Origin of the sequence: Actinoplanes sp. NPDC049599 (assembly GCF_044465625.1) — a bacterium.
In the GTDB taxonomy this organism is placed as follows: Bacteria; Actinomycetota; Actinomycetes; order Mycobacteriales; family Micromonosporaceae; genus Actinoplanes.
The window spans coordinates 390,473-446,751 of record NZ_JBITLX010000004.1; the positions used below are offsets into that span (position 1 = coordinate 390,473).

Genomic DNA, 56,279 nt, shown 5'->3' on the forward strand with positions numbered 1-56,279 from the left:
CGGATGTGTTCGCCAACGGTGTGCACGAGTTCCTGCGCGAGACCGGCGCACTTGTGGTCCCCTGGCGTCAGGCGATCAGGGAGCGGTTCGACCTCGCGCTGGCGGCAGCCTACGGGGGGATCCACGAGTTGCACGCACCGCTGGCCGTCATGGCTCACGGCGCGGGACACGGCAAACCGGTGCGCCCACCGGAGCACGGCGGCAACCTGGCAGCACAGACGATGACGTACGGGCTCGACCCGCAACGCCTTGTCCGCGACGGCCGGGTGTTGCCCCGAGCGCTGGTGCTGGCTCACGAGAACGAGCGGGCGATCCTGCGCCGCCAATGTCCGGACGCGATGCCTGCCGCGACCGTCGCCGGTGACATCTGCTTCGATCGGCTCGTCGCCAGTCGGGCCCGTCGTGACGCCTATCGCCACGCGATAGGCGTCGATGCGCACCGGAAGCTCGTCGTGATCAGCTCGACCTGGGGCCGGGAGGGAGCCTTCGGCGGTGTTCCCGACCTCCTGACCACCATCGTGGACGGACTGCCCGCCGACAGATTCCAAGTGCTTGCCCTGTTGCACCCGGCGGTCTGGGGAGCGCACGGCCGCCGCCAGGTGTGGGCCTGGACCCGCGACGCCCGCGCCGCCGGACTGCTGCTGCCGCAGCCCACTGACGACTGGCGGGCGTTCGTGGCGGCCGCCGACTACGTGATCGGTGACCACGGGTCGGTGAGCGCCTACGCGGCAGCGGCGGGGATTCCCGTACTGCGTCCTGCCGCCGGGCACCCCTCGATGACGGAAGGCTCGCCGCAGGATTTCGTGCTGCGTCATGCCGCGACGCTCGACGTGTCTCATCCGCTGAGCGCTCAGCTGGCATCCGCGCCCACGCCGAACCCGGCCCTTGCCGCCGAGCTGCTGACGTCGCGGCCCGGGGAGGCCAGCCGGCTGCTGCGTGACCTCGTCTACGGGCTGCTCGGCCTGCCCGCGACAGGACTGCACCGACAGGCCGATCCGGTTCAGGTGCCGTACTCATGACCGCCGGGGATCAGCCCCTGATCATCGTCGGGGAACTCGAACACCTCGCCACGTTGTCGCGGAGTGCACTGGCAGACGTTCTGGTGACCACTGCCGACCGGCACCGCCCGGACAAGCTTTACGACCGCCTGTTCACGGACTATCCGGGACTCGCCCTCGCGGTCGCGGTCGGCGATGGCGGGGCGGTGCACCTGGGCTCGAGGGATGGTCGCATGTTGCTGCTGGTATGCACCGGACGGCCGGTCTCACTGCACTCGGCGTGGTTACGGGCGCTCGCCTTCGCCCTGTACGCCGAGCTCGTCAGGCGTGCTCAATGACCGGCGGATGCGCTGGGCGGCTTGGTGATGCCGCTCAGCCTCCTTCTCATCACCTCGCAACCGCGCTATCTGCTCCAGCAGATCGATGGTCCGCGCCTCCTCATGGCGGGTTCCCAACCGGTGCATGCCGTCGGCCGCGCGGGTGGCCGCGACACCGGCCTCCCGCTCGTTCCCGGCTGCCAGGTGGGCGACGGCGAGCGCCTGCTCCACACGTACGCCGTTGTAGGGGTCGATCGCACCGGAGCGGGAGAAAATGGTGCGCGCCTCGTGCAACAGCGGAACAGCCTCCCCGGCGCGGCCGAGATCCGGTAGGACCAGACCCAGATTGATCAATGCCAGGCCGGCGCTGCGCTCGGCGCCGAGCTGCCGGTAAGCGTTCAGCACCGCCTCGAACAGGACCAGAGCTTCGCCGGTACGCCCGGAGTCGCGGTACAACGACGCCCGGGCCTCCTCGGCGTCGGCTATCCCCTGCCGGTCTCCGACGTCACCGAACCGGGCGGCGGCCTGCCGCAGGTGCCGCTCCGCCTCCGCGTGCTCGCCGCTTCGGGTCAGGGCCCGCCCGAGCCGCTTGAGCATGTCCGCCTCGGCGAAGATGTTGCCCCAGCGGCGGGCGGCCTCGAGACCGACCTCGTCGATGGATCGCCGGTCGCGGTAGTGCTTGCGGTACAACAGCAGAGGCCACATCACGTCGGAGAACTGCCAGGCCAGATCGGGCCAGTCGTGATCCAGAGCCAGCCGCCCGGCCGCGATGAGGTTGACGCGTTCGGTCTCCAGCCAGGCCAGCGCCGCGTCCCGGTTGGAGAACGACGGCACGTCCCGCACACGGGTGACCGGTGTATACGGCAGTCGGCGACGATAGGGCGTCAAGGCCAGGTCGGCGTTCCCTGCCGCCGCGAAGTACCACTCGAGGACTGTTCGGGTGGCACGGTCACGCTGTTCAGGACCCTCCTCCGCGATCAGCTGCCGTCTCGCGTACAGGAGAAGCAGGTCGTGCATGCGAAATCGTTCCTCCTCGACCTCCTCCAGAAGGCTCGCCTCCAGCAGCGCCTCGACGGCGCTCTCCGCAGCGTGCCCGAACGATTCGGCCGCGCCGGGTGCTGCGAGCAGCGCCGCGACTGGTCCCGGGCCGAACTCCGGTCCAGGGTTGACGGACAGCCGCCGGTAGAGCGTACGAATCTCAGGCTGGAGCATCCGGTAGGACAGATCGAACACCGCCTCCGTGCCGCTGAGCGGGCGGTGGCTGCTGTGCTGGTCTGAGAGCTCTCCGGCGACCTGCGCCAGTCGCAGCCGAGGCCGCCGGGCCAGTCGGGCGGTGACGACCGAGAGCGTGAGCGGCAGCCCCTCGCACAGCCGGGCCAGTTTCCCGGCTGCGGGGAGTTCCGCTGTGACCCGCGCTCTGCCGATGACCCGCGACATCAGCGCCACGGAGTCGTCGATGCTCAACGGGCCGACGTGGACGATGGCGGCGCCGTCCGGGATCAGCCCGGTCAGCTGGCTGCGGCTGGTGACCAGGACCAGGCTGGCAGGCGAGGCCGGGAGCAGCGCGCGTACCTGCGCGGCGCTGAGCGCGTTGTCCAGCACGATCAACATCGAACGGTCCGCGGTCCACGACCGGAAGAGCCCGGCGAGGGCGGGCAGGCTCGTCGGCAGCGTGGCAGGGTCGATGCCGACGGCGCGCAGAAAAAGCGTCAGGGCCTCGCCCGGGTCGACCGGATCCGCCTCACTGAATCCGTTGAGGTCGATGAAGAGCTGGCCGTCGGGATACCCGGTACGCAGGTCGTGCGCCCATCGACGGGCCAGGAACGTCTTGCCGGCGCCGCCGAGTCCGGTCAGCACGATCAGCACGTCTCCCCGCCGCCGCAGACGTTCGAGTTCGGCGATCTCCGCGTCCCGGCCGACGAGCACGGCGGGCGGGGCCACCAGTTGCCGCGGCACGACGGGCGGAGTAGCCGGGGTCGTATGGAAGTGCAGGCCACCGAGAATCGACCCGGCCTGCACCGACGGGCCGACCACCGTGCCGTGCACAGCGTTCTCCGTCTTCGCCGGGTCGGGTCCGCCCATCATCGTGTCCTTCCGATGCGTCGCTTCGCAGCGTCACGCCGTCAGAACGTGATGCCCCCGCTGATGTCGCGTGCCTGGACGACCTTCTCGGCCTCACCATCGAAGTTGTTCACGACGGAACCCCGGTCGGCGGCGGGCTGCCGCGTCGTCTCTCGCCACAGCGTGGACAGCCGTTCGGCAAAGGCGGGATCGTCGGCCATGACTCGGGCCAGCGCGGCCGACAGCGAGTCGATGTGCTCCTGGTCGCCCGGATGCTGCACGGCGGCTTCCAGCGCCTCGGCCTCGTCGCTCCCGGACCGGAATCGCTGGCGGATCAACTGATAGACGGACGTCAGAGCGCTCTTGCCGCCGGCAGTCAGCAGCGCCGCACCCTGTTCAGACAGTCCTCCGGCAAGTGCGCCAAGAAAATCCTCGGTCACAGCTGGCCCCCAAGCCCCTCCGAGGTACGTCGCCCTAAGTGTCAGCGGCATTACGGTGAGCATAGGTGAACACCGCAGATCTGTCTCGGTCGTCATACCGGCCTCTGCCACAATCACCAGGCCGAGCCAGTCCCAGTACGCTCGTCTCCGCGCCCCCGCTCACGCCACTGCCGCGCCGTTCGCCGTGCCCAGGAGAAGGATGTCGATGTGATCCTGTTCGATGACGCTGTCGCGACCCTCGACGGCTGGCAGGCCACTTCCGAAGCCGCGGATCTGGCCCGGAAGCGCACCCAAGAGTTGCTCGCCGCCGGCCCCGTCGCGATGACCCGGGCGCACCGGCCGGGTCACGTGACCGCCAGCGCCCTCATCGTCGACGAGCAGCGGCGGGTGCTGCTCTGTCTGCACGGCCGCCTGGGCATGTGGATGCAGGTCGGCGGCCACTGCGAGGCGACCGACGGCACGCTGGCGCAGGCCGCGCTCCGCGAGGCGACCGAGGAGTCCGGCATCGCCGGCCTGCGGCTGGACCCGGACCCGATCGACGTCGACATCCACCCGGTGCGCTGCGCGCCGGCCGCGGGCGAGCCGGTCGGGCCGACCCACCACTACGACGTGCGCTTCGTCGCCGTCTGCCCGCCGGGCGCGGTCGAGCAGATCAGCGACGAGTCGGCGGACCTGGCCTGGTTCACCGCGGACGCCCTGCCCAGCCCGATGGCCGACGGGGTCGTCCAGCAGCTCGCGCCGGCCTTCGCCCGGCTGGGGGCGCCCGGTCAGATGTAGTGCAGGTCGCCCTTGTTCTTGAGGTCGTCCACCAGGGACTTCACTTCCTGGGCGCGGTCGCGGGGGCAGACCAGCACCGCGTCCGGGGTGTCCACGATGATCAGGTCGCGGACCCCGAGGGCGGCCACCAGCCGGCCCGAGTTCGGCACCACGACCAGGTTCTCCGTCTCGCGCAGCAGCACCGACTGCTGGCCCGCGGCGTCCTTGCCGACCACCACGTTGCCGGCGTTGTCGGCGGCCAGCACCTCGCCGAGGGTGTGGAAGTCGCCGACGTCGTTCCAGCCGAAGTCGCCCGGCACCGTGCCGACCCGGCCCACCGTGGCCGCGCCTTCCATCACCGCGTAGTCGACCGAGATGCGTGGCAGCGTCGGCCAGACCTCACCCAGGACCTCCTCGCGGGACGCCGAGTCCCAGACCTGGGCGATCCGGGAGATGCCCGCGTGCAGCTGCGGCTGCTGGCGGGCCAGCTCGGCCAGGAAGACGTCCACCCGCCAGACGAACATGCCCGCGTTCCACAGGTAGTTGCCCGACTTGAGGTAGCTCTCGGCCAGCTCGTACGAGGGTTTCTCCTTGAACTCCTCGACCGCCAGCACCGCGCCCTCGCCGACCGGGCCGCCACACTGGACGTAGCCGTAGCCGGTCTCCGGGCGGGTCGGGGTGATGCCGAGGGTCATCAGCAGGCCCTGCCGGGCGCCCTGCATGGCCTGTTCGATCACGGCGATGAAACCCGGGCCGTCGGAGATCAGGTGATCCGCGGCGAACGAGCCCATCAGGGCCTCCGGGTCGCGGCGGGCGATCACCGCGGCGGCCAGCGCGATGGCGGCGCAGGAGTCGCGGGGGGACGGTTCGACGATGATGTTCTCGACCGGGACCGCGGCGAGCTGGCGGGACACCTCCGCCGCGTGCGCCACCCCGGTCACCACCAGCACCTTCTCCGGTGCGGCCAGCGGAGCCAGCCGCTCGACGGTCGCCTGGAGCAGCGACGCGTCCGTGCCGGTCAGCGGGTGCAGGAACTTCGGGTGACCGGCCCGGGAGAGGGGCCATAGACGAGTACCACTGCCACCCGCGGGGATGACGGCGTACAGCGTGCCCTGGTTCTCACTCATGCGCACGGAGTGTAACGATCACGCGTTACCGTTTGGGGTCGAACCCCTCATGCCGCCACCCTGTTCCAGGTGGCGACGTGCACCTCGGCGCTGGTCGACCAGCTGAACTCCTTGGCCCGGTCGAAGCCGGCCTTGGCCAGCGTCATCCGGCGGGGCTCGTCGTGCAGCAGGTCGGCGAGATCCTCGGCGATCCGGTCGGGGTCCTCGGTCGTGTACGCCACCGCGTCGCCGCCGACCTCGGGCAGCGACAGCCGCGGTGTGGTGAGCACCGGCGTGGCGCAGGCCATCGCCTCCAGGATCGGCAGCCCGAAGCCCTCGCCGAAGGACGGGTAGCAGGCGACCAGCGCGCCGCCGAGGAAGCCCGGCAGGTCCGCATACCGCAGGTAGCCCGGGCGCAGCAGGCGCAGGTGCGACGGCACCTCGGCCACCGCCCGGTCGATGTCGTCGTCGTGGCCCTGACCGCCGGCGATGACCAGGGCCGGCGGGTGCGGCCAGTCGGCCACCGCGCGGGCCCAGCCGCGGATCAGGTTGGGCACGTTCTTGCGCGGCTCCTTGGCGCCGAGGAAGGCGACGTATCCTGCATCGGTCAACCCCAGACGAGCCCGTACCCTGGCCTTTTCCTCCTCGGTGGGCGCGTGGAACGCGGTGTGGTCCACGCCGTGGTAGGCCACGTCGATGTGCGTCGGGTCGGCGTCGAGCAGCCGGATCAGCTCGTCGCGGGTCGCCTTGCTGGGCACGATCACCCGGGCGGCGCGGCGCAGCGAGGTCTTGATCGCGCTGCGGAAGAACGTGCGCTTGGTATTGTCGTAGTGCTCCGGCTCGGTGAAGAAAGTCGCGTCGTGCACCGTCACCGTCACCGGGCAGCCCGCGCGCAGCGGGCACGTGTAGAACGGCGAGTGCAGCACCTTCGCGCCGACCTGCTGGGCGAGCAGCGGCAGGCCGGTCTGCTCCCAGGCCAGCCGGGCCGGGCGGTGCGCCACCGCGGACGGGCCGGCGATGACCTCGGCGCCGGACAGCATCCGCGAGTAACGCTCCGCATCCGAGCGCTGCGCGACGACGGCCAGGTCGACACGCTCCGTCCCGATCGCGGCAAGGGCGCCCAGGAGGCCGTCGACGTATCTGCCGACACCACCCCGGTCGGCGGGGACGCTGGTGGCGTCGACGAGGACTCGGGGCGGACGACCGGCGGTCACGTGGCAACTCCTCGGGGGCTGTGGGCCAGACCACTGGCAAGGGTACGCCGCTCGATGGGTCCCGTGTCGACCGCGACACCGCAACACACCGCACCGTTACGAGTCGTTCGCCCGGCCACGCCGAGCCGAGATCGAACAGTCACCCAGCGTGAACGGACTATCGTCAGCACCGATGATTGAGACGATTCCGGCAGCCCTCGCGGCGGCCGTCCGCCGTGACCCCACCACCCCCCTGCTGACCTGGTACGACGACGCGACCGGCGACCGCACCGAGCTGTCCGGCGCCACGCTGGACAACTGGGTCGCCAAGACCGCGAACCTGCTGGTCGACGGGGTGGGCACAGGTTCCGGCGACTCGGTGGCCGTGCTGCTGCCGCCGCACTGGCAGACCGCCGCGGTGCTGCTCGGCGCCTGGTCGGCCGGCCTCGCCGCGGACCTGGGCCCGGACCCGCAGCCGGTGGAGGTGCTCTTCACCACTCCCGGGCACGTCGAGGTGGCGGCGGCCTGGTCCACCGGCGACCGGTACGCGACCGGCCTGCTCCCGCTCGCCGCCCCGCTGCGCCAGGTGCCGCCCGGCTTCATCGACTACACCGTGGAGGTGCGCGGCTTCGGCGACCGGTTCGTCGCCTCGGCGCCCGTCGGCGCGAACGACCGGGCGCTGGCCGGCCCGGTGGAGGAGAGCCACCTGTCGGTCTGCCGCACCGCCACCGAGCGCGCGGCCGAGCTGGGCATCAAGCCCGGCGACCGGGTGCTGGTGGACGCCCGCGCCTACCCGGACCCGGTGGACTGGCTGCTGGCCCCGCTGATCGCCGGCGCCAGCATCGTGCTCTGCGGCGACCTCGACCCCGCCAAGGTCGCGAGCCGGACCCGGTCAGAGCAGGTCACGCTCCTGCTGCCGTGACGCCGCCAGCCGCTCGAAGGCGGTCAGCGACTCCGGGTTGACCAGGGCGCCGGTGGCGGCGGCCCGGTCGGCCGGGGTGCCGGTGAGGATGCGCTTGACCGGCACCTCCAGCTTCTTCGCCGACAGCGTGCGCGGCACCGCGCGTACCTGATGGATCTCGTCGGGGACGTGCCGGGGCGAGAGCGCGGCACGCAGCTCGCGCCGGATCCGGTCGCGCAGCTCGTCGTCGAGCTCGGCGCCCTCGGTCAGCACCACGAAGAGCAGCAGCTCGTCCTGGCCACCGGCGTCCAGGTGCACCACGACCGAGTCGACGACGCCGGGCACGTTCTCCACCACCGTGTAGAACTCGGCGGTGCCCAGGCGCACGCCGCCGCGGTTGAGCGTGGCGTCGGACCGGCCGGTGATCACGCAGGTGCCGTCCTCGCCGATGGTGATCCAGTCGCCGTGCCGCCACACCCCCGGGTAGACGTCGAAGTACGCCTCGAAGTAGCGCCGGCCGTCCGGGTCGTTCCAGAAGCCGACCGGCATGCTCGGCATCGGCGCGGTGACCACCAGCTCACCGAGCTGCCCGAGCACCGGCTTGCCGTCGGAGTCGTACGCCTCCACCCGGGCACCCAGCGCCCGGCAGGAGATGACGCCCTCGATCACCGGCAGCAGCGGGGCGCCGCCGACGAAACCGGTGCACACGTCGGTGCCGCCGGACAGCGACTGCAGCTGCGGTCTGTCGCCGAGCGCCTCGTACACCCAGTGGAATCCCTCGGCCGGCAGCGGCGCACCGGTCGAGCCGACCCCGCGGATCGCGTTCGGCGGCGGCACCACGCCGGCCTTGCGGCAGGCCATCAGGAACGGCGCCGAGGTGCCGAAGTAGGTGATCCCCTGCTCGGCCGCGAGCCGCCACAGCGCGCCCAGGTCGGGGTGGCCGGGGTTGCCGTCGAAGAGCACGATCGCCGCGCCCACCGCCGGGCCGGAGATCAGGAAGTTCCACATCATCCAGCCGGTGGTGGTGAACCAGAAGAACCGGTCACCCGGGCCGAGGTCGTGGTGCAGCGCCAGCATCTTGAGGTGTTCGAGCAGGATGCCGCCGTGGCCGTGCACGATCGGCTTCGGCAGGCCGGTGGTGCCGGAGGAGTACAGCACGTAGAGCGGGTGGTCGAACGGCACGGCGGCGAAGGTCAGCGGGTCGTCGCCGTCCAGCTCGGCCCAGTCCCCGCCGCCGTGCAGGTAGCCGATGCTGATGAAGCGCTCGACGCTGGGCAGCGCGGCGCGGATCTCGGCGACCTCGGCGCGGCGGTCCACCGCCTTGTCGCCGTAGCGGTAGCCGTCGACCGCGACCAGCACCTTGGGCTCGATCTGGGTCCAGCGGTCGATGACGCTGCGGGAGCCGAACTCGGGCGCGCACGAGGAGAAGACCGCGCCGAGGCTCGCGGTCGCGAGCATCAGGACGTACGTCTCGGGGATGTTCGGCGCGTAGGCCGCGACCCGGTCGCCCGCGCCGACGCCGAGCCGGCGCAGCCCGGCGGCGACCCGGCGGACCTGGTCGCGCAGCTGCCGGGCGGTGAGCGTGACCGGCTCGCGGGTCTGCGAGTACGCGAGCACGACCGGATCGTCCTCGGCGAGTCCCGGCATCCGCAGCACGTGCTCGGCGTAGTTGAGCGTGGCGCCGGGGAACCAGCGCGCGCCCGGCATGGTGGCGTCGGGCAGCGTCGCGGTGGGCTCGGTGTGCGCGATGACGTCGAAGTAGTCCCAGACCGCCCGCCAGAAGCCGGCCAGGTCGGTCACCGACCACTGCCACAGCTCGGCGTAGTCGGCCGCCTCCACCCCGCGCTCGGCCCGCAGCCAGGTCAGGAACCGACCCATCCGGGACGTCTCCAGGACGTCGGCCGGCGGGGTCCACAGCACTGTGCCCGTCGTCATGCGCCTCACCTTAACCATCATTCAGCGGGAGCGGATCTCGCGTCCTGGATCGCCGCGCGGCGGGCCAGCCGGTGCTCGCGGCGGATGATCGCCTCCCGGAAGCGGCGCTCGTCGTCGGCGGACCCGGGCAGCACCGGCGGCACCGCGCGGGGATGACCGGAGACATCAACGGCGACGAAGACCAGGTACGCGGTCGCCACGGTCAGCGGCTCCCCGCCGGCGGTGTCCCAGCGCTCGGCGGTCAGCTTCACGCCGACCTCCATCGAGGTGCTGCCGGTCCAGTTCACCTGCGCGTACGCGTGCACGAGGTCACCGACCCGGACCGGCTCGACGAACACGATCTCGTCGATGGCGGCGGTGACGGCCGTGCCGCCGCTGTGCCGGGCCGCGGCGGCGCCGGCCACGTCGTCGACGAACTTCATCAGCACGCCGCCGTGCACCGTGCCGTACAGGTTGACGTCGGTGGCGTTCATGATCCGGCTGAGCGGCACCCGCGAGTGCGCGGTCGGACGTCCCACGGGATACTCACTCATGGCCGACACGTTACTTCCGCGCCGTTGCCGCAGGCGGGTACGGTCCGGGGCGTGCGCCATCTACGGTCGGTCCTCTATTCCCTCGTCCTCGCCCCGGCGGTCTGGATCCTGTGCGGGGTCGGCTTCGACCAGGACCTGACCGGACGGGCCCGGGACAACGGCGGCATCGAGTCGCTCTCCGGTGTCCTGCTGCTCCTGCTGGCCGGCGCCGCGTACGCGATCCTGCTCTTCTCCCCGATCTCCCCGGCCGGCCCGCTGCTGGCCGGCCTGGCTTTCGCCGGCGTCGGCGCGTGGGCCCGGATCGCCCCCGACTCGTACGCCGGCGTGTGGCCGGCGAACGTCGCCGAGGACGGCTTCGACCTGAGCACCCCCGGCTACGGCCTCGCGGTGCTGCTGGCGGTGCCGCTGCTGTGCGTGGCGCTGAGCGCCCGCCGGTGGCGCGGCTACGAGCCGCCGGAGATCCTGCTGATCGGCACGATCGGCCGGGCCCGGGTGGCCGGCACCCCGATGGCCGCGGAACGGACGACGTTCATCCCGCAGCAGCGCCCGGCGCCGGGCTTCGGCCCGCCGTCGGCGGACGCGACGCAGATCGTCCCGCCGCCCCGGCCGGCCGCGGGCCGCCCGCTGGACGACGGCGACGAGAAGACCACGGTGATGCAGTTCGGCCGCCCGGCAGCGCCGGCCCCCGCGCAGCGCCCCGGCGGCGACGAGCCGACCCAGTTCGTGGCGCAGGCCGCCGAGCCCGCCCGGTTCGTGCCGCCGGCCGACGAGCCGACGCAGTTCGTGCCGCCGGCCGACGAGCCGACGCAGTTCGTGCCGCCGGCCGACGAGCCGACGCAGTTCGTGCCGCCGGCCGCCGAGCCGGTGACCGAGGACCTCACCGCCGACGACACGACCCGGGACGTGGTGGCGGCCGGCGCCACGCCGGCTGCTCCCGCGGACGAGCCCACGGGCGACGTGACCGGGGATGAGACCACCCGGCTCGTGCTGCCGGCCGGGGACAACGCGCCGGCCGCCGACCACGGGGACGAACGCACCCAGCTGCTCACCCTGCCCAGGGCGGACGGCGCGGCGGATCCCGAGGGTCCGACGCAAACGGTCCGTACCGGCACGGTCGAGCCGCCCGGCGACCGCACCCAGCTGCTGACCTTCCCTGCGCCGGGCGCGCCGGCGACAGGCCCGGCCGCGGCTTCGGCGGCCATATTGATCGTGGGCGCGGAGCGGCCGGACCCGGGCGAGGACCCGACGACCCGGCTGACGCCGGCCGGACGGCCGAACGGCGAGGTGAGCCCCCGACCCACCCCGGAAGCCCATCCGGTGACGGTGTCCAGCCTCGAACGTCCCGCCGACGAAGCGGCCGACGACACCCGCCCGCTGACCCTGCCGACCCAGCGCCCACCGGCCGACGACGACACGACCCGCCACCTCTGAAGGCCGGGCCGGAGCCGATTGACCGTCCTGATCGGCATCGGTACGCTTCGCCGCGACGTCCGACAGAACAGGCTCTGACCACATCATGAGCATGCCGCTGCGTCCTGGCGACCCCCTCCGGCTCGGCAGATACGAGCTGGTCAGCAGGCTCGGTCAGGGCGGCATGGGCACCGTCTTCCTCGGCCGGGCCGCGGACGGCACGCTGGTCGCCATCAAGATGGTCCGGCCGGAGTATGCGGACGATCCGGAGTTCCGCGGGCGGTTCCGCAGCGAGGTCAGCCGGGCGCAGCAGGTGCCGCCGTTCTCGACCGCGGCGGTGCTCGACGCCGATCCCGAGCACACCCCGCCGTACCTGGTGGTCGAGTTCGTCGACGGCCCGTCGCTCACCGAGCTGGTGCAGCAGCAGGGTCCGCTGTCCGGGGCCGCGCTGCAGAGCGTCGCCGTCGGCATGGCCACCGCGCTGACCGCCATCCACGGCGCCGGGGTCATCCACCGCGATCTCAAGCCCGGCAACGTGCTGTTCGCGCTGGGCGGCATCAAGGTGATCGACTTCGGCATCGCCCGGGCGTTCGAGGCGACCAGCCGGCACACCCGTACCGATCAGATGGTCGGCACCGTCGCCTACATGGCGCCGGAACGCTTCGATCCCGGGTACGGCAAGGACGTGACCTCGGCGGCGGATGTCTTCGCCTGGGGTGCGGTGGTGGCCTACGCGGCGACCGGCCGTACGCCGTTCGCCGGCGACTCCCCCGCCGCTACGGCCATGCGCATCCTCACCCAGCCGCCGGACATCTCAGCGGTGCCGGAGCCGCTGCGCGGGCTCGTGGAGAGCACGCTCGCCAAGTATCCCGAGCAGCGGCCGACCGCCCGCGAACTGCTGGACTCGCTGCTGGGCAGCCAGACCCAGCCGATGCGCGCGGTGCCCGTGGCGGTCCCGCCGCCGGACGACACCGCCGACGTCCCGAAACCGACGGCGATCAATTGGCCGCGGCGCACAGCGGTGGCCGTCGCGGCTGCCGCTCTGCTGCTCATCGGAGGTCTGGTCGGGGCGCACAGCCTCAGCCGGGTGAGCAGCGACCCGTCGGGCCCGTCGCGGTCCTCGGCGGCGGCCCAGGCACCGCCGGTGGACGCTCGCACCGCGATCCTGGCCGGCGCCCGGCGCTTCTCGATCCGGCTCACCGAGGCCGACCGGTACTTCATGCTGGACCGCGACGGCGAGGAGCTGGAGGTCTCCGACGGCACGGGCTCCCGCTCGCAGTTCGTCCTGGAGCCGGTCGGCGTCCGGTACCTCATCCGGTCCCTCGGCAACGAGGGCTTCACGGCTCCGCCGACCTGCCTCGGCATCAGCCTGCTCCCCGAGGAACGGGCCGTACCCGTGGTGGGTACGGCGTGCAATCCCACCAAGGGGACGCTGTTCTCCCTGACCGAGACCGGTGAACAGAACGCCGGGGGCAGCCCGACGTACCGCATCGGCAGCGAGTACGGCTGGCTGTTGTGGGACGCCGACGCCAAGCGGTCCGAGGTCACCGAGGTCGGCGAGCCGCAGTTCGCCGACACGTACACCCTCGTCGACCGTGGCGAGCTGGGCGAGGCCGCCACCAAGCCGGCGCCCTCCGCGACGCCGGCCACGACCGACCCGGAGCTGGTGGACGCGGACCTGTCCGCGCTGAAGAACTTCGCGATCAACCTCGGCGTCCCGGTGGTCATCACCACGACCGCGGACGCGGGCGCCGAATACCACCTCGAAGCGCACCGGGACGGCACGGTCGACTTCACCGGCACGGCTGTCACCGAGTCGACCCGGATGATCCTGCGACCCGCCCAGGTCCGCAAGCGCACGACGAAGACCAGGAACCACGTGGTCATCGTCGCGTCGCCGGCGGCCGCCGGTGCGGGCCCGGAGTCCTGCGTGACCGACGAGAGCCGCGGCGTGGTGCGGATGCGGCCCTGCCGGCCGGGCGACACCGCGCAGTCCTGGCGGCTGGCCCCGGTCGGCGACTCCGGGCTGTTCGAACTGACCGGCGCGCACACCGCCCTCCAGGTCGACGAGGGAAAGCTCGTCGAGGAGGGCGGCTGGACCGCCCTCCAGACGACCGCGGTCAAACCCTGAGCCGACATCTCCCGGCCGTGCGCGTCGGGATACCGGGCCTTCAGCACGGCACGCAGGGGCGGGAAGTCGACGAGGACGTCCCAGGAGAGCAGGGTGCCGTGCCACACCCGTACGCCGGGCGGTGGCGTGTCTACCGCGAAGCGTTCGACCAGCCGGTGGCGGTGCCGTCAACGGTGTCGCCCAGTGGCCAGATCTGCAGGCGGTACTGCTCGTCCGGCTCGTGGTAGGCGGTGACCCGGACGCCATACGCCCCGGCGCCATCCGGCAGCGGCGTCCCGGCCTGGACCGCGGAGTCCTGCGACTCGTCGATGCACCACTGCCCGGTGCTCAGGTCGATCTCGCCTTCCACCGCATAGTCGAACGGCGCCTCGTCGCCGGTGAGCAGCGGCCGACGCGACCAGATCTCGACCGCGGCGCGCACGCTGCCCGGGTCAGCCACCGTGCGCACGGCCACCGCCGAACCGGAGAAACCGACGTCGCCGGCGTCGGCCAGCCGGCCCGCCGCCTGCATGTCGGCGAGGTAGCCATCGGCCCGCGCGTGCAGCCAGAAGGTACGGAACGAGGGCGAGACAACCGTCTCCACGGCGGACAATCGAACGGCCACACCGACCATCCTTCCCGTCGGCCCCGGGGGCCCGCGCAAGGCGAGAACGTCGCGCAAAACGCGCGGGTCGCACAGGCGTGGGTCAAGCGGAGTCTTGGGCCAGAGCTACGCGGTCGACTTTCGCAGCCTCAGCTGCAGCCTTCCCCGCAGATCTTGATGAGCACACCCCGCCGCTACAAGGTCCACCCCTCACGCCCCTTTCCTCCTTAGATGAACCCCTCAACCTTCAAGAACCAATCCCGCATACCGGATGAACCCGGCAACAGGCTGGGTCAAGGGGAACCGTGATCCAGAAACGGCGAAGGCGGAAAGCAGGGCCGACCGTCGCCGGTCGGCCCTGAGTTGACCTGCGGAAACCCGCCTTCTCAGCCCTTCAGGAGCTGCCGCGCCATCACGATGCGCTGCACCTGGTTCGTGCCCTCGTAGATCTGGGTGATCTTGGCGTCCCGCATCATCCGCTCGACCGGGTAGTCGCGGGTGTAGCCGTAGCCGCCGAGCAGCTGCACCGCGTCCGTGGTGATCTCCATGGCCGCGTCCGAGGCGAAGCACTTGGCCGCCGCGCCGAAATAGGTCAGGTCCGCGTCGCCGCGTTCGCTCTTGCCGGCCGCCACGTACGTCAGCTGCCGCGCCGCCTCCAGCTTCATGCCCATGTCGGCCAGCATGAACTGGATGCCCTGGAAGTCCGCGACCGCCTTGCCGAACTGCTTGCGCTCCTTGACGTACCCCTTGGCGAAGTCGAGCGCGCCCTGGGCGATGCCCACCGCCTGGGCCGCGATCGTCACCCGGGTGTGGTCCAGGGTCTGCATCGCGGTGGCGAAGCCGGTGCCTTCGGCGCCGATCATCCGGTCCAGCGGGAGGCGCACGTTGTCGAAGTAGACCTCACGGGTCGGGCTGCCCTTGATGCCGAGCTTCTTCTCCGGGGCGCCGAAGCTGACGCCCTCGTCGGACTTCTCCACCACGAAGGCCGAGATGCCCCGGGAGCGGGCGGTCGGGTCGGTGACCGCGAAGACCGTGTAGTACTCCGAGACGCCGGCGTTGGTGATCCAGCGCTTCACGCCGTTGAGCACCCAGTAGTCGCCGTCGCGGACCGCCTTGGTCGACATCGACGCGGCGTCGCTGCCCGCTTCCGGCTCCGACAGGCAGTACGAGAACATCGCCTCGCCGGCCGCGACGGGAGTCAGATAGCGCTCCTTGATGGCTGACGAGCCCGCGATGAGCAGCGGCATCGTGCCGAGCTTGTTCACCGCCGGGATCAGCGACGAGCTCGCGCAGGCCCGGGCCACCTCCTCGATCACGATCGCGGTGGCCAGCGCGTCCGCGCCGGCGCCGCCGTACTCGACCGGGATGTGCGGGGCGTGGAAGTCCGAGGCGCGCAGGGCGTCGTAGGAGGCCTTGGGGAACTCGGCGCTCTCGTCGGCCTCGGCCGCGTTCGGCGCCACCCGGGCGTCGCAGACCTCCCGCACCGCCGCCCGGATGGTCTCGTGGTCCTCCGGCAGCTGGTACACGTCGAATTCAGGCATGGCGCCTATGTTACCGGCGCGTAGGGTGCGCGCACTATCCTTCCCCGCGGACGGCGCGGAGATCGTGGTGGCGCCGTCATGAGAAAGTGAACGCCACGTTTCGGCGCAGGTCCCCCTCCGGCGCCCCGTGTGAGTGGAGTCTCTCCCCGTGACCATCCCGTACCCGACCCACCCGGCCGTGCCTGCCTTCGCCGAGGTTGAGCCGTCCTCCGGCGCCGCCCGGCCCCGGCTGGCCTTCCTCGGCACGGGATATCTCGGTGCGACGTACGCGATCTGTTTCGCCGAGCTCGGCTACGAGGTCCTCGGCTTCGACGTCGACGAGGCCAAGATCGCCAAGCTGGCGGCCGGGCAGATGCCGTTCCACGAGGCCGGCCTCGACGAGCTGCTGCGGGCCAACCTGGCCGCCGGGCGGCTGCGCTTCACCACCTCGTACGCCGAGGTCGCCGACTTCGCCGACGTGCACTTCATCTGCGTCGGCACCCCGCAGCGCGGCGACGGCATGGGCGCCGACCTGTCGTACGTCGAGACCTCGGTGACCAATCTCGCGAGGCACCTGACCCGCAAGGCGCTGATCGTCGGCAAGTCCACCGTCCCGGTCGGCACCGCGGAGTGGATCGAGCAGCTCGTCGCCAAGCACACCGACCCCGAGCTGGGCATCGAGGTGGCCTGGTCGCCGGAATTCCTGCAGGAGGGCTTCGCCGTCGAGGACGTGCTGCGGCCCAACCGGATCGTGGTCGGCGTCAAGTCCGAGTGGGCCAACGGCATGCTGTACGCCGCGCACAAGGGCGTCTTCGACCTGGCCGCCACCGAGGACCGCGAGGTGCCGCTGGTGGTCACCGACTTCGCCACCGCCGAGCTGGTCAAGGTCGCCGCCAACGCGTTCCTCGCCACCAAGATCAGCTTCATCAACGCGATGGCCGAGGTCTGCGAGGTCGCCGGCGGCGACGTCACCCAGCTGGCCCGCGCGATCGGCTACGACCCGCGGATCGGCAACCGCTTCCTGCAGGCCGGCGTCGGCTTCGGCGGCGGCTGCCTGCCCAAGGACATCCGCGCCTTCCAGGCCCGGGCCCAGGAGCTCGGCGCCGGCGAGGCGCTGCGCTTCCTGCACGAGGTCGACCTGATCAACCTGCGCCGCCGCAGCAAGGTCCTCCAGCTCGCCGCCGAGCTGCTCGGCCGCCGCTCCGGCCCGGCCGGGCCGGACCTGTCCGGCACCCGGATCGCGGTGCTCGGCGCCGCGTTCAAGCCCAACTCCGACGACGTACGCGACGCGCCCTCGCTGGCCGTCGCCGCCGCACTCGCCAAGGCCGGCGCCGACGTCCGCGTCTACGACCCGCAGGGCATGGAGAACGCCCGGGTCGCCCAGCCGGCCCTGCACTACGAGACCTCGATGGCTGACGCGGTCACCGGCGCCGAGCTGGTCTGCGTGCTCACCGAGTGGGCCGAGTTCCGCAATGCCGACCCGTCGGTGCTCGGTGACCTGGTCGCCGGCAAGCGCGTCATCGACGGCCGGAACTGCCTGGACTCGGTGCTCTGGGCCCGTGCGGGCTGGGAGTATCGGGGCATGGGACGGCCCGCACCCACGCTCTGAGCTTACCCGCGGCGGAAAACCCAGGCAAAATCGACGAAGAGCCGTACCGAAATGGCACGACGGCTGCGAACCTGCCGGGTTCGCGGCCGTTTCCATTGATCTCGACCTGCCTGAGACTGTTCTAATGAGGTGTCGGTTGCTTCGGTAGACGGGTCGAGGAGGTGCCGTGGCGCAGGCTAAGGAGCCGGACGGCTACGACGAGGAGCTCGCCCGCATCGAGGCATCGATCGCGGATCTCAAGATTCGTGACATGGCCGCCGCGAAGGAACGCACGCAGATCGCCAGCAAGATCCAGGCGGCGCAGTTCCAGCGCGACATCCTCGCGCACGCCAACCAGCAGAAGAAGCGCGCCGCGAAGCCCGCGCGCAAGGTGCGACGGCGCCCCCCGGCCGAGGGGCCGCCGTCCTGGGCCGAGCCCGGCACGCCGTACACGGGTCCGCCCGGCGTGGCCACCGACGGCGTGACCGTGCTGGTCGACGATCCGCCGCCGACCGAGAAGCCGGCGCCGCCGCCGCGCCGGCCCCGGGTCGCCCCGCTGCCGCCGGAGCCCGAGCCGCCGCACGGGCACGCGCCCGAGACGTCCTCCCAGTCGGTGCAGAACATCCTGCTCGGCCTCAGCGCGCTGGTGCTCGGCGTCGCCGCGGTCGTGTTCGCGGGCGCGGCCACCAACGCGGTGGGCCGCGCCGTCATCCTGGCTATCTTCACGGCCATCGCCCTGGGGGTGGCACCGAGCGTCTCCCGCCGCGGCCTCACCTCGACCGCCGAGACGCTGGCCGCGGTCGGCCTGGTGCTGCTGCCGATGACGCTCTTCGCGCTGCACGGCAGTCCCGCGCTCGGTGGCACCGCGGTCCCGTCGCCGGTCTTCCTCGGCGGGTGCCTGCTGATCACCGCCGTGGCGTCGTTCGTCTACGCGGGGCTCACCCGGCTCGCCGCGCCGCGGTACGCGACCGTGGTGGCCGTGCAGCCGGTGCCGCCGCTGCTCGCGTACCCGATGATCGAGAGCCCGGCCGGCTGGGCGCTCGCGCTGAGCGCGGTCGCGCTGATCGACCTGCTGCTGCTCACCACGGTGATCCGCGAGGGCAGCCTGGTGCCGCGCTGGCCGGTGGGCCGGCCGGTCGCGGCCGACCGCGAGAGCCTGGCCGAGGCCGACGCCCGGCAGCTCGGCGCGGACGACTTCGACGCGCGCGACGCCGACCCGGCCGATCCGGGCGCCTACGAGGCCGGTGCGCCGGCCCGGCCGGAGTCGCTGCCGGAGGAGCCCGACCTGATCATCGACGGGCTGACCGGGCGGCGCCGCTGGAAGTGGCTGCCCACCCGGATCTTCCCGGGTCCCCGCCCGGCCGGCGCCCCGCCCGCCGGAAGCGTCCCGCTGGCGCCGCCCGCCACCCCGCCCTCGGCGGGCTGGCTGCGCGGGCTGACCTTCGGCCTGCTCTGCGTCGCGGCGGCGGGTGCCCTGCTGTACGCGGGCGCCGCGCTGCTCAGCGCGGACGTGGTGGCGGACGCGGTGCGCTCGGGCCTGATCCTGGTGCTGGCCGCGGTGACGGTGTCGGCCGCCGCCCGGCTGGTCGGCAAGCTGCTGGCCCGCAACATCGCCGGCGGCGTGCTGGCCCTCGCGGTGATCGCCGCGTGCGCGCGGATCGCCGCCGTCGCCTCACCGGCCTGGACCCTCGCCGCCGCGGCCGCCGCGGTCGCGATCACCGGCGCCGTGGTCCGGATGGTGCCCGACGAGGTCCGGCGCGGCCCCCAGTACGCGTCGGCCGCCGCCCTCACGCTGATCGGCCTGTTCGTCGCCGTGGACGCGCTCCGCGCCGCGCTCGCCCCGGTGCAGGCCGCCCGCCCGATCTGGAACGCCGACACCGCCGCCTACGCCGACAAGCTCGCCGAGGCGGCCGGCCGCTCCGGCTGGCTGCTCGCGCTGAGCGCCCTGCTGCTGACCGTCGCCGCCGCGCTCGCCCTGCCGGCGGAATACCGGCACGAGGGTGCCGTGACCGGGGTCGCGCTGACCGCGCTCGCGGTGCCCGCCTCGCTGGGCCTGCCCTGGTCGGAGGCGCCCTGGCCGCTGGTGCTCGCGGCCATCGGCCTCGGCGGCGCCGGCCTGCTGGCGCCGACCCGGCGGATCGCGATAGCGCACATCGCCGCGGCCGGGGTGGTCGGGCTGTTCGGCGCGGCCGCCGCGCTCAGCGCGTCGTGGCTCACGGCCGCCGTGCTGACCGCACTGGCCGGCGCGGGCGTGATGGTCGCGGTCGCGGCCCGGCAGATTCCGGTACGCCTGTACGCGTGGCTCATCGGCGACTGGGCCTCGGGGGCGGCCGCGCTGGCCATTCCCGGCGCCGTGGTGACCGCCGTGCTGGCGACCCACGACACCGGCGGCGGCCCGCTGCCCACCGAGGCCGTCACCGTGCCCGCGCTGGCGCTGGGCTTCCTCGCCGTGGCCGGCACGCTCACCTACGCGGCCGTCTTCCAGGTCGCCCGCCGCGAGATCAGCGTGCCGCTGACCGTCGGCGCCGGTGCGGGCGCGGTCGCGATGGCGCTGGCCGCGCTGCTCTCCCCCGGCGCCACCGCGCCTGACATCTGGGTCGGCGCCCTGCTGCTGGCCGCCGCCGGCCTGCTCTTCTTCGCCAAGTCGATCGACAACGGCCGGCGCGCCGACCGGATGATCGACGGCCCCGACATCGCGGCCGCCGCGGCCACCGTGGCGATCTGCGGCGCGCTCGCCCGGGTCGCCGCGCTGGCGTTCCCGGCGGCCCCGCTCGCGGTCGCCGCGGTCGTGGTGCTGATCGTGTCGTTCGGCGTCCGTGCGCTGCCCGCCGACTGGCGCCGCGGCCCGGTCCGCGGCATCGCGGTGGCCGGCCTCGCCGTGGTGGCGATCGCCGGCTGGCAGGCGATCGCCAGCGGCCTGCGGATCATCGCCGCGCCCGGCCCGATCTGGGCTTCCGACGTCAACGCCTACTCGACCGTCCCGCCGGAGGGCGCCTGGCAGGCCCCGGTGGCCCTGGTCATCGCCGCGGTCGCCGCCGCTGCCGCGCTGCCCCGCCCGGCCAAGTACGACGTCAGCGCGGTCTGTGCCGCCCTGGCCACGATCGGCGCCCCGGCCGCGTTCGGCCTGCCCTGGTGGTCCCCGCTGCTGATCGGCGGCGCGGTCACGCTCGCGTACGGCATCGCCGCCGTCGCCGCGACGGACCCGCGCGCCGCGATCGACCGGGCCGGGGTGGCCGCCGTGGTCGCGCTGCACGCGGCCGGCGCGGGCCTGGTGCGGCCCTGGTCCACCGCGATCGCGCTGCTCCTGATCATGCTCACCGGCATCCTGGTCGCCTGGATGGCCCGGGCCGACGTGACCCCGGCCGCGCGCCGGGAGTGGGCCGAGACCGCCGACGGCGACGAGGTCATCAACCTCGCGCTCGACGACACCGGCATGCCCCGGCACCGGGCCCAGATCGGCGGGGCCGCCACCGCCGCCGCGCTGCTCAGCGCCCCCGGCGTGCTCGCGGCCATCGCGGCCGACCAGGGGCACACCGCCCAGGTGGTGCTGACCGCCGCGCTGGCCGGCTCCAGCCTGGCGCTGGCGCTGCTGGCGATGGCCGGCCGCTGGGTGCCGCAGTACCTGCCCTGGGCCACCGTCGGCCTGGTCGGCGGCGCCACGGTCACCGCCCTCGCCTCGGTGCCCAACGACTTCCCCACCGCCCTGTACGCGGCCGCGGCCGCCCTGCTCGGCGTCGTGGCGGAGCTGCTGCGGGGCGCCATCCCGGCCCCCGGCATCACGGTCGCCCCGAACCGCCGCTGGGTCGAGGGCGGCTACGTGCGCCCCCGCTGGACCACGATCCGCCCGAGCGGCCTGCGCGGCCGCTGGCTCGTCGACCCGGCCACCGGCGCGGTGGTCGTCGCCGCGCTACCCACGATCCTGGCGCTGTTCTCCCTCGCCCCGGCGCTGCGTGCGGCGCTCATCGACCCGTTGGGGCAGCTCGGCGCGATCTGGGACGGGCCGATCGCGGCGCTGACCGACCCGGCGTCCGGCAACGTCGACGGCACCAGCGTGCTGGCCGCCGTCCTGCTCACCATCGCCGCCGCGCTCGCCGCGCTGGGCTTCGGCGGCAAGCCGGCCGAGGCCGTACCGGTGATCCTGCCCGGCCTGGCGATCACGCTGCTGATCGCGCCGATCGCCCTGCAGGTGCGGTGGCCGGCGGCGACGGCTGCCGCTTTGATCGTCTTCACCATCTCCATGCTGGGGCTGGCGCTGACCCCGCCGCCGGTCGCCAACCGGGCCGGACTGCTGCGCGCGACCCGCAGCATCGTCTTTGTCATCGGCCTGCTGGCGGGCAACGCCGGCCTGGCGGGCAGCCTCGCCGACCGCCAGCTGACGCTCTTCACCCTCGGTACGGCGATCATCGTCGGGCTGGTCGGCGCGATCGGCGGCCGCAGCCGGCACGCCCGCGTGCTGGGCTGGCTGTTCGCGGCGGTGATGGGCCAGCTGTTCGTGCTGACCGTCGCGCTGGTGGCCGGCCTCGAACCGGCGTGGGCCGCGTTCGGCGTGCTGGCGGTGGGCGCGGTGCTGCTGGTGCTGGAGGCCCTGCTGCCCCGGCTCGGCCTGCCGGAGTACCGCCTCGAGGCGACCACGGTGGAGTGGAGCGGCTACGCGTCGGCGCTGCTCGCCGGGGCGCTGGCCTTCGACTCCCCGGCCCACCTGGCGGCGCTGCTGGCCGCCTGGGGCGCGGTGCTGGGCCTGACCGCGACCCGGCCGGGCCGTACCCCCAACCAGCGGCGCAACCTGTTCTGGCTGGCGGTCGGCTTCGAGATCATCGGCATCTGGCTGTTCATCGCGATCGCGGACGTGGCGCTGCCGGAGGCGTACACGCTGCCGTTCGCGGCGCTGGCCCTGCTGGTGGGCGTGCTGGAATCCCGGCAGCGCCCGGACCTGAGCAGCTGGGCGGCGTACGGGCCGTCCCTGCTGGCGGCGTTCGTCCCGACCGTCGGCATCGTGATCGCCACCGACTCGGGCGACCTGCGGGAGCTGCTGCTGTTGCTGGGCGCGGTGACCACGCTGATCATCGGCTCCCGCCTGCGCCAGCAGGCGCCGGTGGTGATCGGCGCGGCGGCGACGGCGATCGCGGCGATCCACTTCGCGACGACGCTGGTCGGCCCGTGGCTGGTGCTGGTGCCGGTGGGCGTGGTCCTGCTCTTCCTGGGCGCGACGAACGAAAACCGCCGCCGCACCCAGGAACGCCTCCGCGGCGCCCTGGTCCGCATGCGCTGACCGGGCGACGATGAGAGTCGAGGTTTACGGCCGGCTTCCCGCCGTCATCACGCTTGACGACCTGGCCGCCATGAACGACGCGGACCAGCACGGCCATCGATTCGAGCTCAGCCCCGAGGGCGCCCTGTCGGTCATGCCACTGGCGGATTCCGAGCATGCCGTCATCGCCAGCAAGCTGATCACCTGGCTCGTCCTCGCGGGCTGGTCCGCGGATCATGTGCTCCAGGCGGCCGGCATCCGGATCCCGGGACCGGACGGATCCGGCGGCCGGATCCCCGACCTGACCGTCTGGGCCGGGCCACGGCCATCCGGCGTCTGGCAGCCAGTCGCCGGGCTGGTGCTCGTCGTCGAGATCGTGACTCCCAGCTCCGCCGCGACGGACCGAATGATCAAGCCCCGCGAATACGCGCAGGCGGGCATCCCACGCTACTGGCTGATCGACCGGGACGTCGCCCAGACGGTCACTCTGCACCTGCTCGGCGCGGACCGGACCTACCAGGTCGCGGCGAAGGTGCCGCTTGCCTGGTTGCTGCAGACCGCGCCTGCCGACCACCTCGGCGGCTGAGCGGGTCAGCCCAGCAGGCGGGCGCGCAGCGCCTCGTCCTTGTCCGCGACGACCTGCTCAAGGTTGGCCTGGAACGCCAGCATGCGCTTGAGCAGCACCGGGTCCGCCGCGGCCAGGATGCGCACCGCCAGCAGGCCCGCGTTGCGCGCCCCGCCGATCGAGACCGTCGCCACCGGCACGCCGGCCGGCATCTGCACGATCGACAGCAGCGAGTCCATGCCGTCCAGGTACTTCAGCGGCACCGGCACGCCGATCACCGGCAGCGGGGTCATCGACGCCACCATGCCGGGCAGATGGGCGGCCCCGCCCGCGCCGGTGATGATGACCTTGAGACCGCGGTCGGCCGCCGAGGTCGCGTACTCGACCATCTTCTTGACCGTCCGGTGCGCCGAGACGACGCCGACCTCGAACGGCACCTCGAACTCGGCGAGGGCCAGCGCCGCCGCCTCCATCGTCGACCAGTCCGAGTCGCTACCCATGATCACGCCGACGACGGGTGTCATTCCTTGCCCTCCTGGAGCCAGCGAGCGGCACGCACCGCCCGGGCGCGCACCGTGGTCAGGTCGTCGCCCAGCACCGTGACGTGCCCGATCTTGCGGCCCGGCCGGACCTGCTTGCCGTAGAGATGCACCCGGGCGCCCGGATCCGCGGCGAACAGGTGGTGCAGGCGCTCGTCGATGGACATCCCGCCCGGCTCGCCGCCGAGCACGTTGGCCATCACCACGGCGTTGGCGGTCAGCGAGGTCTCGCCCATCGGATAGTCGAGCACGGCCCGCAGATGCTGCTCGAACTGCGAGGTCCGCGCGCCCTCGATGGTCCAGTGCCCGGAGTTGTGCGGCCGCATGGCCAGCTCGTTGACCACGATGCCGGTCGGGGTCTCGAACAGCTCGACGGCCAGCAGGCCAACCACCCCGAGGGCGTTGGCCAGGTCGATGGCGAGCTGCTGGGCCTCGATGGCCAGCGCCTCGGACAGGCCCGGCGCGGGCGCGAGCACCTCGACGCAGATGCCGTCGCGCTGCACGGTCTCGACAACGGGATAGGCGGCCACCTGCCCGAACGGCGACCGGGCAACGAGCGCGGCCAGCTCCCGCCGCAGCGGCACCCGCTCCTCGACGATCAGCTCGATGCCGGTGGCGACCAGCTCGGCGGCGGCCTCGGGACCGTCCAGCATCCACACACCGCGACCGTCGTAGCCACCCCGCACGGCCTTGGCCACAACCGGCCATCCACCGCCGCCGGTCGGCCCCCCGGAAACGTCCGCCCCGGAAGGACCGGCCGTCCCGGAAGGACCGGCCGTCCCGGAAGGACCGGCCGTCCCGGAAGGACCGGCCGTCCCGGCACCGGTCTTGTCGGGGCTGGCCTTGTCGGGGCTGGCCTTGTCGGGGCCGGCCTTGTCGGAGGAGCCGGGGCCGGTGGCGGCGAGTTCGGCGGCGAAGGCGGTGATGTCCTCGGCCGAGGACACCGGCCGCCAGCGTGGCACCGGCGCGCCCAGCGCGGTCAGGTGTTCCCGCATCCGCCGCTTGTCCTGCGCGTGCAGGATCGCGTCGGCGCCCGGATAGATCTTCACGCCCTCGGCCGCCAGCGCGGCGATGTGCTCGGTCGGCACGTGCTCGTGGTCGAACGTGACCGCGTCACACCCCTTGGCGAACTCCCGCAACGCGGCAAGATCGGTATGGGTGCCGATCCGCACATCGGCGGTTATCAGGGCGGCGCTGTCGTCGGGCGACTCGACGAGCACGCGCAAAGACTGGCCGAGGGCGATCGCGGCTTGGTGGGTCATCCGGGCCAGCTGGCCGCCGCCCACCATGCCGACTACGGGCAGACCGGTTCGGGTATCCATCTCGCCGCCAGCCTAACGATCGCCGGACCGGTCCCGCCAAGCGCCCCGGTCAGCCGGACAGGCGGCTCACCAGCTCGTCGATCGTGGTCACCGGGCGGTCGCAGACGAAGCCGCGGCACACGTAAGCCGCCGCCGCCCCGCCGATCAGGGGCCGGTCCGCCAGCAGCGGCACCCCCGGCCGGTCCGGCTCGCCGGCCACCACGACCGTGCCCGGCGGCGCGTGCCGGTGGGCCGCCCGCACCAGCGGATCCCCCGCCGGGTCGGTGGTCACGACGGCGATCTCGTACGGGCCGCTCAGCACCGCCTCCGCCACCGCCGCCACGTACCCCGCGAAGCGCGGATGCCCGCTGATCAGCGGTCCCGCCGTCGCCAGCGCCGCATCCGCCGCCTCCCGGTACCGGGTCTCACCGCTGAGCGCCGCGTACGCCACCAGCCCGGCACACAGCGCGGACAGCCCCGACGGCGTCGCGTTGTCGGTCGGGTCAGCGGGCCGGGTGACCAGCCGTTCCGCGTCGTCCGCCGTGTCGTAGAAGCCGCCCTGGCCGGTCGGGAAGTGCTCGAGCGCCACGTCCAGCAGCTGGCCCGCCCGGGTGAGCCACCGCCCGTCGCCGGTCAACTGGTGGACCGCGCAGAACGCCTCCGCCACGCAGCCGTAGTCCTCCAGGACTCCCACCGGGGCGCCCACCACCCCGTCCCGGGAGACCCGGCGCAGCCGGCCGTCCACGATGTGCCGTTCCGCCAGGACCGTGGCCAGCTCGATCGCCGCAGCGCCGCCGTCGCCGGTGAGCTGGGCCAGCTCGGCCAGCGCGGTGATCGCCAGGCCGTTCCAGGAGGCCACCACCTTGTCGTCGCGGGCCGGCTGCGGGCGCTGCCGGCGGGCCTCGAGCAGGCGGGCGCGGACGTCCACCCAGCGGGCCACCAGCTCCGGGTCGGCGGCGTCGATGTCGCGGGCCAGCACCAGCACGCTGCTGCCGTGCTCGAACGTGCCCTGGGTGGTCACCCGGAACAGGTCCGCCGCCCAGGCGCCGTCCTCCGCTCCCAGCGCCGCGCTGAGCTGAGCGGGAGTCCAGGCGTACGTGAGCCCCTCGGTCCCGTCCGTGTCGGCGTCCAGCGCGGACGCCAGGCCGCCCGCCGGGGTGGCGAGGTCGTGGAGCAGGAACCGGGCGGTCTCGTCGGCGATGCGCCGCGCGAACGGGTCGCCGGTGAGCCGCCACAGCTGGGTGTAGACGCGCAGCAGCAGGGCGTTGTCGTACAGCATCTTCTCGAAGTGCGGCACGGTCCAGGTGCCGTCCACCGCGTACCGGGCGAAGCCGCCGGCGAGCTGGTCGTAGATGCCGCCGCGGGCCATCTGCTCGGCGGTGTGCCGGACGATCTCCAGGTCACCCGCCGCGCCGGTCCGCTGGTGGTGCCGGAGCAGGAACAACAGGTTCATGTGCGGCGGGAACTTCGGGGCGCCGCCGAAGCCGCCGTGCGTGCGGTCGTACTCCTTGGCCAGCAGCTCCGCCGACGTGTCGAGCAGTTCGGCCGAGATCGGCGCGGTCGGCCCGCCGACCAGCTGGGCGCCGCCGATGGCCTGGACCACCGCGGAGCCCTGGGTGACCACCTCGTCGCGCTGGTCGCGCCAGGCGGTCGTCACCGAGTCGAGCAGGCGGGCGAAGTTGTCCCGCGGGAAGTACGTCCCGCAGAAGAACGGCTCACCGGCCGGCGTCGCGAAGACCGTCATCGGCCAGCCGCCCTGCCCGGTCATCGCCTGGGTGGCGGTCATGTAGACGGCGTCGACGTCGGGCCGCTCCTCCCGATCCACCTTGATCGCCACAAATCCGTCGTTGATCAGCCGGGCGACCCCGGCATCCTCGAAGGACTCGTGCGCCATCACGTGACACCAGTGGCAGGCGGCATACCCGACCGAGATCAGCACCGGCACGTCCCGGCGCCGCGCCTCGGCAAACGCCTTATCCGACCAGGGCCACCAGTCGACGGGGTTGTCCTTGTGCTGCAGCAGGTAGGGCGAGGTCGCGCCGGCGAGACGGTTGGCCATACCGCCAACCTAGCCCGGCCCGACGCTCCCGGCCGCCAAGAGAAGCCGCCGACACCGAGCCGTCGGAACGCGCCGCGACGGCGGCCTGTCAGGAGGTGCCGCCGGGCAGCGGGACACCGGGCAGTCAGGGCGCGCCGCCGGGTGCCCGAGAGGTCAGGAGGCGCCGTCCGCCCTGAGCGGGATGATCTTCGGGGGTGCCGCCTCGGCGAGCTGGTGCAGGGCCGCGACGATCTTGTCGGCGGGCAGCGGGCGGCTGAAGTGGTAGCCCTGCGCGGACGTGCAGCCCAGAGCCAGCAGCGCCGCGCGCTGGTCGGCGGTCTCGACGCCCTCGGCCACCACCCGCGCACCCAGCCGGGCGCCCAGCTCGACCGCGCCCCGGACCACCGCGGCGGCCGCCGGGGAGTCGGTCATGTCGGTGACGAACGACCGGTCGACCTTCAGCTCGTCCACCGTGACCCGGGTGACGAACGACAGCGACGAGAAGCCGGTGCCGAAGTCGTCGACCGAGATCTGCACGCCGAGGTCGCGCAGGGCCGCGATGACCTCGTCCACGATCTCCTGGTCGCTGACCGCCACCGACTCGGTGATCTCCAGGACCAGCCGGCCCGCACCCAGCCGGTGCCGGCGCAGGGCGTCGGCGACCTGGGCCGGCAGGGTGGCGTCGAGCAGGCTGCGGGCCGAGACGTTGACCGAGACGGGCAGGTCGAGCCCGTGTCCGGCCCAGTCGGCGGCCGCGGCCAGCGCGTGGTCGAGCACGTAGCGGGTGAACGGGGCGAGCAGCTCGCCGTGTTCGATGGTGTCGATGAAGTCGTTCGGGGTGAGCATCCCGCGCCGGGGGTGCCGCCAGCGGATCAGCGCCTCGACGCCGGTCGGCGCGCCGGTCTGCAGGTCCACCTCGGGCTGCAGGGCGAGCACGAGCTGGTCCCCGGCGGTCAGCGCGTCGTACAGCTCGGCCGGCAGGGCCAGGTGGTCGGTGCTGGTGGCGTCGTGCGCGCTGTCGTACGCGGCGACGCCGACGTGCAGCTCCTTGGCCTGGTCGAGGGCGATGCCGGCCCGGCGGATCAGCTCGGACAGGTCGGCGCGGCCCGCGCTGGAGACGGCGATCCCGACCGCGATCTCGGTGACCAGCCGGACCCCGTCGATCTCCATCGGCAGGCCGAGCTGGTCGATCAGCTCGCGGGCCCGGCGTACGGCCCGGGGCAGCGGATTCGGCGCCTCGTACAGCGGGGTCGCCGAGTCGGTGAGGGTGGCGACGGTGGGCAGCAGCAGGGCGAACTCGTCGTCGCCGAGGCGGGCCACCAGCTCCTGCTCGCGGGCCAGGTCGGTGAGGCGTTCGGCCACGGTGCAGAGCATCGCGTCGCCGGCGCGGTGCCCCAGAGTGCCGTTGACCTCGCGGAAGTCGTTGAGGTCGAGCAGCAGCAGCGCAACCTGCCGGTCCCGGTGGAAGGAGTGCAGCAGCGCGTCGCCGTCGGCGATGAGTGCGGTCCGGTTCGCCAACCCGGTCAACGGGTCGTGCACACCGTCGTGGGCGACCTTCTCTTCCAGCTGAGCCAGCCTCTCGTGCGCGGCGGCATCGTGCAACGCGCCGGCGAGGGCGTCCCCGTACGCGGAGACGGCGAGCTCGTCGCGGGCGACGGGCAGGGTCGGCTCGGACAGCCACACGGTCAGCTCGCCGACCTCGGTGCCGCCGACGGCCATGGTCCGGGTGATCACCGGGCCGGGCACGGCGCCGGGGGTCGGGTCGTGCGGGGCGCCGTCGGCCGCGTACCGGCGGACGCCGCCGGTGCGCTGGACGACCTCGATCTCGACCCGGCGGGCGCCGAACACGTCCAGCGCGCCGCGCAGGCCGGCCGCCGCGACGGCGACCTCGGAGGCGCCGCCCAGGGTGCTGGTGGCCCGGGCGAACGCCGCCCAGATCCGGCGTTCCTCCTCGGCCCGCAGGTGGTAGCGGTAGGTGCGTTGCAGCAGCCACAGCGACGGCGGCAGGGCGACCAGCCAGACCGGCGCGTTGACCAGGGCGAACAGCGAGAGCAACCCGACCAGCACGTTGCCGACGAACATCGGCAGCTTGGCGTGCAGGGCGCGGCCGGCGATCTGCGCGGGCGGGGCGTCGCGGTGCAGCGAGAGGGTCAGCACGGCGAGCCCGAGCGACACGATCAGGTATCCGAACGCGCCGGCGATCAGCCCGACCTGCGTGCGGGCGCTGTCCACCGGGGCGGACGGGCCGGTGATCGCGTAGGTGACCCCGGTGGCCAGCGCGGTGCCGAGGCTCAGCGAGGCGGCCAGGTGCACCAGGTCGGCGACCACGCGCTGGTCGTTGAGCCAGGTGATGACGACCCAGGCGCCGACCGCGCCGACCAGGGTGGCCGCGGGCAGCCAGCCCGGCGGCGCCAGCGCGAAGCCGAGGATGAAGGCGGTCTCGCCCCAGGAGATGCTGACCGTGCCGCGGCCGACCCGGAAGCGCAGCCGGGCGAGCTGGGTGACAGCGACGAGGAGGACGGCGACGCCGATTGCACCGGCCGGGGAAAGGGACACGACCTCGGGCCGGGGCAGCGGGATGATCATGCCGAGCGTGGCGACCACGAGAGCCGCCGGGACGACGATCCAGGTAAGGACCCGAGCCGCCTTGGGTCGCGACACCGGACCGGGCTTGGCGGGGGGCCGCTCGCGCCGGACTTCGGTCGCGGGAGCTGGCTGAGATGTCATGCCACCCCCCTGTTGACCAGCGGCACAGGCGGATGCACGTGCATCTGCAGTGGAGGAAGCGAGGGCTGGAAGATGGTCATCGCCAGCCCCCTTTCCGCACAGGGTGGAGGGACGTCAAAGCCCCCCGGCGGAAGGCTAAGCCAATCCGGCAGAACGCAACAGGGGTTGACGGATGGGCCCTGTCGATGTTCCGGCAGAGACAGGACACATCACGGGACGGCCCCCGGGACTTGACAAAGTGGAATTGCGCGTTCCGCGGTCAGGTGTTTTCGCCACGCCGCTCGGCCGTAGCCGGGCCGTCGCCCTGGTCCACCGCCGTGACCTCGGCATCCTTTGCGGACGTCGCCACATCGGAGGACGGGCCCGCAGCGTCGGTGTCGCGCGGGGCGGCACCGGAACGCTGCAGGTCGGCGTCGAGCCGGGCGATCTCGGCGGCCCGCGCCTCGGCGGCCGGATCCGGGAAACTGTCGGGAAGCCGACGCAAACGCTTGTTCATGTTGCGGATCAGCAGAACTGTGCTTATGGCCATCAGCACGATGATGAACAGGCCCATCGGGCCGGCCAGGCCGCCCGATCGGGTGTCACCGAAGTTGTTGACCGCGAGCACGACATCCATGGGATCCACGGTACGCCCTAGCTGACCTCGACCGATTCGCGGATGCCGGCGAACAGGTCGGACTCGGGCAGCGGGCTGTCGACCAGCGACCGGACGAGCTCGAAGTCCTCCGTCGGCCAGACCTTCAGCTGGAGCTCCATCGGCACGTGGAACCAGAAGCCGTCCGGGTCGACCTGGGTGGCGTGTGCCCGCAGCGCGTTGTCGCGCACCTCGAAGTACTCGCCGCACTCGATCCGGGTGGTGATCTTGTCGCCCCGGTCCGGCCGGTCGTCGTTGCGCTTCAGCCATTCCGTGTACGGCGATTCGAGGCCGGCCGCCAGCATGCCCTCGTGCAGGGCCATCATCCGGGCCCGGGTCCAGCCGGAGTTGTAGTAGAGCTTCGACGGCTGCCACGGCTCGCCCAGCTCGGGGTGCTGCTCCGGGTCGCCGGCCGCGTCGAACGCCAGCATGGAGATCTTGTGGCACATGATGTGGTCGGGGTGCGGGTAGCCGCCGTTCTCGTCATAGGTGGTCATGACGTGCGGCCTGAACTCGCGGATCAGCTTGATCAGCGGGAGCGCGCCGACGGCCGGGTCGACCAGGCCGAAGCAGCCCTCGGGCAGCGGCGGCAGCGGGTCGCCCTCGGGCAGCCCGGAGTCGACGAAGCCGAGCCAGGCCTGCTCGACGCCGAGGATCTCGCGCGCCTTCGCCATCTCGGCCCGGCGGATGTTGGTGATGTCGGCGAGCACCTCCGGGCGGTCCATCTTCGGGTTGAGCACGCTGCCGCGCTCGCCGCCCGTACACGTCGCGACCAGCACCTCGACGCCCTCGGCGACATAGCGGGCCATGGTGGCCGCGCCCTTGCTGGACTCGTCATCGGGGTGCGCGTGCACCGCCATGAGACGCAACTGCTCAGCCACTGATTTCTCCCTCGACCGGGCCTCGTCGGAGGACCCCGGTACCGGCTGCGAAGATGGACCTTGCCATTCTGGCCGATGACACCGACATATTTCGCAGGAGAGGTCCCCCCGGTGAGCGAGACGCGCGCCACAACCCCGGTATTCCCGCCGGGCCGCTACGGGCGGCGCCGCGACGGACGCCGCCGGTTGCTGCTGCCCGCCGTGCTCGCCGTGCTGGTCGGGATCGCGGCCGTCTTCCTGGTGGTCCGGCTGTACGGACAGTACGGCGACCCGGACTACGACGCGCAGATCGTCGGCTGGTCGGACGTCACCGACAAGCAGCTGACCGTGCGCTTCAAGGTCCGGGTGCCGGCCGGCGGCTCGGCGACCTGCGGCCTGCGGGCCCGCGACTACGCCGGGGCGGAGGTGGGCCGCCGCACGGTCACGGTCACCGCGCCGGGCTCGGCGACCACGATCGACGCCGCCGAGGTCGTCACGACCACGGCCCGGGCGGCGGTCGGCGAGGTCGTCCGATGCGCGGCCGCGGGCTGACCGATCGGGGCCTGTGCGCACCGCTGGTAAGCTTGGTGATTCGCTCCGTACTCCGGTACGTCCCATCCCGTACGTTCAAGGAGAAGAGTCTGTGACCAGTTCAGAGGCGTCGAAGACCTGGCTCTCCCAGGACGCTTACGACCGGCTGCAGGCCGAGCTGGACGAGTTGATCGCAGCCCGGCCGGCCGTCGCCGCCGAGATCAACGCCCGCCGTGAGGAAGGTGACCTCCGCGAGAACGGCGGCTACCACGCCGCCCGCGAGGAGCAGGGCAAGCAGGAGGGCCGGATCCTGTACTTGAAGGAATTCCTGCGCACGGCCGAGGTCGGCGACGCGCCCAAGGCCGACAAGGTGGCACCCGGCACGGTCGTCACGATCTTCTTCGACGACGACAAGAGCGACACCGAGACGTTCCTGCTCGGCTCCCGCGAGATCGCCGCGACCACCGACTACACGGTGTACAGCCCCGAGTCGGCGCTCGGCAAGGCGATCCTCGGCGCGGGCCCCGGCCAGACCGTGACCTACACCGCGCCCAGCGGCCAGGACATCAAGGTCACCGTGGTCGAGTTCGCCCCCTTCGGCGCCTAGCCGGCCGTCGCGAGATCGCGCCGGATCCGTTCCACGGGTCCGGCGATCTCGCGGTCGATCCGCTCCGCCTGCTGCTCCGTCAGCACCACGCCGGCCGGCTGCTGCGGCCGGCGTTCGAGCATCCGGGCCCGCAGGCCGGTGGGCGGGTGCGAGGCGAAGAGCGACGTCTCGTCACGCTGGCTGAGCTGCCGCAACGCGGGCACGGCGGCAGCCAGGCTGGCCCGCGCCACCGCGGCGGCCGTCCGCCACGCCGCCCCGGAACGGCCGGCCCGCGCTTCCCGCCGGATGACCGTCTCCAGCGCCTCCTGCATCAGCAGCACGTCCAGCAACCGGACCGCCGCGGCGCTGCCGGCGGCCCGGGCGCCGATCTCGTCCGCCAGGTATTCGGCCCGCTGGGCGTCGCGCTGGCCGATCCAGACCACCAGCAGGTGTACGCCCAGGATCAGCCGGGACAGCAGCCCCTGCACGATCCCGACCAGCAGGTCCACGAAGCCGTTCAGCCCCGACTGGCCGGGCCGGGTCATTTCCGCCATCCGGCCCAGCGTGGTGAGCGCGATCTGGACGAGCGGGCCGCGGCGCAGGTCCCCGTTGACGAAGTGGCCGAGCTCGTGGCCCAGCAGCGCGACCCGTTCCTGCTGGTCGAGCGCCGACCAGAGGACGGCACCGAGGCACAGCACCCGCCGCCGGCGCAGCCCCACCACGGTCGTGTACGCCCCCAGCGAGTAGTCCAGCCCGACGAAGTGCGGCACCGGCGCCCCGGTGTGCGCGGCGACCCGGTCCACCAGCGCCCACAGCTCCGGCGCCTCGTCCCGGTCGAGCAGATGGGTCTCCTCGGCCAGCCCGCCGACGCGGGGGCGCAACGCCACGGCCATGCCGAGCAGCGCGACCCCGGGCAGGATCGTGAAGCGCGGGAAGTCGTACAGGATCAGCCAGGTGCCCAGCCCCGCGAACAGCGCGACGAGGAGCAGCAGGAGCACCGCCACCGTCAGGGTCACGGCGCGCGCGGCGCTCGCGCCGCGCCGCCGCAGCGGGCCGTCCGCCAGCCGGACGAACTGACCGGCGGTCAGCCGCCAGGCGACCCGGTGGGTGGCCCGGTCCGCCCACCGCCAGCCCAGCTCGGGCCGGCGCCGGGACGGCTCGAAGTGGTCAAGGTTCCATTCGCAGGACGGGCACCAGGGAGTGGCGCCGCGGGCCGAGGTGGCAGCGGTGAAGCACCGGGGGCAGATCACCGGCGTGATCTTGCATCAGGGCGTCCCGGACAGCAAGGTCAGCGAGTAGCCGTGGCCGCGCAGCGCGCCGATCAGCGCGGCCGAGTGGTCCGGCCCGCGGGTCTCGACCGAGAGCTGCACCTCGACCTCGCCGAAGCTCAGCCGCGGGTTCTGCCGCGAGTGCGCCACGTCGACGATGTTGGCTCGCTGCTCGGCGATCTCGGCCAGCAGCCGGGCCAGCTCGCCCGGCTGGTCGCCGGTGCGCACCGCCAGCCGCAGGAACCGGCCCGCGGAGACCAGGCCGTGCTCGATCACCCGCAGCAGCAGCATCGGGTCGATGTTGCCGCCGGACAGGATCGCCACCACCGGGGGCTTCAGGTCCACCTTGCCGGTGAGCAGGGCGGCGACCGCCGCGCCGCCGGCCGGCTCGACCACCATCTTGTGCCGCTCCAGCAGCACCAGCAGCGCCGCCGAGAGGTCCTCGTCGGTCACCGTGACCACGTCGTCGACCAGCTTGCTGACGTGGGCGAAGTTCAGCACGCCCGGGCGCATCACCGCGATGCCGTCGGCGATGGTCGCCGACCGGGGCAGGGTCAGCGGTTCGCCGGCGGCCAGCGAGGGCGGGTACGACGCCGCGCCGGTCGCCTGCACCCCGATGATCCGGACGCCCGGGCGCAGCGCCTTGGCCGCCACCGCCACACCCGAGATGAGCCCGCCGCCGCCGACTGCGGTGACGATGGTGCCGACGTCCGGGCACTGCTCGAGGATCTCCAGCCCGACCGTGCCCTGCCCGGCGATGATGTCGCGGTGGTCGAACGGGTGGATCAGGATCGCCCCGGTGGCGTCGGCGAACTCCCGGGCGGCGGCCAGCGCGTCGTCGACGGTGTGACCCGCGTACTCGATCGTGGCGCCGTACCCCTTGGTGGCCGAGACCTTCGGCAGCGGCGCGCCCTCCGGCATGAAGACCGTGGACCGCGCGCCGAGCAGGCTCGCCGCCAGCGCGACGCCCTGGGCGTGGTTGCCCGCGCTCGCGGCGACCACGCCGCGGGCGCGCTCGGCGTCGGAGAGCCGGGAGATCCGGGTGTACGCCCCCCGCACCTTGTACGACCCCGCACGCTGCTGGTTCTCGCACTTGAGCCACGTCGGCACGCCCAGCGTGCGGGTCAGTGGCATCGAGTGCTCCAGCGGGGTGGTCTTGACGACCCCGGTGAGCAGGGCTCGGGCGGCCTCGATGTCGGCGAGCTCCAGCAGATCCGTCATGAGGGTGATGGTGCCACCCGGCTCAGACGAAGGCGTGACGAGGCCAAGGGTTGGCGACCTCCAGCTGCCCGGCGATGGCGAGCAGCAGCAGCTCCGAGTCGGGCGGCCCGACCAGCTGCACGGCGAGCGGCAGGCCGTCCGGGCGCAGCCCGACCGGCACCACGATCGCGGGCAGCCCGGCGATGTTCCACGGCGCGGCAAACGGCGCGTACGCCATGTTCACCCGCATGTTGCGCCGCCAGCTCCCGCCGGCGTGCCCGTCGGCGGGCGGCGGCGCGGCCGCCAGGGCCGGCGTGAGCAGCACGTCGATGCCGCTGTCGGCGAAGAACTGGATGCTCTTCTCCCGCCAGGCGTCACGCTGCTGCTGCTTGACCCAGCCGCGGCGCCACACCAGCTTGCCCAGCGCGATGTGCCGCCGGGTGCGCGGCTGCAGCGTCCGCACGTCCAGCCCGGCGGCGTCGGCCTCCAGGTACGCGCAGGCGAACCAGGTCGCGAGCCCGGCCAGCCCGACCGCGGTGGAATACGGCGGGTCGGCGGTGAGCGTGTCGTGGCCCACCCCGACGAGCAGCTTCGACGCCTTCGCGACGGCCTCGCGGTTCGGCTCGTCCGGGCGGATCCCGGCGACCGGCGAGCGCAGCGAGACGCCGACCCGCAGCTTGCCCGGCTGGACCAGCTTCTCCGGGGCCCGCCCGGCCATCACGCTGAAGCCCAGCGTGGCGTCCGCGACCGTGGTGGCCAGGATGCCGTTCTCGGTCAGCCCGAGCCAGCCGTCCACGTCCAGGTCGCACGGGATGACGTCGCGGCCCGGCTTGAGGCCGACCAGGCCGCAGCAGGCGGCCGGGATGCGGATGGAGCCGAGGCCGTCGTTGCCGTGGGCGATCGGCACCAGGCCGGCGGCGACAGCGGCGGCGGAGCCGCCCGAAGAACCCCCGGGGGTACGCTCCAGAGCCCACGGGTTGCGGGTCGGCTCGTCGGCACCGTCGGTCGTGGCCCACAGCCCCATCTCGGGCATCCGGGTCACGCCGACAACCACCGCACCGGCGCCACGCAGCCGCCGGACCACCTCGTGGTCGTCCTCGGCCACGGCGGAGCGGGCCGCCGCCGAGCCGTGCCAGGTCGGCAGGCCGGCGACGGGCGTGTTCTCCTTCACCGCGACCGGCACGCCGGCCAGCGGCAGGTTGGCGAGATCCTCCTGGTCGTCGACCTTCTCGGCCTCGGCGATCGCCTCACCGGCCCGCACCACGCGGAACGCGGCGATGGCCGGATCGGAGATCGCGATCTGCTCGAGGTGGTCGGCGACGACCTGGGTGGCCGTCGTGTCGCCGCGGCGGACCGCGCGCGAGATCTGCTTCGCCGTGGCACCCACCCACGTGGTCGCCAGGTTGTCCATGGCCCGTCTCCGTCTGTCTGTCTAGACCTAGCCGAGCGCCTGCTCCAGATCCGCGAGCAGATCGTCAACGGTTTCGATGCCGACAGACAGTCGCACGAGATCGGCGGGGACTTCAAGCGGTGAGCCCGCGGCGGACAGGTGTGTCATCTGTCCCGGGTGCTCGATCAGCGACTCGACGCCGCCCAGCGACTCCGCCAGCACGAACAGTTTTGTCCGGTTGCAGATGTTGATCGCCTGCTCCGGGCCGCCCGCCGCGCGGAACGAGACCATCCCGCCGAACCGCGACATCTGCTTGGCGGCGGTCTCGTGTCCGGGATGCGACTCCAGCCCCGGGTAGAGCACCTGGCCGACGGCCTCGTGCTCCTGCAGGTAGGTGACGATGCGCTCGGCGTTGTCGCAGTGCCGGTCCATCCGCACCCCGAGGGTCTTGATGCCGCGCAGAGTCAGCCAGGCGTCGAACGGGCCGTTGACCGCGCCCATCGCGTTCTGATGGAAGGCGAGCTGGTCGCCGAGCTCGTCGCCGGCCGTGACCAGCGCGCCGCCGACCACGTCGGAGTGCCCGCCCAGGTACTTGGTGGTGGAGTGGATCACCACGTCAGCCCCGAGCGCCAGCGGCTGCTGCAGGTACGGCGAGGCGAAGGTGTTGTCCACGGCGAGCATCGCGTCGTACTCGTGCGCCAGCGTGCCGAGCGCGGTGATGTCGGCGATGTTCAGCAGCGGGTTGGTGGGCGTCTCGGCCCAGATCAGCCGGGTGTGCCCGGGCCGGAACGCGGCGCGCACCTTGTCCAGGTCGTTCAGCGGCACGGCGGTCCAGTCCAGGCCCCAGTTCTCGGCGACCTTGGCGAACAGCCGGTACGTGCCGCCGTACGCGTCGTCCGGGATCACCACGTGGTCACCGGGCCGGCACACCGCCCGCAACAGGGTGTCCTCGGCGGCGAGCCCACTGGCGAAGGCCAGCCCGCGCCGGCCGCCCTCGATCGCGGCGAGGCACTCCTGCAGGGCATCCCGGGTCGGGTTGCCCGAGCGGCTGTACTCGTACCCCAGCCGCGGCGCGCCGACCGCGTCCTGCGCGTACGTGCTCGTCTGATAGATCGGCGGCACCACCGCACCGGTCCGCGGATCCGGGTCCTGCCCGGCGTGGATGGCCAGAGTGTCGAAGCCGTACGTGTTACCCGTCATGAACGGCAAGGCTAGTCTGCGCTGATGCCCGACTGCCTCTTCTGTTCGATCGTGGCGGGCACCGTTCCCGCGTTCCGCGTAGTGGACACCCCGGACGGCATCGGTTTCCTGGACATCCGCCCGGTCTTCAAGGGCCACGTCCTGGTGGTGCCACGCCCCCACGTGACCCAGCTGACCGACCTGCCGGCAACCCTGCTGCCGGGCTACTTCACGCTGGTCCAACGCGTCGCGACGGCGGTCCCGGAGGCCCTCGGCGCCCAGGGAACCTTCGTGGCGATGAACAACGTGGTGTCACAGTCGGTGCCCCACCTGCACGCTCACGTGGTCCCGCGGACAAAAGGCGACGGGCTGCGCGGTTTCTTCTGGCCCCGCACCAAATACTCCTCCGAAGAGGAAACCCAGTCGTACGCCGACCGCATCGCCACAGCGCTCGGGTAAGGATCGGCTCCCCTCCGGCGTTGCAGAAGTCGGATGAAGGGAGTCACCGTGTTCCTGCGGTACAAGAAGATCGAGCTGGCGGAGACGCACACGGTGCTCGGCACACCCCTGAAGGGCCCCTGGCCGGCCGGCTTCGAGACGGCGGTGTTCGGCATGGGCTGCTTCTGGGGCGCCGAGCGCATCTTCTGGCAGCTGCCCGGCGTGCACTCGACCTCCGTCGGCTACGCGGGCGGCACAACGCCGGACCCGACGTACGAGGACGTCTGCTCGGGCCGCACCGGCCACGCCGAGGTGGTGCAGGTGGTCTACGACCCGGCGAAGATCAGCTACGAGCAGCTGCTGAAGGCATTCTGGGAGAACCACGACCCGACGCAGGGGATGCGGCAGGGAAACGACGTGGGGACGCAGTACCGGTCGGCGATCTATACGACGACGGCATCGCAGGCCGCAGCGGCGATGACAACGGTGGAGGCCTTCCAGCCGGTGGTGACGAAGGCCGGACGGGGGCAGATCACCACGGAGATCGCGCCGCTGGGGGCGTATCACTACGCGGAGGACTACCACCAGCAGTACCTTTCAAGTGATAAAAACCCGAACGGGTACTGCACTCATGGGCCGAACGGGATGACCTGCCCGACCGGTGTCGCCAACACGGCCGACTAAGGTTGCAGGGGGAAGGGGGCACGATGACGATGCAAGAACAGCCGCAACGTCGGTATGCCAAGCCCGTCGTCGTGCCTGACCGCCTGGACCTGCTCGGCGGCCCCGTTATCGGCGTGGTGAACCTGCCTCGGCACCTCAAATGGTCGGGCAATCCGCAGTACGACCTCAGCCAGCCGGGCCGGATCACAGATCTCTACCGTGCGGTGATCAACGACGCGGCGGCGCCGTCGGATCTACACACCTATCTCGAACGGGACACGCTCGTCCGGCTCTGGCCCACGATGTGGCTGCCGATCGCGATTCGTGATGCTTGGGAAGCCCGTTTCCCCGAGCTGGCCGAACTACGGCGCAGGTCAGCGGCTTAAGGATGGATCCGAGGCACCGGAGAGTCGCTGAGATCGCCCTTGGCGCGGGCGGGCGCTACGGGTTCGCACTCGCCGGCAGCTATGCCGTCAGCGCACACGGGATGGGAAATCGACCCAGCGGCGAATTCGATCTCTTCACTTACTGGCAGATGCGGGCGGACTTTCCGCGTGCTGTCGACGCGGTAGTGGATGCCCTTGCGAGTGAGGGATTTGACGTCGCCGAGGTCATCCGCAACGACACCTTCGCGCGCTTACTGCTGAGCGACGGCACCGGAGCCGAGCCTGACAAGCTCGAACTCTCTGCCGACTGGCGGGCTCATCCGCCGGTGCTGCTGAAGGTAGGCCCGGTGCTGCATCCGGATGACGCTGTTGCCAACAAGATGTGCGCGCTCTACGGGCGGGCGGCGGCCCGGGACTTTCTCGACGTGGACGTCGCGATCGGGTCTGGTCTGTATACCAGGGAACGCTTGCTTGAATTAGCTGAGGCTGCAGACTCCGGCTTCGACCGGATCCGCTTCGCGGAAGCGCTGGGCGTGTTGGTAGATATCACCGATACCGACTTCGACATGTATGGCCTTCCGACCGGCCAGCTGTCCGCGATGCGCGATCGTTTCGCCAGCTGGCGGGCAACACTGCTCAACAAATCCGGCTCCTAGCGCATCCGCTGGATGGTCTTGCGGTAACTATTGCCACCAGCAGTACCTTTCAAGTGACAGAAACCCCAACGGGTACTGCAACCACGGCCCGAACGGGATGACCTGCCCCATCGGGGTGGCGCGGGCCAACTGACGCTGGCCGCATGAACTGGCGCTACCGGCCGAACGGCAGTGGTGCTCAACCTCCCGCGTACGTACACTCGTCCGTACACGGGAGGGGAGTGACATGAGCATCGCAGCATCCGCTCGCTTCGAGTTCCGGCTGCGTCCGGAGGCGAAGAGCCGCATTGAACAGGCGGCGGAACTGGTTCATGAAAGCACGTCGGACTTTGCCCGGACGGCGGCAGAGGAGCGCGCCAACCACGTTCTGCAAGAGCACCTCGCGGCCACAGTGGTACCAGCCGAGTTCTTCGACGAGCTAATGCAGGCACTGGACGCGCCGGCCAGCCCGAACGCCGCCCTGAAGAAGGCGGCACGGCGGGCTACCGATGTGGTTGAGCGGCGGTAACGCTCGTGGCCTTCGTCAGCGAAGCACTGAGCGAGCATCACAAGACCGGCTACTTCGACAGCAGCAAACCGGAGCTCGACACCTGGCTCCAGCAACATGCACTGACGACGGAGGCTCGCCGCACCGGCCGAACGTTCGTCTGGTCAGGTGATGAACTGGTCGTCGCGTACTACACCATTGCCGCGCACTTGATCGTGCGGGAAGACCTTCCGCGAAGTCTCGGACGGGGGAACCCTGCCCAGATCCCCGCCGTACTGTTGGCGCGGCTCGCACTGGACAAGACCTTGCACGAGCAGGGCCTGGGCGGCGTCCTGCTCGCGGATGCATTACAGCGAATCGTGATCGCTACCCGGACGGTCGCCGCCCGGTTCGTCGTTGTCGATGCGATCGATCAAGGCGCGCATGGGTTCTACATGCACCACGGCTTCCGGGAGATCCCGGGCACCATGCGGCTCGTTCAGAAGATCAGCGACATCGCCGAAGCGGTCGATTCCTGACCGAGAACTACCACCAGCAGTATCTGAGTATCTGTCGGACGCGAAGAACCCGGGCGGCTACTGCAACCACGGCCCGAACGGCATGACCCGCCCGATCGGCGTCGCCAAGACCAACTGACCTCAGCAACAGACGGGCATCCGCATCGGGTGCCCGTCTCGTACGACGATGGCAATGAGGAGGTGAGCTGTCATGCGTCGATACGCAAAGCCGGTCGTTGTCGCGGACGACCTCACGCTGTTGCACGGGCTGACCGCCGGCGTCGTCACCTTGCCGCGTCACCTCGATTGGTCCGGCTCAGCCGACTATGACCTCGAAAGCCCTGGCCGGATCGTCGACCTGTACCGCACGGTCCTGATCGAGGCCACCAAGCCGGCCGACCTTCACGCGTTCCTGGACCGGGTGATCCTCACTCAGCTCTGGCCCTCGCTCTGGCTACCACCCGAGTTGCGCCGCGCATGGGAAGAACGCTTTCCGGAACTCCCTCGATCCGGATCCAGGCCCGCCGCCGCGTAGGGTTCTCCGGCATGGATCCACGCCACCGGCGGCTCGCCGAGATCGCCCTCCGCGCCGCAGGCAACGACTACGGACTCGCGCTTGCCGGCGGCTATGCCGAGTGGCGACGTCGACCTGTTCACCGACTGGCAACGGCGGGCCGACTTCCCAGCCGTCACTGACCTCGTCATTGAGGCCCACTCACCAGTGACGTTGAGCATCGGACCCGTCCTGCATCCGGACGACGCTGTCGGCAACAAGATGGCTGCGCTCTACGGCCGGGCACTCGCGCGAGATTTTCTCGACATCGACGCGGTACTTGCCAGCGGGCGCTACTCCAGCGAGCAACTCCTCCAGCTTGCGGAGGCCGCCGATGCTGGATTCGATCGCGCGATGTTCGCTGACACCCTGGGAGCGCTGGGCCAGATCACCGATGCCGCGTTCGCTCCCTACGGCGCGGACGCTCCAGCCATCCAACGGCTACGTCAGCGGTTCGCCTATTGGCGCAACGAGCTGAGTCGGCCGTGACCTCAGCATCGTGCCCTCACCCATGACTGCCACCAGCAGTACCTTTCAAATGATAAAACCCGAAGGGGTACTGCACCCACGGACCGAGCGGGATGACCTGCCCGATCGGTGTGGCCACGACCGACGGCTGAGGCGCAACAGCGCCCGGCCGGGTGACAGACGGATCCAGAAATGTCGCACCAAGTAGCTATCGTCCGCGACATGCCCTCCGCAGCCCTTCTGCACTGGCGGTCGCAACGAGCGGCTCGCCTTGATCGTTTGCGAGCCGCTCATACTGCGATCGGTGGTTCGGGGCCCGGACGCCGATGGCTTACGGACGAGTTGAACCACTCGCTCATCTTGCGGCTTGCGGCTGAGTTCCAAGGCTTCGCTCGAGATCTTCACGACGAAGCCTCAGGCGCTGTGGTGATCGCATTGGCCCCAGCTGACCCTCGCATGCAACTGGCCATCAGGATCCCGTACACGACAGCTCGAAAGCTCGATCGCGGTAACGCAGAGCCAGGAGGGCTTGGGCACGACTTCGGGTTGTTCGGGATGAGCGTGTGGACCGAGCTGAGACAGACGTATCCCAGCAGGGGGCAGCAGTGGCAGGAACGCCTCCGACTGCTCAACACTGCTCGCAACGGTCTGGCTCACGATGACGCCCGAAAGATTGGCGAAGTACAGGCAGCCGGCTGGCCTCTGACACTCGGCTCCGTGCATCGCTGGCGCGCTTCACTGGACGGGCTGGCCAAAGTAGGTAGGCACCTGCAACAGCTGTTCGGCACGACGCCCTGGTGAGGAGGAGAAGATGCAGACACTTCCCCGCGTCGGCGACCGAGTGACGATCCCTTGGGGTCTTGACGAGGTCGACGGCCAGGTAGTCGCCGCGTACAGCTCTGGGGCGGGGCGCCAAGTGACGGTTGAGGTTCTCCTTGAGGGCACAGATGAGCCCCTCCGGGTCACGTACCCGATCGAGGCCGTCCACCAAGCACAGGCGGCCTGAGCCGACCGCGTCAGGATCGCGAGGACGCCGAGGATTACCACCAGCAGCAGTATCTGTCGGACGCGAAGAACCCGGGCGGCTACTGCAACCACGGCCCGAACGGCATGACCTGCCCGATCGGCGTAGCAAAGAGCGACGCCTGACCGCCGGTCCTCGTGCGGTGGCAGGGCCGCTGGCCTTTCGGTTCGGCGGCCCAGCTCCCCTGGTGGTTGGCCATCCGCTCACGAACGTCATACACTTTGTCTTATGTCAACGATTACGTTCCGTGCAGATGATGCTGTCGACCAGGCGTTGGCCGAGCTGACCTCGGGCGATCGTGATCGGTCGCAGGTCATCCGCGAAGCGATTCTCGCCGCCTGGCGCACCCGGCGTGAGGAGCAGATCAGGGCCGAAGCCCAAGCGGTGGCCGCTGATCCCGAGGACCGCGCAGAAGCACGCGCGGTGCTGGCAGACATGGATTCCCTACGTGCGTGGTGACGTGCACCGACTGAAAGCACCCCGTGATGCGCGCGGTCACGAGCAGCGCGGCAACCGCTACGCCGTCGTAGTTCAGTCGGATCTCCTGCCGCTCTCGACATGGCTCGTCGCACCCACGTCCACCAGCGCGCGACCGACCAGCTTTCGCCCAGAGATCGACATTCAGGGCAAGACAGCCTACGTCCTGGTCGAGCAGACCGCCGCCGTCGACCCTGAACGACTCGGTGAGATGGTCGGCCATCTCACCAGACACGAACTTGCGGCCGTGGACGCCGCACTCCGTACCGTTCTCCATCTTTGAACGACACAGGAAGTGCACTCGGACGGGAACTTCCACAGCTTGCGCCCGTCCAGCAACAGACCAATAGCCCGCTCCTGGTCGAGCCACCTCTGAAACAGCTCGTCGCTCGGCGCGGCGATGAAGCCGTCCAGGGACAGGTGCGCCATGCCCTTCTGGCAGTCGGTCTCGGGAGACTGGAACGGCCCGACGACCGCAACGCCTGGACCGGGGCTGGGTCATCGAACTGCACCGCACGGTCCTGATCGAGGCCACCCAACCGGCCGGCGACGCCGCAGCCATCCAACGCCGGCGTCAGCGTTTCGCCGATCGGCGAAGAGCGCTGACCCAAGGGTCACCCCGTCAAGCGCCTCATCGGGCCGTTGACCTGCTGTACTCCCTACGGGTGTAAAAGATCGACAGCCGCCGACGTCCCTCACACACTGAACAAGAAGACAATTCAGGAGGTAGACCACGGAGGTACACCATGCCCAGGTTTTACACCGAGGAGGAGCGCGCCGCCTGGACGCTTGCCGAGTCGCTGGCCGAGACGGCTCGGGCGATGTTGAAGCAGGCCGAGACCGCGCTCGAGAGCTGGCGGACCGGTAAGGAGCTCAACCGCATTCGCTGTGCGCGCCGGGGGATCAGTGCCTCCGATGCGGAGATCCGCTGGTCCGAGACGACCACCGCCAGGAACGCGCTCACCGACAACAGCTTCCACGTCTCGCTCGCGACGATGTACTTCGGTGCCGCCGCCGCGCACTACTCCCGGGCCCAGTATCTCCGCAGCCACGGTGACGCCCGCGTCAGCAACAAGCCGCCGACGCCGCCGGCTCAAGTCCGCGTATGAGGCGCGAAAAAGCGCTGCTCCGACCGGGGCGGCGGTCACAGCAGCGCTTTCGCAGGCCTGAGGGACCCGGCGCTCGCACGGGGGACGAGCGCCGGATCCGCCAGGGGCCTGTTTCCGAGTGTGCGGCCGATTTCTGGGAAAACGCTGTGCCCGAGCGCCGAATGCGCTGGGAACGGCGGACCCTCAGGCGTCGGCGGGAGGCGGCTTCGGTGGCTCGGCCGGTGCGCTCGCTCCGGGGCCGGGAGCTGCGGATTCGTCCTGGGCCGTGCCGGGGCCGGCCAGCGCCAGGCCCAGCACCGCGCCTGCACCGATCAGTCCCAGCCCGGCCAGTGACACCTTTCGTCGTTCCGGCTCGTTCACGACACCTCCAACAGAAAGACCGGCCCACCATGCTGCTCCCGCCGGCTGAGAGATAGCTGAGCCGCTTCACAGCGGGCATATTGGTGACATGGAGACAGCCACCGAAACCGAACGCAAATATGACGTCCCTGCCGGTTTCGTGCTGCCGCCGTTCGAGGGCGCTGCCGGGGTGCGTGGGCTCGGCGACGCCGAGACCCATGAGCTGGACGCCACCTACTTCGATACGGACGATCTCCGGCTGGCCCGGAACAAGCGGACGCTGCGCCGGCGCACCGGCGGCGGGGATGCCGGGTGGCACCTCAAGACGCCCGCCGGGGCTTCCAGCCGGACCGAGCACCGGGTGCCGCTGACCGACGGTGACGAGGTGCCCGCCGCGCTGGTCGCGGAGGTGCGCACCATCGTGCGGAGCCGGCCGCTGCGGGCGGTGGCCCGGCTGCGCACCCACCGGGTCGAGACGCCCCTGCGGGACGAGCAGGGCCGCACCCTCGCGCTGGTCGCCCAGGACCGGGTCGGCGCCGAGACCGACGCCGGGGAGCAGCGCTGGGAGGAGCTCGAGGTCGAGCTGGTCGAGGGTGGGCCGGAGGTGCTCGACGCCGTCGAGGGGCTGCTGCTGGCCGCCGGCGCCACCGCCGCCGCCGGGCCGTCCAAGCTCGCCCGCGCGCTCGGCGACCGGCTCGCCGCGCCGCAGCGCCGGCCCCGGAAGATCAACCCCGTGCTCCGGTACGCCCGGGAGCAGCGCGAAGCCGTCGAGGAGCAGGATTCCGCGGTGCGCGCCGGCGACGCCGAGGCCATCCACAAGATGCGGGTGGCGACCCGGCGCTTGCGCAGCTCGCTGAAGACGTTCAAGGCCTCCTTCGATCCGCAGCGCGCCGCCGCCCTCAGCGACGAGCTCAAGTGGCTGGCCACCTGCCTGGGCGACGTCCGCGACGGCCAGGTCCTCGAGGGCAAGCTGCTGTCCGGCACCACCGACTTCCCGGAGGTGACCGAGGGCATCCGCGCGCACCTGGACGCCCAGGTGGCCCGCGGCCGGGTGACGCTGACCGAGGCCCTGGACAGCGACCGCTACCTCGCCATGCTCGACGCGATGGACGCGCTGGTCGACGACCCGGAGCCGGACGACCCGGGTGCGCTGCGCCGGGCCCGCAGGGCGCTGCGCCGGGCCGACCGGCTGCTCGACGAGGCCACCGCGGACGGCGTCGACGCCGAGCTGCACGACGCCCGCAAGGCGTACAAGCGCGCCCGGTACGCGGTGGAGGTCTTCGCCCCGAGCGCCGGCAAGGCGGGCAAGCGGCTGGTGAAGGCGCTCACCGAGCTCCAGGACGTGCTGGGCGCGCACCAGGATTCCGTGGTCGCCCGCGAGGTCCTGCGCGAGGTGGCCGGCTCCGCCCCCGACGCGTTCGGCTACGGCGTGCTCTGGGCCCGCCAGGAACTGGTCGGCGAGCAGACCCGGGCCGAGCTGCCCCCGGTGATCGCCGCATCCCGGGCCGCCAAGCTGCGCAGCTGGCTCGGCTGAGTCAGCCCGACCCCAGGGGGTATGAACCCAGGCATGCAGGCGGATCAGCACCAGGAGCTGGGCAACGGCGGCATGCCGGAAGAGCGCCAGTTCGACGAGGAATTGACCACCGAGCCGTACCACGGGCCGATCTCCGAGCTGGGCGGCTACCGGGTCGCGGACGATGACGACGACGACCCGGTGCTGCTCAACGCCGACGGCAGCCCGGTGGACACCTGGCGGGAGGACTACCCGTACGACTCCCGGCTGGCCCGGGCCGACTACGACCACGACAAGCGCCTGCTGCAGATCGAGCTGCTCAAGCTGCAGAACTGGTGCAAGCGCACCGGCGAGCGGATGGTGATCCTCTTCGAGGGCCGCGACGCCGCCGGCAAGGGCGGCACGATCAAACGGTTCATGGAGCACCTGAACCCGCGCGGCGCCTCCGTGGTGGCGCTGGAGAAGCCGAACGAACGCGAGAGCAACCAGTGGTACTTCCAGCGCTACATCAAGCACCTGCCGGCCGCCGGCGAGATCGTGCTCTTCGACCGCTCCTGGTACAACCGGGCCGGCGTGGAACGGGTCATGGGCTTCTGCACCCGCGCCGAGTACCTGGAGTTCATGCGGCAGGCCCCGGACCTGGAACGGATGCTGGTCCGCTCGAACATCAACCTGATCAAGTTCTGGTTCTCGGTGTCGCAGGGTGAGCAACGCACCCGGTTCGCGATCCGCCAGGTCGACCCGGTACGCCAGTGGAAGCTCTCCCCGATGGATATCGAGTCGCTGGACAAGTGGGGCGAGTACACCGAGGCCAAAGAGGCGATGTTCTTCTACACCGACACCGCCGACGCCCCGTGGACCGTGGTCAAGAGCAACGACAAGAAGCGGGCCCGGCTGGAGGCGATCCGGCACGTGCTGAACCGCTTCGACTACGACAACAAGGACGCCGGCGTCGTCGGCACTCCCGACCCGCAGATCGTCGGCCCGGCCGCGCTGGCCGTCGAGGGCACCGAGCTGTCCCCGCAGGTATTCCCGCGCCTCTAGTGACCTTAAAAGCGTTGTCGGCGGCCGCTGCGGTGGTTAACGTGGCCGTACACGTGAAGGGAGGTGGTCCGAAGTTGCATAGCATCGGGACTCGTGAGGTGGCTGTCCGCTAGCCGCTGTCCTTGACAGCTCTGTAAGAAACGTCGAGACCGTGTGGCAGCGGTGCGGCGAATATCAGGCAGCCACCCGACCCCCGGGGATCCGGCCCAGTCCGACCGGACCGCGCTACGGCGCGGAAGTCCCCGGGGGTCGCTTCATGTCTGGACTCGTTGTCTGAGGTGACCATGCGCCAGCTGACCGTTCTCGGCACCGCCAGCCAGGTGCCGACCCGGCACCGGAACCACAACGGCTACCTGCTGCGCTGGGACGACGAGGTCATGCTCTTCGACCCGGGCGAGGGCACCCAGCGCCAGATGCTGCTGGCCGGGCTGGCCGTGACCCCGCTGCGCCGGATCTGCATCACCCACTTCCACGGCGACCACGCGCTCGGCCTGCCCGGCATCATCCAGCGCATCTCCCTGGACAAGGTCCCGCATCCGGTGCACCTGCACTACCCGGCCGGCGGACGCGAGTTCCTCGACCGGCTCCGGCACGCCACCAGCTTCTATGACGTCGCCGACATCCAGCCCGTACCGGTCAGCGATGGTTTCCGGACGGAGACCTCGGCCGGCGCGCTCACCGCGCTGCCGCTGCGGCACTCGATCGAGACCTACGGCTACCGGCTGGCCGAGCCGGACGGGCACCGGATGGTGCCGTCGCTGCTGGCGGCGCACGGCATCGCCGGGCCGGCGGTCGGCGAGCTGCAGCGCACCGGGCGGCTCGGCCGGGTGACCCTCGAGCAGGTCAGCGCGGCCCGGCCCGGCCAGCGGTTCGCCTTCGTGATGGACACCGGCATGTGCGACAACGTCTTCCACCTCGCCGAGGGCGCCGACCTGCTGGTCATCGAGTCGACCTTCCTGGCCGAGGATGCCGCGATGGCCGCGCAGGTCGGCCACCTGACGGCGGGCCAGGCCGGGTCGGTGGCCCGGCAGTCGGGGGTACGCACGCTGGTGCTCACCCACTTCTCCCAGCGGTACGCGGACAGCACCCGGTTCCTCGACGAGGCGCGCGCGGAGTTCAACGGTGAGATCGTGCTCGCCGAGGATCTGCTGCAGGTGCCGGTGCCGCCCCGGCTAGGTTCGTCCGATGAGCGTGCATCTGCGGCCCGTCACTGACGCCGATCTCCGGGCGGTCGGCGCCCTGCACTTCCACTCCCGGGCCACCGCGTACGCGGACATCCTCTCCCCCGCGGCACTGGCCTACGGCTCGCCGGAGGCGCTGGGCGAGTGGTGGGCGGAGCGGTGGACGTGGGAGCGCGAGACGCACCGGCTGACGGTCGCGGTCGACGGCGACACCCTGGCGGGCTTCTCCTACCTGGGCCCGAGCGAGCAGGACGGCGTCGCCGAGCTGTACGCGATCCACGCCGACCCCGCGTACGTGGGGCACGGGGTGGGCCGGGCGCTGATGCGTGACGCGCTGCCCGCGCTGGCCCGGCTCGGCGACCGGGCGGTGCTCTGGGTGCTCGCGGCGAACGCCCGCGCCCGGCGCTTCTACGAGGGCGGCGGCTGGGCCCTGGACGGCGCCGAACGGACCGAGGCGATCGGCGGCGAGCAGGTCGCCCAGCTGCGGTACGGCCGGCCGGTGGAGGGCGGGCGGGAGTGCGTGACCGAGTGAATGCGGGGGAACCTGTGGTCACACACTCCCGCCTGCCGCGCCCGCCCGAACCGTCCTTGGCGCCTGGCCGGAGGCGCCGACCGGCGGAGGCGTGCCGGTCGGGACGGTTCTAGCGGGTCCGGGTGCGGGACGCCGGCGTGCTGGCGGGGCACGGTGGCATCACCGCGGTACGACGTCGTCGGGCCGATGCAGGTCGGTTCTTGCCGGGGGACGGTCAAGTTCCCTGCCGACGTCGAGGTCGTCGCGGGGGTGTTCAGTCGAAATAGCCCCTGTTCAGTTCGTCGTTCTTCGGCGTCTCCCGCCGGGTCAGGTTGTCCTCCAGCCCGGTCCGGATGCCGGGCATGGCGCGCACGCTGTTCAGGTCGTGCCGCAGGGTCCAGGCCTCGCGCCACGGGCGGCGGGAGGCGAGATCGGCCCGTTCACCGAGCCGGCGCGGGGCGCAGGGCCAGCGCCAGCCGCACCAGACGCAGTTGCCGTCGTGGCCGGATTCGGCGTGCCGCCTGAGCATCTGCTGGGCGTCCTGCCAGAGCAGGCGGTCCACGATGTCGGCCGGTACAGCCTCGTCGACGATGACCATCCCCACCCCTCCGTCCGGCTCGTGCAGCTCCTTCGTCACTCATACAACCCCCCGCCCCCGCAAACCGGTCGGACTTTCTGTGCGACCTTCGCAACTATCAGTGACCATCGTTGTTCGCCGTGGGCGGACGCCGTACCGGCATCGATGGGTGCCCGGGCGCTGTTCTGGCCTTCATGGATACCGAACACACGGATGCCGAGACGGGCGCCCTTGACGCCTACAGCCGTGTCGTGACCGGCGTCGCCGCCGGTCTGCTGCCGTCCGTGGCGGCACTTGCCGTCCGCACTCCCCGCGGGGCCGGCGCCGGCTCGGCCGTGACCTTCACCGACGACGGATTCCTGCTCACCAACGCCCATGTGGTCGCCCACGCGAGCGGCGGCACCGCCGCCTTCGCCGACGGCACCGAGACGAAGTTCGACGTGGTCGGCGCGGACGCGCTCTCCGACCTGGCCATCGTCCGGGTGCACCAGCCGGGCGCGCCGGCGGCGCCGACAGCCTGCGGATCGGCCAGCTGGTCGTGGCGGTAGGCAACCCGATGGGCCTGGCCGGGTCGGTCACCGCCGGCGTGGTGTCCGGGCTGGGCCGCTCGCTGCCCGCCCGCGACGGCCGCCGGGTCCGCATCATCGACAACGTCATCCAGACCGACGCGGCGCTCAACCCGGGCAACTCCGGCGGCGCGCTGGCCGACTCCACCGGCACGGTGGTCGGCGTGAACACCGCGGTCGCCGGCTACGGCCTCGGCCTGGCCGTACCGGTCAACCGCACCACCCGGCAGATCATCTCGGAGCTGGTGACCACCGGCCGGGTCCGCCGGGCCTGGCTCGGCGTCGCGGGCATCCCGGCGCCGCTGCCGCCACAGCTCGCCGAGCGGCTGGGGCAGAAGCTGGGGCTGCGGGTGGTCGAGGTGGTGCCGGGCAGCCCGGCCGGCACGGCGGGCATCTACCTGGGCGACATCCTGATCACAGCGGGCGGCGAGCCGGTGCAGACCGTGCAGGCCCTGCAACGGCTCATGCTGGGCCCCGCGATCGGCCGGGATCTGCCGATCACCGTGCTCCGCAAGAACGCCTTCGTGGACGTCGTCACGGTGCCGACGGAGCTCTCCTGAGGACCGGCCGGGTGCCCGGGCCCGCTCGCCGGGTGCGAGCGGGCCCGACCGGCCCCGCTCAGGAGAGGTACGCGAGCAGGTCCTGACGCGTCAGCACGCCCGCGGGCTTGCCGTCGACCAGCACCATCGCGGCGTCCGCACGCTCCAGCAGCGACACCGCCTCGCCCACCGGCTGGCCGCCGCCGATCATCGGCAGCGGGTCGGTCATGTGCCGTTCGATCGTGTCGGCCAGGTGCGCCTGACCGGTGAACAGCGCGTCCAGCAGCGCCTTCTCCGCGATCGAGCCGGCCACCTCGCCGGTGACGACCGGCGGTTCGGCCTTGAGCACCGGGAGCTGGCTGACGCCGTACTCGCGCATGTAGTCGATCGCGTCGCGGACCGTCTCGGTCGGGTGGACGTGCACCAGCGGGGGCATCTCGCCGCTCTTGGCGCCCAGCGCCGCCGCCACCGTGGCCTCGTCGCCGCCGGTGGTCAGGAAGCCGTACCGGGCCATCCAGGAGTCGTTGAAGATCTTCGACAGGTAGCCGCGGCCGCCGTCCGGCAGCAGCACCACGATCACGTCCTCCGGGCGGGCCCGGCGGGCCACGTCGAGGGCCGCGACCACGGCCATGCCGCAGCTGCCGCCGACCAGCAGGCCCTCCTCGCGGGCCAGCCGCCGGGTCATCGCGAACGAGTCCGAGTCGGACACCTCGATGACCTCGTCGCAGATGCCACGGTCGTAGGTCTCCGGCCAGAAGTCCTCGCCGACCCCCTCGACCAGGTAGGGCCGGCCGGTGCCACCGGAGTAGACCGAGCCCTCGGGGTCGGCGCCGACGATGCGGACCGCGCCCTGCTCCTTGAGGTATCTGCCGACGCCGGTGATGGTGCCGCCGGTGCCGACGCCCGCCACGAAGTGGGTGATCCGGCCCTCGGTCTGCTTCCAGATCTCCGGGCCGGTCTCCTCGTAGTGCGAGCGCGGGTTGGCCGGGTTGCTGTACTGGTCGGGCTTCCACGCGCCGGGGATCTCCCGGGCCAGCCGGTCCGAGACGTTGTAGTAGGAGCGCGGGTCCTCGGGCGCCACCGCCGTCGGGCAGACCACCACCTCGGCCCCGTACGCCCGCAGCACGTTCTGCTTGTCCTCGCTGACCTTGTCCGGGCAGACGAAGACGCACTTGTAGCCCCGCAGCTGGGCCACCAGGGCCAGGCCGACGCCGGTGTTGCCGCTGGTCGGCTCGACGATGGTGCCGCCGGAGCGGAGCAGGCCGGCCTTCTCGGCGTCCTCCACCATGCGCAGCGCGATGCGGTCCTTCACGGAGCCGCCGGGGTTGAAGTATTCGACCTTGGCAAGGACGGTCGCCGCTATGCCCTCGGTGACGCTGCGCAGCCGGACCAGGGGGGTGTCCCCGATGATGTCGACGACATTGTCGTAGTACCGCACGTCGCTGTGCCCTTCTCCGGTGCTGACCTGGGATCAGGCCAGCCTACGGCTCAGCTCACGACGGATCCCGGCAGCACCGCGGCCCGCTCCTTCTCCCACTCCAGGAAGCGCGCGGTCTCGCTCAGCACCGAGCCGGCCAGCCAGGCGATCATCACAGCGTCGTCGGCCAGCCCCACGACCAGCAGGGCCGCCTCGGGGATGAAGTCGATGGGCGACACCACGTACGCGGTCGCGGCCGCCATCATCGCCACCCGCATGCCGCCGTCGTACTCGCCCTTGGCGCTTGCTTTGATCATCCGGGGCAGCGCGGCCACCCGCTTACCGATCGACGGGCCGCCACGGGCTCCGGTCATGAGCGCCTTCGCCAGCGCCGTGAACGCGGCGGTGCGGCGCAATGTCTTGGCCATGTCGTCCCCTTTCGCTCCCACCAGCATGACGGCAACGCGCTATATGTGCCCGCTCGGCGCGGGGTTCAGACACTTGTCGCATAAGCGCGTTAGCCTCGAAGACCCCACCATCGCCGGCGGCCGGTTTCTCGATCTCGGCCGACGGGCAGGTTCCCACCGAGCGAGAGCGAGGGAGAGCGTGCGACAGGTGCGCAGGTTGACCGCTGCGGAGTGGCAGCGCCTCCGCTTCGCGGGGCAGATCGCGGGTGGCGTCACGGGCGCCGCGGCAGGTCTGACCGTCCTCTCGGCGGGAGTGCTGCTGCGGCAGGCCGCCGACGCCCGCCGGATCATCCCGATGGCCGAGGCGCCCCCGCCCCGCGGCGACGGCGTGTACGGCCCCAAGTTCCCCGGCAAGCCGCTGAGCATGGTCATCCTCGGTGACTCCTCCGCGGCCGGGTACGGCGTGCACCGTCCCCGCGAGACCCCGGGCGCCCTGCTCGCCACCGGCGTGTCGCGGCGCCTGCGCCGGCCCGTACGCCTGCACCGGCTGGCCGTGGTCGGCTCGATGTCCTCCGGCCTGCAGTATCAGGTGGACGCCGCGCTGGAGTACGAGCCGGAGGTCGCCGTGATCCTGGTCGGCGGCAACGACGTCACCCACGTCTCGGCCCGCAACGCCGCCGTGCGGCACCTGGCCGACGCCGTCCGCCGGCTGCGCTCGGTCGGCTGCAAGGTGGTCGTCGGCACCTGCCCGGACATCGGCGCGATCAAGCCGATCAAGCCGCCGCTGCGCTGGCTGGCCCGCAGGTGGAGCCGGCAGCTGGCGGCCGCGCAGACCGTGGCCGTGGTCGAGGCCGGCGGCCGGACGGTGTCCATCGGCGACCTGCTCGGCCCGGCCTTCGAGGCGGACCCGGTGCGGATGTTCAGTTCGGACCGGTTTCATCCCTCGGCCGAGGGTTACGCCCGGGCGGCCGCCGTCATGATGCCCACCCTGATGGCGATGCTGGGCGAGGACGACCGCCCGCCGGCCACCGGGGCCGACGGCGTGTGCAGCCTGCCGGAGGCGGCCCACGAGGCGGTCCGGGCGGCCGGCACCGAGGTCAGCCCGGCCAAGGTCGACGGGCACGAACGGGGCCCGGCGGGTCGCTGGGCGCAGTTGCGCCACCACCCCTGGTTCGGCGAGTCGCGGCTGTGGTTCGGCCACCGCGCCGCGTCCACGTTCGGCGGCGATCCCGTTCGCCACGTGTCCGGCCGGTCGGCCACGAGCGCCGTAGGCTGGACTCCTGCGGATCATCAACCGGCCGTCGACTGACGGAGTGGTAGCACGGCAGGGAGGCGACATGACGGGCCTGGCGGGACGGATCGGCAAGGCGACGGCGACCACGTTGTTCGCCGGGGCCGTCGGCGGCTTCGCGCTGCTGGCGGGCGAGGCGATCGCGGCCCGCACCCGGCGGTACGCGAAGCCCACCATGGGCCTGGCCCTGCGCACCTCGATGGGCCCGTCCGCGGCGCCCGCGCTGCGGCTGGTGCTGCTCGGCGACTCGGCGGCGATCGGCGTCGGCGTGGAGTGGCTCTCCGAGACGGTCGGCGGCCAGCTCGCCCGGCTGCTCGCCGAGGGCACCCCGGAGACCGGCCAACGGCACGTGCTGCTCTCCAGCGTCGGGGTGGCCGGCTCACGGTCGACCGACCTGGCGACCCAGGTGGCCCGGGCCCTGCTCGGCGACCGCCCGGACGTGGCCCTGGTGCTGATCGGCGCCCAGGACGCGACCGGCCTGCGCCGCGCCGAGGAGTCGGCGGCCCACCTCGGCGACGCCGTCCGGCGGCTGCGCGAGGCGGGCGTCCAGGTGGTCGTCGGCACCTGCCCGGATCTCGGCGCGGTGCGTTCGATCGCGCCGCCGCTGCGGCAGCTCACCGGCTGGGTCGGCCGCCGGGTGGCGCGGGCCCAGGCGGCCGCGGTGACCGGCGCCGGCGGCGTCGTGGTCGACCTCGGCGACGAGACCGGCGCGGTCTTCCGGGCGGATGCCGGGACGCTCTGCTACGACGGTTTCCACCCCTCGGCGGACGGCTACCGGGTCTGGGCGCACGCGCTCTACCCGGCCGTCCTGGACGCCGCGCAGGCCGCCGGGCGGCGCTCGATCCAGGAATAAGTCGGACAATTTGGTGTGACGAAGTGGCGCTTCCGCGTCAAGTTACCGGCGCGTTAACGTTGGCTGCATGCCGGAAGCTGTCATCGTCGCCACCGCACGCTCCCCCATCGGCCGCGCCTTCAAGGGCTCGATGACGGGCCTGCGCCCCGACGACCTCGCCGCGACCATCATCGACGCCGCGCTGAGCAAGGTGCCCCAGCTCGACCGCACCCTCATCGAGGATCTCTACCTCGGCTGCGGCCTGCCCGGCGGCGAACAGGGCTTCAACATGGCCCGGGTGGTCGCCACGCTGCTCGGCCTGGACGGGCTGCCCGGGGCCACCATCACCCGGTACTGCTCCTCCTCGCTGCAGACCACCCGGATGGCGTTCCACGCGATCAAGGCCGGCGAGGGCGACATCTTCCTGTCGGCCGGCGTCGAGACGGTGTCCCGCTTCGCCCGGGGCAACTCGGACAGCCTGCCGCCGGAGGCCCAGGCGCTGGTCGGCGGCGGCTGGGAGAACCCGAAGTTCGCCGAGGCCCGGGTCCGCACCACCGAGGCCGCCAAGAACGGCGGCGTCTGGCACGACCCCCGCGAGGACGGCCACCTGCCCGACATCTACCTGGGCATGGGCTACACCGCGGAAAACCTGGCCCAGGCGTACGACGTGAGCCGCCAGGACATGGACGAGTTCGGCGTCCGCAGCCAGAACCTGGCCGAGAAGGCGATCGCAAACGGCTTCTGGCAGCGCGAGATCACCCCGGTGACGACCCCCGACGGCAAGGTCGTCTCGGCCGACGACGGCCCCCGCCCCGGCGTGACCATGGAGGCGGTCGCCGGCCTCAAGCCGGTGTTCCGCCCCGACGGCCGGATCACGGCCGGCAACTGCTGCCCCCTCAACGACGGCGCGGCGGCCGTGGTCATCATGAGCGACACCAAGGCCCGCGAGCTGGGCATCACCCCGCTGGCCCGGATCGTCTCGACGGGCGTCACGGCCCTCTCCCCGGAGATCATGGGCCTGGGCCCGGTCGAGGCGTCGAAGCAGGCCCTCAAGCGCGCCGGCATGACCATCGACGACGTCGACCTGGTGGAGATCAACGAGGCCTTCGCGGCCCAGGTGATCCCGTCGTACCGCGAGCTGGGCATCCCGCTGGAGAAGCTGAACGTCAACGGCGGAGCGATCGCCGTGGGCCACCCGTTCGGCATGACCGGCGCCCGGATCACCGGCACCCTGCTGAACTCCCTGGACTGGCACGACAAGAGCATCGGCCTGGAGACGATGTGCGTCGGCGGCGGCCAGGGCATGGCGATGGTGCTGGAACGGCTCAGCTAGGACGCCTTTCCCCGAGTTTCCGCCGGGTCCGGCTGCCGTAGGGGGCGGTCGGGCTCGGCGGTTTCACGCGTCCCCAATGCCACCGGACCAAGATCAAAATCAAGATCCGGTCGTGCCTGATTGCCTGGCACTGACCGTCGCTCCCGCCGAACGCAGGGTGATTGCATGGACCGCCCTTGCGGTGAATGACAATCAGCGGCCCTCCCAAGACTTCCGCAAGGCTGGGTGCGGCGGTCCGTCGCCCCAGCCCTCGGCTGGGATTGTCGCCGACCCGGCGAGCAACCTCTGCGAACGCCTCCGGATCGGTAGACGCGGCCCGGGTCCCGGGCGTCGGGAACCCGCGACCGACACGCGCCGATGATCACCCTCAAGGGGCCCCTCGGGTGACAAGGGAGAGTGTGGGTGATTCGTTACTCGCCGTGGGTGGATCGTG

General features: G+C 71.8%; 51 protein-coding genes and 6 pseudogenes (1 of these 57 cut by a window edge). 34 read left to right on the forward strand and 23 right to left on the reverse strand.

Annotation, left to right across the window (positions count from 1 at the left end; translation table 11 throughout):
• Positions 1-1,019, forward strand: the 3' portion of a protein-coding gene (locus ACIBQZ_RS10780; RefSeq protein WP_396088333.1) for a hypothetical protein. The gene continues 91 nt to the left of window position 1, outside the view; 1,019 of the gene's 1,110 nt are visible here — the last part of the coding sequence; the start codon falls outside the window, past its left edge; the stop codon is at positions 1,017-1,019.
• Entirely contained in the window at positions 1,016-1,336 is a 321-nt protein-coding gene (locus ACIBQZ_RS10785; protein ID WP_396088335.1) for a hypothetical protein, read from the forward strand. The genes ACIBQZ_RS10780 and ACIBQZ_RS10785 overlap by 4 nt, the downstream gene beginning before the upstream one ends.
• Here ACIBQZ_RS10785 and ACIBQZ_RS10790 read toward each other — a convergent pair.
• Together ACIBQZ_RS10790 and ACIBQZ_RS10795 are read right to left on the reverse strand one after the other, a co-directional pair.
• A complete protein-coding gene (locus ACIBQZ_RS10790) occupies positions 1,283-3,361 on the reverse strand; it encodes a tetratricopeptide repeat protein (RefSeq protein WP_396088337.1) in 2,079 nt (692 codons plus the stop codon). The genes ACIBQZ_RS10785 and ACIBQZ_RS10790 overlap by 54 nt on opposite strands.
• A 77-nt stretch (positions 3,362-3,438) precedes the next feature.
• Positions 3,439-3,816 (reverse strand): hypothetical protein, encoded by a 378-nt coding sequence (locus tag ACIBQZ_RS10795; RefSeq protein WP_396088339.1) that lies wholly within the window; start codon positions 3,814-3,816, stop codon positions 3,439-3,441.
• 207 nt (positions 3,817-4,023) lie between these two features.
• Here ACIBQZ_RS10795 and ACIBQZ_RS10800 point away from each other — a divergent pair, with 207 nt between their 5' ends.
• A complete protein-coding gene (locus tag ACIBQZ_RS10800; RefSeq protein ID WP_396088340.1) occupies positions 4,024-4,593 on the forward strand; it encodes an NUDIX hydrolase in 570 nt (189 codons plus the stop codon).
• Here the strand turns inward: ACIBQZ_RS10800 and ACIBQZ_RS10805 are convergent.
• Positions 4,584-5,699, reverse strand: coding sequence for a mannose-1-phosphate guanylyltransferase (locus tag ACIBQZ_RS10805; protein ID WP_396088341.1), 1,116 nt, complete (start codon positions 5,697-5,699; stop codon positions 4,584-4,586). The genes ACIBQZ_RS10800 and ACIBQZ_RS10805 overlap by 10 nt on opposite strands.
• Before the next feature lie 47 nt (positions 5,700-5,746).
• Positions 5,747-6,892 carry a glycosyltransferase family 4 protein gene (locus ACIBQZ_RS10810; protein WP_396088342.1) on the reverse strand — a complete coding sequence of 382 codons (1,146 nt, stop codon included), beginning with the start codon at positions 6,890-6,892 and terminating at the stop codon, positions 5,747-5,749.
• 172 nt (positions 6,893-7,064) lie between these two features.
• Here ACIBQZ_RS10810 and ACIBQZ_RS10815 point away from each other — a divergent pair, with 172 nt between their 5' ends.
• Positions 7,065-7,793, forward strand: a complete 729-nt coding sequence (locus ACIBQZ_RS10815; RefSeq protein ID WP_396088343.1) for a TIGR03089 family protein — start codon at positions 7,065-7,067, stop codon at positions 7,791-7,793.
• Here ACIBQZ_RS10815 and ACIBQZ_RS10820 read toward each other — a convergent pair.
• Both ACIBQZ_RS10820 and ACIBQZ_RS10825 read right to left on the reverse strand, forming a co-directional pair.
• Positions 7,764-9,707: an acetoacetate--CoA ligase gene (locus tag ACIBQZ_RS10820; protein ID WP_396088344.1), complete on the reverse strand. Its 1,944-nt coding sequence runs from the start codon at positions 9,705-9,707 to the stop codon at positions 7,764-7,766. The genes ACIBQZ_RS10815 and ACIBQZ_RS10820 overlap by 30 nt on opposite strands.
• Before the next feature lie 17 nt (positions 9,708-9,724).
• A complete protein-coding gene (locus ACIBQZ_RS10825) occupies positions 9,725-10,240 on the reverse strand; it encodes an acyl-CoA thioesterase (RefSeq protein WP_396088345.1) in 516 nt (171 codons plus the stop codon).
• Positions 10,241-10,291: 51 nt separating this feature from the next.
• Here ACIBQZ_RS10825 and ACIBQZ_RS10830 point away from each other — a divergent pair, with 51 nt between their 5' ends.
• Both ACIBQZ_RS10830 and ACIBQZ_RS10835 read left to right on the forward strand, forming a co-directional pair.
• The gene (locus ACIBQZ_RS10830; RefSeq protein ID WP_396088346.1) at positions 10,292-11,671 is read left to right on the forward strand and encodes a hypothetical protein; all 1,380 of its coding nucleotides are present in this window, start codon (positions 10,292-10,294) and stop codon (positions 11,669-11,671) included.
• Between the two features lie 91 nt (positions 11,672-11,762).
• On the forward strand, positions 11,763-13,781 hold the full coding sequence (locus ACIBQZ_RS10835; protein ID WP_396088347.1) for a serine/threonine protein kinase: 2,019 nt from the start codon (positions 11,763-11,765) through the stop codon (positions 13,779-13,781).
• A 130-nt stretch (positions 13,782-13,911) separates the two neighbouring features.
• Here ACIBQZ_RS10835 and ACIBQZ_RS10840 read toward each other — a convergent pair whose 3' ends face one another.
• Both ACIBQZ_RS10840 and ACIBQZ_RS10845 read right to left on the reverse strand, forming a co-directional pair.
• Complete coding sequence (locus ACIBQZ_RS10840; RefSeq protein WP_396088348.1) at positions 13,912-14,385, reverse strand: hypothetical protein; 474 nt, start codon at positions 14,383-14,385, stop codon at positions 13,912-13,914.
• A 365-nt stretch (positions 14,386-14,750) separates the two neighbouring features.
• Entirely contained in the window at positions 14,751-15,905 is a 1,155-nt protein-coding gene (locus ACIBQZ_RS10845) for an acyl-CoA dehydrogenase family protein (protein ID WP_396088349.1), read from the reverse strand.
• 148 nt (positions 15,906-16,053) lie between these two features.
• Here ACIBQZ_RS10845 and ACIBQZ_RS10850 point away from each other — a divergent pair, with 148 nt between their 5' ends.
• From ACIBQZ_RS10850 to ACIBQZ_RS10860, 3 genes are all read left to right on the forward strand, one after another.
• Entirely contained in the window at positions 16,054-17,493 is a 1,440-nt protein-coding gene (locus ACIBQZ_RS10850) for a UDP-glucose dehydrogenase family protein (protein ID WP_396088350.1), read from the forward strand.
• Positions 17,494-17,659: 166 nt separating this feature from the next.
• Positions 17,660-22,741 (forward strand): SCO7613 C-terminal domain-containing membrane protein, encoded by a 5,082-nt coding sequence (locus ACIBQZ_RS10855; protein WP_396088351.1) that lies wholly within the window; start codon positions 17,660-17,662, stop codon positions 22,739-22,741.
• A gap of 10 nt (positions 22,742-22,751) precedes the next feature.
• Entirely contained in the window at positions 22,752-23,306 is a 555-nt protein-coding gene (locus ACIBQZ_RS10860; RefSeq protein WP_396088352.1) for a Uma2 family endonuclease, read from the forward strand.
• Between the two features lie 5 nt (positions 23,307-23,311).
• Here the strand turns inward: ACIBQZ_RS10860 and purE are convergent, their stop codons facing one another.
• The 7 genes and pseudogenes from purE to mca all read right to left on the reverse strand — a co-directional run bounded on the left by purE (position 23,312) and on the right by mca (position 31,405).
• Complete coding sequence (purE, locus tag ACIBQZ_RS10865) at positions 23,312-23,809, reverse strand: 5-(carboxyamino)imidazole ribonucleotide mutase (RefSeq protein ID WP_396088353.1); 498 nt, start codon at positions 23,807-23,809, stop codon at positions 23,312-23,314.
• On the reverse strand, positions 23,806-24,522 hold the full coding sequence (locus tag ACIBQZ_RS10870; RefSeq protein ID WP_396088398.1) for a 5-(carboxyamino)imidazole ribonucleotide synthase: 717 nt from the start codon (positions 24,520-24,522) through the stop codon (positions 23,806-23,808). Before ACIBQZ_RS10870 ends, purE begins: the two co-directional genes overlap by 4 nt.
• A 204-nt stretch (positions 24,523-24,726) precedes the next feature.
• Positions 24,727-25,146, reverse strand: a pseudogene (locus ACIBQZ_RS10875) (5-(carboxyamino)imidazole ribonucleotide synthase); the annotation flags it as partial.
• Between the two features lie 49 nt (positions 25,147-25,195).
• Positions 25,196-27,184: a thioredoxin domain-containing protein gene (locus tag ACIBQZ_RS10880; RefSeq protein ID WP_396088354.1), complete on the reverse strand. Its 1,989-nt coding sequence runs from the start codon at positions 27,182-27,184 to the stop codon at positions 25,196-25,198.
• Positions 27,185-27,337: 153 nt separating this feature from the next.
• Entirely contained in the window at positions 27,338-29,890 is a 2,553-nt protein-coding gene (locus ACIBQZ_RS10885) for an EAL domain-containing protein (protein WP_396088355.1), read from the reverse strand.
• Positions 29,891-30,149: 259 nt separating this feature from the next.
• On the reverse strand, positions 30,150-30,506 hold the full coding sequence (locus ACIBQZ_RS10890; RefSeq protein WP_396088356.1) for a hypothetical protein: 357 nt from the start codon (positions 30,504-30,506) through the stop codon (positions 30,150-30,152).
• A gap of 17 nt (positions 30,507-30,523) precedes the next feature.
• A complete protein-coding gene (mca, locus tag ACIBQZ_RS10895) occupies positions 30,524-31,405 on the reverse strand; it encodes a mycothiol conjugate amidase Mca (protein ID WP_396088357.1) in 882 nt (293 codons plus the stop codon).
• Positions 31,406-31,516: 111 nt separating this feature from the next.
• Here mca and ACIBQZ_RS10900 point away from each other — a divergent pair, with 111 nt between their 5' ends.
• The gene (locus ACIBQZ_RS10900; RefSeq protein ID WP_396088358.1) at positions 31,517-31,936 is read left to right on the forward strand and encodes a DUF4307 domain-containing protein; all 420 of its coding nucleotides are present in this window, start codon (positions 31,517-31,519) and stop codon (positions 31,934-31,936) included.
• A 91-nt stretch (positions 31,937-32,027) separates the two neighbouring features.
• Positions 32,028-32,522, forward strand: a complete 495-nt coding sequence (gene greA / locus ACIBQZ_RS10905; protein WP_396088359.1) for a transcription elongation factor GreA — start codon at positions 32,028-32,030, stop codon at positions 32,520-32,522.
• Here greA and ACIBQZ_RS10910 read toward each other — a convergent pair.
• The 4 genes from ACIBQZ_RS10910 to ACIBQZ_RS10925 are packed head-to-tail and all read right to left on the reverse strand — an operon-like array spanning position 32,519 to position 37,559.
• Positions 32,519-33,751, reverse strand: a complete 1,233-nt coding sequence (locus tag ACIBQZ_RS10910) for a M48 family metalloprotease (RefSeq protein ID WP_396088360.1) — start codon at positions 33,749-33,751, stop codon at positions 32,519-32,521. The genes greA and ACIBQZ_RS10910 overlap by 4 nt on opposite strands.
• Before the next feature lie 15 nt (positions 33,752-33,766).
• A complete protein-coding gene (gene ilvA / locus ACIBQZ_RS10915; protein ID WP_396088361.1) occupies positions 33,767-34,990 on the reverse strand; it encodes a threonine ammonia-lyase in 1,224 nt (407 codons plus the stop codon).
• A gap of 22 nt (positions 34,991-35,012) precedes the next feature.
• Positions 35,013-36,380, reverse strand: a complete 1,368-nt coding sequence (locus ACIBQZ_RS10920; protein WP_396088362.1) for an amidase — start codon at positions 36,378-36,380, stop codon at positions 35,013-35,015.
• Positions 36,381-36,407: 27 nt separating this feature from the next.
• Positions 36,408-37,559: a cystathionine gamma-synthase gene (locus tag ACIBQZ_RS10925; RefSeq protein ID WP_396088363.1), complete on the reverse strand. Its 1,152-nt coding sequence runs from the start codon at positions 37,557-37,559 to the stop codon at positions 36,408-36,410.
• Between the two features lie 24 nt (positions 37,560-37,583).
• Here ACIBQZ_RS10925 and ACIBQZ_RS10930 point away from each other — a divergent pair, with 24 nt between their 5' ends.
• The 14 genes and pseudogenes from ACIBQZ_RS10930 (at position 37,584) to ACIBQZ_RS10995 (ending at position 44,296) form a co-directional block, all read left to right on the forward strand.
• Positions 37,584-37,997, forward strand: a complete 414-nt coding sequence (locus ACIBQZ_RS10930; protein ID WP_396088364.1) for an HIT family protein — start codon at positions 37,584-37,586, stop codon at positions 37,995-37,997.
• 33 nt (positions 37,998-38,030) lie between these two features.
• Positions 38,031-38,660, forward strand: a complete 630-nt coding sequence (gene msrA / locus ACIBQZ_RS10935) for a peptide-methionine (S)-S-oxide reductase MsrA (protein WP_396088365.1) — start codon at positions 38,031-38,033, stop codon at positions 38,658-38,660.
• A 23-nt stretch (positions 38,661-38,683) separates the two neighbouring features.
• Positions 38,684-39,025 (forward strand): hypothetical protein, encoded by a 342-nt coding sequence (locus ACIBQZ_RS10940; RefSeq protein WP_396088366.1) that lies wholly within the window; start codon positions 38,684-38,686, stop codon positions 39,023-39,025.
• Positions 39,026-39,027: 2 nt separating this feature from the next.
• The gene (locus tag ACIBQZ_RS10945) at positions 39,028-39,681 is read left to right on the forward strand and encodes a nucleotidyl transferase AbiEii/AbiGii toxin family protein (protein ID WP_396088367.1); all 654 of its coding nucleotides are present in this window, start codon (positions 39,028-39,030) and stop codon (positions 39,679-39,681) included.
• 34 nt (positions 39,682-39,715) lie between these two features.
• Positions 39,716-39,814 (forward strand): annotated as a pseudogene (locus tag ACIBQZ_RS10950) (peptide-methionine (S)-S-oxide reductase); the annotation flags it as partial.
• Between the two features lie 93 nt (positions 39,815-39,907).
• Entirely contained in the window at positions 39,908-40,189 is a 282-nt protein-coding gene (locus tag ACIBQZ_RS10955) for a DUF1778 domain-containing protein (protein WP_396088368.1), read from the forward strand.
• 5 nt (positions 40,190-40,194) lie between these two features.
• Positions 40,195-40,686 (forward strand): GNAT family N-acetyltransferase, encoded by a 492-nt coding sequence (locus ACIBQZ_RS10960; RefSeq protein WP_396088369.1) that lies wholly within the window; start codon positions 40,195-40,197, stop codon positions 40,684-40,686.
• A 190-nt stretch (positions 40,687-40,876) separates the two neighbouring features.
• The gene (locus ACIBQZ_RS10965; protein WP_396088370.1) at positions 40,877-41,200 is read left to right on the forward strand and encodes a hypothetical protein; all 324 of its coding nucleotides are present in this window, start codon (positions 40,877-40,879) and stop codon (positions 41,198-41,200) included.
• A gap of 11 nt (positions 41,201-41,211) precedes the next feature.
• Positions 41,212-41,707: pseudogene (locus ACIBQZ_RS10970) on the forward strand (hypothetical protein).
• Between the two features lie 24 nt (positions 41,708-41,731).
• Positions 41,732-41,838, forward strand: a pseudogene (locus ACIBQZ_RS10975) (peptide-methionine (S)-S-oxide reductase); the annotation flags it as partial.
• A gap of 859 nt (positions 41,839-42,697) precedes the next feature.
• Positions 42,698-42,835, forward strand: a pseudogene (locus ACIBQZ_RS10980) (peptide-methionine (S)-S-oxide reductase); the annotation flags it as partial.
• Positions 42,836-42,938: 103 nt separating this feature from the next.
• Positions 42,939-43,169 (forward strand): hypothetical protein, encoded by a 231-nt coding sequence (locus ACIBQZ_RS10985; protein ID WP_396088371.1) that lies wholly within the window; start codon positions 42,939-42,941, stop codon positions 43,167-43,169.
• Positions 43,159-43,470 carry a type II toxin-antitoxin system PemK/MazF family toxin gene (locus ACIBQZ_RS10990; RefSeq protein WP_396088372.1) on the forward strand — a complete coding sequence of 104 codons (312 nt, stop codon included), beginning with the start codon at positions 43,159-43,161 and terminating at the stop codon, positions 43,468-43,470. The genes ACIBQZ_RS10985 and ACIBQZ_RS10990 overlap by 11 nt, the downstream gene beginning before the upstream one ends.
• Before the next feature lie 463 nt (positions 43,471-43,933).
• Positions 43,934-44,296 (forward strand): hypothetical protein, encoded by a 363-nt coding sequence (locus ACIBQZ_RS10995; protein ID WP_396088373.1) that lies wholly within the window; start codon positions 43,934-43,936, stop codon positions 44,294-44,296.
• A gap of 183 nt (positions 44,297-44,479) precedes the next feature.
• Here ACIBQZ_RS10995 and ACIBQZ_RS11000 read toward each other — a convergent pair whose 3' ends face one another.
• Positions 44,480-44,656: a hypothetical protein gene (locus tag ACIBQZ_RS11000; protein WP_396088374.1), complete on the reverse strand. Its 177-nt coding sequence runs from the start codon at positions 44,654-44,656 to the stop codon at positions 44,480-44,482.
• An 88-nt stretch (positions 44,657-44,744) separates the two neighbouring features.
• Between ACIBQZ_RS11000 and ACIBQZ_RS11005 the strand changes: the two genes are divergently transcribed.
• From ACIBQZ_RS11005 to ACIBQZ_RS11020, 4 genes are all read left to right on the forward strand, one after another.
• Positions 44,745-46,169, forward strand: a complete 1,425-nt coding sequence (locus ACIBQZ_RS11005; protein ID WP_396088375.1) for a CHAD domain-containing protein — start codon at positions 44,745-44,747, stop codon at positions 46,167-46,169.
• A 33-nt stretch (positions 46,170-46,202) separates the two neighbouring features.
• Positions 46,203-47,192, forward strand: a complete 990-nt coding sequence (gene ppk2, locus ACIBQZ_RS11010; RefSeq protein WP_396088376.1) for a polyphosphate kinase 2 — start codon at positions 46,203-46,205, stop codon at positions 47,190-47,192.
• A 284-nt stretch (positions 47,193-47,476) separates the two neighbouring features.
• Positions 47,477-48,406 (forward strand): ribonuclease Z, encoded by a 930-nt coding sequence (locus ACIBQZ_RS11015; RefSeq protein WP_396088377.1) that lies wholly within the window; start codon positions 47,477-47,479, stop codon positions 48,404-48,406.
• The gene (locus ACIBQZ_RS11020; protein WP_396088378.1) at positions 48,378-48,905 is read left to right on the forward strand and encodes a GNAT family N-acetyltransferase; all 528 of its coding nucleotides are present in this window, start codon (positions 48,378-48,380) and stop codon (positions 48,903-48,905) included. Before ACIBQZ_RS11015 ends, ACIBQZ_RS11020 begins: the two co-directional genes overlap by 29 nt.
• Positions 48,906-49,158: 253 nt before the next feature.
• Here the strand turns inward: ACIBQZ_RS11020 and ACIBQZ_RS11025 are convergent, their stop codons facing one another.
• On the reverse strand, positions 49,159-49,521 hold the full coding sequence (locus ACIBQZ_RS11025; RefSeq protein ID WP_396088379.1) for a hypothetical protein: 363 nt from the start codon (positions 49,519-49,521) through the stop codon (positions 49,159-49,161).
• Between the two features lie 134 nt (positions 49,522-49,655).
• Between ACIBQZ_RS11025 and ACIBQZ_RS11030 the strand changes: the two are divergent.
• Together ACIBQZ_RS11030 and ACIBQZ_RS11035 are read left to right on the forward strand one after the other, a co-directional pair.
• Positions 49,656-50,164: pseudogene (locus tag ACIBQZ_RS11030) on the forward strand (S1C family serine protease); the annotation flags it as partial.
• A gap of 225 nt (positions 50,165-50,389) precedes the next feature.
• Positions 50,390-50,587 carry a PDZ domain-containing protein gene (locus ACIBQZ_RS11035; RefSeq protein ID WP_396088399.1) on the forward strand — a complete coding sequence of 66 codons (198 nt, stop codon included), beginning with the start codon at positions 50,390-50,392 and terminating at the stop codon, positions 50,585-50,587.
• Positions 50,588-50,645: 58 nt separating this feature from the next.
• Here ACIBQZ_RS11035 and ACIBQZ_RS11040 read toward each other — a convergent pair whose 3' ends face one another.
• Entirely contained in the window at positions 50,646-52,004 is a 1,359-nt protein-coding gene (locus ACIBQZ_RS11040; protein WP_396088380.1) for a cystathionine beta-synthase, read from the reverse strand.
• 50 nt (positions 52,005-52,054) lie between these two features.
• Positions 52,055-52,411 (reverse strand): YkvA family protein, encoded by a 357-nt coding sequence (locus ACIBQZ_RS11045; protein ID WP_396088381.1) that lies wholly within the window; start codon positions 52,409-52,411, stop codon positions 52,055-52,057.
• A gap of 196 nt (positions 52,412-52,607) precedes the next feature.
• Between ACIBQZ_RS11045 and ACIBQZ_RS11050 the strand changes: the two genes are divergently transcribed.
• From ACIBQZ_RS11050 to ACIBQZ_RS11060, 3 genes are all read left to right on the forward strand, one after another.
• A complete protein-coding gene (locus ACIBQZ_RS11050) occupies positions 52,608-53,699 on the forward strand; it encodes an SGNH/GDSL hydrolase family protein (RefSeq protein ID WP_396088382.1) in 1,092 nt (363 codons plus the stop codon).
• A gap of 28 nt (positions 53,700-53,727) precedes the next feature.
• Positions 53,728-54,534, forward strand: a complete 807-nt coding sequence (locus tag ACIBQZ_RS11055) for an SGNH/GDSL hydrolase family protein (RefSeq protein WP_396088383.1) — start codon at positions 53,728-53,730, stop codon at positions 54,532-54,534.
• 67 nt (positions 54,535-54,601) lie between these two features.
• Positions 54,602-55,846 carry an acetyl-CoA C-acetyltransferase gene (locus ACIBQZ_RS11060; protein WP_396088384.1) on the forward strand — a complete coding sequence of 415 codons (1,245 nt, stop codon included), beginning with the start codon at positions 54,602-54,604 and terminating at the stop codon, positions 55,844-55,846.
• Positions 55,847-56,279: the final 433 nt, after the last annotated feature.

Coding starts and splice junctions, on each gene's coding strand:
- ACIBQZ_RS10785 (WP_396088335.1), top strand. CDS start 1,016: ATGACCGCCGGGGATCAGCCCCTGATCATCGTCGGGGAACTCGAACAC.
- ACIBQZ_RS10805 (WP_396088341.1), bottom strand. CDS start 5,699: ATGAGTGAGAACCAGGGCACGCTGTACGCCGTCATCCCCGCGGGTGGC.
- ACIBQZ_RS10815 (WP_396088343.1), top strand. CDS start 7,065: ATGATTGAGACGATTCCGGCAGCCCTCGCGGCGGCCGTCCGCCGTGAC.
- ACIBQZ_RS10820 (WP_396088344.1), bottom strand. CDS start 9,707: ATGACGACGGGCACAGTGCTGTGGACCCCGCCGGCCGACGTCCTGGAG.
- ACIBQZ_RS10825 (WP_396088345.1), bottom strand. CDS start 10,240: ATGAGTGAGTATCCCGTGGGACGTCCGACCGCGCACTCGCGGGTGCCG.
- ACIBQZ_RS10835 (WP_396088347.1), top strand. CDS start 11,763: ATGCCGCTGCGTCCTGGCGACCCCCTCCGGCTCGGCAGATACGAGCTG.
- ACIBQZ_RS10845 (WP_396088349.1), bottom strand. CDS start 15,905: ATGCCTGAATTCGACGTGTACCAGCTGCCGGAGGACCACGAGACCATC.
- ACIBQZ_RS10860 (WP_396088352.1), top strand. CDS start 22,752: ATGAGAGTCGAGGTTTACGGCCGGCTTCCCGCCGTCATCACGCTTGAC.
- purE (WP_396088353.1), bottom strand. CDS start 23,809: ATGACACCCGTCGTCGGCGTGATCATGGGTAGCGACTCGGACTGGTCG.
- ACIBQZ_RS10880 (WP_396088354.1), bottom strand. CDS start 27,184: ATGGCCAACCGTCTCGCCGGCGCGACCTCGCCCTACCTGCTGCAGCAC.
- ACIBQZ_RS10885 (WP_396088355.1), bottom strand. CDS start 29,890: ATGACATCTCAGCCAGCTCCCGCGACCGAAGTCCGGCGCGAGCGGCCC.
- ACIBQZ_RS10890 (WP_396088356.1), bottom strand. CDS start 30,506: ATGGATGTCGTGCTCGCGGTCAACAACTTCGGTGACACCCGATCGGGC.
- ilvA (WP_396088361.1), bottom strand. CDS start 34,990: ATGACGGATCTGCTGGAGCTCGCCGACATCGAGGCCGCCCGAGCCCTG.
- ACIBQZ_RS10920 (WP_396088362.1), bottom strand. CDS start 36,380: ATGGACAACCTGGCGACCACGTGGGTGGGTGCCACGGCGAAGCAGATC.
- ACIBQZ_RS10925 (WP_396088363.1), bottom strand. CDS start 37,559: ATGACGGGTAACACGTACGGCTTCGACACTCTGGCCATCCACGCCGGG.
- ACIBQZ_RS10930 (WP_396088364.1), top strand. CDS start 37,584: ATGCCCGACTGCCTCTTCTGTTCGATCGTGGCGGGCACCGTTCCCGCG.
- msrA (WP_396088365.1), top strand. CDS start 38,031: ATGAAGGGAGTCACCGTGTTCCTGCGGTACAAGAAGATCGAGCTGGCG.
- ACIBQZ_RS10940 (WP_396088366.1), top strand. CDS start 38,684: ATGACGATGCAAGAACAGCCGCAACGTCGGTATGCCAAGCCCGTCGTC.
- ACIBQZ_RS10945 (WP_396088367.1), top strand. CDS start 39,028: ATGGATCCGAGGCACCGGAGAGTCGCTGAGATCGCCCTTGGCGCGGGC.
- ACIBQZ_RS10955 (WP_396088368.1), top strand. CDS start 39,908: ATGAGCATCGCAGCATCCGCTCGCTTCGAGTTCCGGCTGCGTCCGGAG.
- ACIBQZ_RS10965 (WP_396088370.1), top strand. CDS start 40,877: ATGCGTCGATACGCAAAGCCGGTCGTTGTCGCGGACGACCTCACGCTG.
- ACIBQZ_RS10985 (WP_396088371.1), top strand. CDS start 42,939: ATGTCAACGATTACGTTCCGTGCAGATGATGCTGTCGACCAGGCGTTG.
- ACIBQZ_RS10995 (WP_396088373.1), top strand. CDS start 43,934: ATGCCCAGGTTTTACACCGAGGAGGAGCGCGCCGCCTGGACGCTTGCC.
- ACIBQZ_RS11005 (WP_396088375.1), top strand. CDS start 44,745: ATGGAGACAGCCACCGAAACCGAACGCAAATATGACGTCCCTGCCGGT.
- ppk2 (WP_396088376.1), top strand. CDS start 46,203: ATGCAGGCGGATCAGCACCAGGAGCTGGGCAACGGCGGCATGCCGGAA.
- ACIBQZ_RS11015 (WP_396088377.1), top strand. CDS start 47,477: ATGCGCCAGCTGACCGTTCTCGGCACCGCCAGCCAGGTGCCGACCCGG.
- ACIBQZ_RS11020 (WP_396088378.1), top strand. CDS start 48,378: ATGAGCGTGCATCTGCGGCCCGTCACTGACGCCGATCTCCGGGCGGTC.
- ACIBQZ_RS11045 (WP_396088381.1), bottom strand. CDS start 52,411: ATGGCCAAGACATTGCGCCGCACCGCCGCGTTCACGGCGCTGGCGAAG.
- ACIBQZ_RS11055 (WP_396088383.1), top strand. CDS start 53,728: ATGACGGGCCTGGCGGGACGGATCGGCAAGGCGACGGCGACCACGTTG.
- ACIBQZ_RS11060 (WP_396088384.1), top strand. CDS start 54,602: ATGCCGGAAGCTGTCATCGTCGCCACCGCACGCTCCCCCATCGGCCGC.